This window comes from Rathayibacter sp. AY1C4, from assembly GCF_002932195.1.
In the GTDB taxonomy this organism is placed as follows: domain Bacteria; phylum Actinomycetota; class Actinomycetes; order Actinomycetales; family Microbacteriaceae; genus Rathayibacter.
This window is the reverse complement of record NZ_PSWE01000010.1, coordinates 55,513-113,183: the sequence shown is the minus strand read 5'-3', so window position 1 is coordinate 113,183 and position 57,671 is coordinate 55,513. Positions and strand designations below refer to the sequence as shown.

Sequence of the window (57,671 nt, the reverse complement as noted above, 5' to 3'; positions counted from 1 at the left end):
GAGACGACCAGTTCCTCGGCCTGGATGGTGGCGCCCTTCTTGGAGGACTCCTCGTTGAGGCCGAGGTCCTTGCCGTAGTTCTCGACGGCGAGCATCGCGCCCGCCTCCGGGTCGTTGACCGCGTCGGTCCAGCCCTTGATCTCGGCGACGAGGAACGCCTTCAGAGCGTCGCGCTTCTCGGCGATCGCCTGCTCCGACACCGAGAAGGTCTCGGCGACGAAGGGGAGGCCGTTGTCGGCGAAGGGCAGGTTGACGACCTCGTAGCCCTCGGCCGCGACCGTGATGGCCTCGTTCGTCAGGTAGGCGATGAAGCCGTCGACGGTGCCGTTGACGAGGACGGAGGGGTCGTACTCGACGGGGACGACTGTGAGGTCGGACTCGGACAGGCCGTTCGCGGCGAGCAGCGCCTGGAACAGGGAGGTGTTCGAGGCCTGGACGCCGATCTTCTTCCCGGCGAGGTCGGCCGGAGTGGCGATGTTCCCGGCGGTCTTGATCGAGAGGACCGTGAAGGGGTTCTTCTGGTAGGTCGCGCCGATGATCTTGAGCGGGGCCTCCTGCTGGGCGATCGCGGTGCCGATCGAGACGGCGTCGCTGAGCGCGACGTCCGCGCTGCCCGAGAGGAGCTCGGCCACGCCCGTCGAGGGGCCGGGGGTGAGCGTCACTCCCGCGAGGCCGGCCTCGGTGAAGTAGCCCTTCGAGTCGGCGAAGAACTCGCCCGCGAACTCCTCGTTCTTGATCCAGGAGAGCTGGACCTTGAGGGTGCCGAGGTCGCCGCCGTCCGCGGCGGACGCGCCGGAGGAGTCGGAGGCGCAGGAGGCGAGGACGGAGGCGCCGCCGATCGCGAGGCCGGCGACACCCGCCAGGCGGAGGAGGCTGCGGCGGTCGAAGGCCGGGAGGGAGCGAAGGGGCGACAGGGTCAAGGGGACTCCTCGGGTGGGGATCGTCAGGGCTGCTGCGGTGCGGTGCGCGGGGTCGCGACGGGGTGCCCGTGCAGGCGCGCCAAGCCGCGCCGATCGGGTGCCTCGACGCTATCCGGGGGAGATTTCTCGGGTGTGTCCGCAGATTTCGCGGGTATTAAGGCTCTCACGGATCCGACAAGGTTCCGACCAGATCGACACGATCCCCTGACGGATCGGCTGAGACCCAGTTCAGGCCCGACAGGACGGCCCCGGCCCCTCCCGCGGGCGCGGCTCAGCGCAGGCAGCCGGCGACGCTCACCCGGCGCCGCCGGCGCGGCTCAGCCGAGGTCCTTGAAGGAGAGGTCGGCGGCGGAGGCGGCGTCCCGCGGAACGAGCGCGAAGCGCGTGAAGCCCGCGGCGGCCGCGCGGTCCAGCAGCGGGGTGAGGTTCTTCGCCCGGCGCTCGAGGCGCACGCGCGAGCCCCGGGCGATCAGCTCCTGCTTGAGCGCGAGCAGCATCTCGGGCGCCGCGTCGCGCTCGTGGACGAGGACGACGGCGTCGGGACGCTCGACGACGGCACCGCCGATCAGCTCGACGATCCGCTCGAAGCCGATCGAGAAGCCGCAGGCCGGCACGTCCTGACCGAGGAAGCGGCCGATCATCCCGTCGTACCGCCCGCCTCCGCCGACCGAGGAGCCCGAGGACGGGTGCGCGATCTCGAAGATCGTGCCGGTGTAGTAGCCCATGCCCCGCACGAGCGTCGGGTCGAAGCGGAGCGAGACGCCGGCGGGCAGCGAGCGCAGCGACCGGGCCAGCGTCTCGAGCGCGAGCACCGCCTCCGGGTCGATGCCCTCGGGCAGCACGTCGAGGATCGCGGACTGCTCGAGCGCCACTCCCCCGGCGGCGACCGCCTGCTCGATCCGCGCGAGGTAGCCCCCGAGGACCGCGGCCGCGTCCGGCCCGTCGGCCTCGAGCTCGGCGACGACCCCGGCGGCGCCGATCTTGTCGAGCTTGTCGATCGAGATCAGCGCCGGGCCGAAGCGCTCGGGGGCGAAGCCGCAGTGCTCGAGGATGCCGGTGAGGATGCGGCGGTCGTTGATCCGGATGGTGCACTCCTCGAGGCCCAGCGCGTCGAGCGCCGCCGCGGTCGCCGTGATGAGCTCGACCTCGGCCAGCTGCCCGGGCTCGCCGATGATGTCGATGTCGCACTGCACGAACTGGCGGTACCGCCCCTTCTGCGGGCGCTCGGCGCGCCACACCGGCGCGATCTGCACCGACCGGAAGACGGCCGGCAGCTCGGCGCGGTGCGAGGCGTAGAAGCGGGCGAGCGGCACCGTGAGGTCGAAGCGCAGGCCGAGGTCGGCGAGGGCGGATGCGTCGTCGACCGCCGCCAGGTCGTCGCGGGTGAGCCCGCGGCGCAGGACGCTGAAGGCGAGCTTCTCGTTGTCGCCGCCGAGCCCGGAGTGGAGGCGGTCGAAGTCCTCGACCACGGGCGTCTCGATCTCGTCGAACCCGTGGGAGGCGTACACGCGGCGGATGACGCCGAGCGCGTGCTCGCGCTTCGCCTTGTCGGCGGGGAGGAAGTCGCGCATGCCGCGGGGCGGGGTGATCGGGGAGGCCATGACGGCGATTCTCCCAGATCGGCCGGGGCGGGCCGGCGGAGGCCTCAGTCCGCGCGCCGCTCCTGCTCCACCGCGCGGATCTCGTCCTGCAGGTCGCGCGTCGCCGTGCGGAGCGCGCGCTCGGCGTCGAGCCCCTGGGCGCGGGCGGAGGCGACGATGGCCAGCAGCAGCGGGCCGAGGTCCTCCTCCGACTCGATGGGCAGAGGGCCCTGGCCGGCGTCCACGACGCCCAGCGAGGTCGCCTTGCCGATCACCTTGTCGGCGAGCGCGAGGGCGGGCATGCCCTGCGGGATCCCGTCGAGCACGCTGGTGCGGTGCGGCTTCTCGGTGCGCTTGAGCTCGTCCCACACCGCGATGACGTCGTCGGCCGTCTCGGCCGTGGCGTCGCCGAAGACGTGCGGGTGGCGGCCGATCATCTTGGCGTTCATGTGCGCCGCGACGTCCTCGATGGTGAAGGGCTCGGCGCTCTCGGCCGCCAGGTCGGCGTGGAAGAGCACCTGGTAGAGGACGTCGCCGAGCTCCTCGATCAGGTCGGCCCGGTCCCCCGCCTCGATGGCGTCGACGAGCTCGTGCGACTCCTCGATCAGGTAGCGCACGAGCGACTCGTGGGTCTGCTCGGCGTCCCACGGGCAGCCGCCCGGGGCGCGGAGGACGTGGACGGTGCGGATGAGCTCGTCGAGCCGGGGATGCGCGGTCACCCCGCCATCCTCGCATCCGGTCCGGCCGCCTCCGCTGACATCGGGGCGGCGCGGGCGCCCGGGAGCCTCAGGCCCGCGCGAGACGCCGCCGCGCGACGAGGAGGCAGCCGCCGGCGACGAGCGGCACCGCGGCGAGGAGGCCGGATGACGCCGCGACGGACACCGCGATCGAGGCGCTGACCAGTGCACCCGCCAGGTTCCAGAGGACCACCGCGACTCCCGCGCCGTCCCCGATCGGGAGCGGCACCGGGCTGAGCAGCTGCGGCGGCAGCGGACCCCGGGTCGCGTCCATCGCCCGCGCGGCGACGGCGGCGACGGCGGTCGCGGCGGCCACCGGCACCGCCGCGCCCGGGAGCAGCAGCGAGGCGGCGAGGGCGCCGAGCACCGCGACTCCGACCGCGAGCACCAGAGGGAGCACGGCGTGCAGGAGGAGCAGCTCGAACGGACCGGGGGCGAGGAGCGCCGGCTGCCCCGCTGTCGCGGCGGCGTGGCGGAAGCCGTCGCTCCAGACGCCGGCGCCGAGGTAGGCGAGCACGCCCGCCGCGGCGGCCGGGAGTGCGAGGAGGGAGGACGGCACGACCGCGGCGAGCACGGCGGCGGCGCCGGCAACGGCCAGGGCGACGACCGCGACCGCTGAGCGGCCGGGAGTGCGCAGCGCGCCGATCGCGTCGCGCACCGGCACCGCGAGGGCGAACGGGGAGAGGCGGACCGCTCGGAGCCCCCGCCCGATCGCCGGGAGGGCGCGGTACCCGTCGAGCGACTCGGCGAGGTCGCCCGTCGCTCCGAGCCGGGTGGTCGCCGACCACTGCCGGGCCTGGGCGAGGAGGCGAGGCCCGCGCGCGGCGTCGAGCAGCCGGGGCGCCGCGGCCAGGAGGACCGCGGCCGACGCGAGCAGCACGGTCGCGGCGCGCACCTCCTCCTCTCCGCTCACGGCTGAGGCGAGGAGGCCGCCCGGCGTGGGCGCACCGGGCAGGAGGGCCCCGAGGACCGCGAGGGAGGCGAGGAGGCCCGCCGCGAGCGCGGGGAGGCGCGAGGGGAGGCACTGACCGGCGAGCCAGGCGACGGCGAGGAGGCCGGCGAACGCGGCGCCGCCGGCGACGGCCGCGAGGAGCGGCGCGGAGGCGGCGAGGGCGAGGAGCGACGCGACGGCGGAGCAGCACGCCACGAGACCGGCCGACGCCCGGACCACGGGTCGGCGGAGCACCGACCAGCGGCGCAGATCGGTCGCGAGCAGCACGGCCGTGGTGTGCGGCTCGCCCACCGCGGGTCCGCGCACCCGGCCCAGGAGCACGGCGGCGGGCAGGGCGAGACCCGCGGCGAGGGCGATCAGCGGCTCCGGCACGGCTCCCGCCTCGGCAGCGAGGAGCGCGAGGGCCCGGGCGACGGGGAGGACGACGACGAGGACGGTCATCGCGGCGAGGTAGCCCGCGTAGGTGCGCGGACTCGGCGGAGCCGCGGCGCGGTGCCGGTGCAGAGCCCGCACCTCGGCGACGCGAGCCCTCTCCGCGCGCGTCACGCCCGCTCCAGCTAGACGACCCGCGCGCCCAGACCCTGGATCAGCACAGGGCTGTGGGTCGCGACGACGAGTGCCCGGGACGCGGCTGCGCGCCGCAGGACTTCCGCCACCAGCGGCACCCGCTCGACGTCGAGCCGCTGCTCCGGCTCGTCGAGCAGCAGCACCGCGGAGGGACGGGCCAGCACGAGCGCGAGGGAGAACAGCTGCGTCTGCCCGGAGGAGAGCTCGTGCGGGAAGCGGCGGGCGAGCGGAGCGAGCGCGAGCGCGTCGAGACCAGCTGCGGCCTCGCGGCGGGCGTCGGCGACCGGCGCCCCCCACGAGACGGCCACCATCGCGAGGTGCTCCTCGAGGGTCAGATCCCGCTCGAAGGGCGGGGTGCCGATCAGGGCGGCGACGGCGCGGCGGTGGGCGGCGGAGCGCTCCTCCGGGGCGCGCCCGGCCACCGCCACGACTCCCTCGCTCGGAGCGGTGAGGCCGGCGATCACCCGCAGGAGCGTGGTCTTGCCGGTGCCGTTGCGGCCCGTCACCGCGACGCCCTCCCCCGCCCCCGCCTCGAGCGAGCACGGGGCGAGCAGCTCGACCCCCGAGGCGCGCACCGCGACCCCGCGGACGGCGACCAGCGGGCCGGCGAGCGGCTCCGGCTCACGGGGACGTCGGGCGGCGAGGAGCGGCATGCCCTCCATCCTGCCAGCGGGCCCTCCCGCAGCGGCGACGGCCGCCGGAGCGGAGCGGCGCTCCACCGGGGAGCGCCGCCCCGAGGACCTCAGACGGTGACCGGCTCCGGGAACAGCGAGTCCAGGAGCGACGCCACCCACTGGATGAGCGCCCGGTCGCCGAGCGGGACGCCGTCGAGCACGGGCATCGGCACGACGACCGCGTCGGCCTGCTGCAGGTACTTCGCGGTCGGGTACATCCGGCGCAGGCGCACCTGGATCGAGTCGGGCAGGTGAGCGGGAGCCACGCGGACGTTCGAGCCCATCGCGACCACGTCGCTGAGGCCCGCCTTCTGCGCGCGCATCCGCAGCCTCGACACCAGGATGAGGTTCTCGACCGCCTCGGGCAGCTCACCGTAGCGGTCGGTCAGCTCCTCGACCACGAGGTCGATGCTCCCCTCCTTCGCCGTCGGCGACGACGCGGCCGACAGCTTCTGGTACGCCTCCAGGCGCAGCCGCTCGCTGTCGACGTACTCCTCCGGGATGCGCGCGTCGACGGGCAGCTCGAGCCGCAGCTCCGTCTGCCCCTCGGCGACCTCGCCGCGGAAGGTGTCGACGGCCTCGCCGATCATCCGCAGGTAGAGGTCGAATCCCACGCCCTGGATGTGCCCGGACTGCTCGCCGCCGAGGAGGTTGCCCGCACCGCGGATCTCGAGGTCCTTCAGCGCGATCTGCATGCCGCCGCCGAGGTCCGAGTTGGCGGCCAGGGTCTGCAGCCGGTCGTGCGCGGTCTCGCTCAGCGGCTTCGTCTCGTCGTAGAGGAGGTAGGCGTAGGCGCGCTCGCGGCCGCGGCCGACCCGCCCGCGCAGCTGGTGCAGCTGCGAGAGACCGTACTTGTCGGCGCGGTCGACGATCAGCGTGTTGGCGTTCGGGATGTCGAGGCCGGTCTCGACGATCGTCGTCGACACCAGGACGTCGAACTTGCGCTCCCAGAAGTCGACGATGATCCGCTCGAGCTGCGACTCGCTGAGCTTGCCGTGCGCGACCGCGATCCGCGCCTCGGGCACCAGCTCGGCGAGCTGCGAGGCGACGCGGTTGATCGTCGAGACGCGGTTGTGCACGAAGAACACCTGGCCCTCGCGCAGGAGCTCCCGGCGGATCGCGGCCGACACCTGCTTCTCGGAGTAAGGGCCGACGAAGGTGAGGATCGGGTGGCGCTCCTCCGGCGGGGTCGCGAGGGTCGACATCTCGCGGATGCCGGTCACCGCCATCTCGAGCGTCCGCGGGATGGGCGTGGCGCTCATCGAGAGGATGTCGACGTTCTTCTTCAGCGCCTTGAGCTTGTCCTTGTGCTCGACGCCGAAGCGCTGCTCCTCGTCGATCACGAGCAGGCCGAGGTCCTTGAAGACGATGTTGTCGCTGAGGAGCCGGTGGGTCGCGATGACCATGTCGACGGTGCCGTCGGCCAGGCCCTCGATCGTCTCCTTCGACTCCTTCGCGCTCTGGAACCGGCTGAGCGCCCGCAGGTGGACGGGGAAGCCGGCGAAGCGCTCCTGGAACGTCTCGAGGTGCTGGCGGACGAGCAGCGTGGTCGGCACGAGCATCGCGACCTGCTTCCCGTCCTGGATCGCCTTGAACGCGGCGCGCACGGCGACCTCGGTCTTGCCGAAGCCGACGTCGCCCGAGAGCAGGCGGTCCATCGGGATCGGCCGCTCCATGTCGGCCTTGACCTCGTCGATGACGGTGAGCTGGTCGGGGGTCTCGGCGAACGGGAACGCCTCCTCCAGCTCGCGCTGCCAGGGGGTGTCCGGCGGGAACGCGTGCCCGCGGGAGGCCATCCGGGCGGAGTAGAGCTTCACGAGCTCGACCGCGATGTCGCGGACCGCGCGGCGGGCCTTGCTCTTGGCCTGCGCCCAGTCGCTCCCGCCCATCTTGCTCAGCGCCGGAGCCTCGCCGCCGACGTAGCGGGAGAGCAGGTCGAGCTGGTCCGTGGGGACGAGCAGCTTGTCGCCCGGGAAGCCGCGCTTGCTGGGGGCGTACTCGAGCACCAGGTACTCGCGGCGGGTCTTGATCGCGTTGCGGCCCCCGCTGGAGACCTCGCGCTGAGAGAGCTCCACGAACCGGCCGATGCCGTGGGTGGCGTGCACCACGAAGTCGCCGGGCGTGAGCTGCAGCGGGTCGACGACGTTCTTGCGGCGCGAGGCGAGCTTCTTCACCGCTCGGGAGTCGTAGCCGACGGTGCGGCCGTAGAACTCCGTGTCGGTGAGCAGGGCGAGCTTCGCCTCCTCCACCTCGAAGCCGTGATCGACGGAGGCCTGCACCACGTAGGCGAGGCCCGTCTCGAGCCCGGCGGGGAGGTCGGCGACGATGCGGGCGGCGACCTCGTGCTCGGCGAGGACCTGGTCGGTGCGCTCGACCGTGCCGGTGCCGGGCGCGGTCAGGACCACGGTCCAGCCGTCGGCCAGGCGCGCGCGGACGTGGGCGAGGGCGCCCTCGACGCTCGCTCCGAAGCCGGGGACCGGCTCGCCCTCGACCCGGACGGCGAGGATCTCGTCGATCCCGAGCTCCTCCGGCAGCACCTCGGCCTCGCCCGCGGCGGGGCCCTGGCGGAACGTGCTCATCGTCCACCACGGGTGGTCGGGAGCGTCGGCGCCCGGGGCGCTGAGCTTCACGGAGTCGCGGAGCGCGCCGAGCGAGATGAACTCGCCCGAGGCGAGGTCGATGGGGGCCTCGGCGCCGGCGGTCGCCGCGCTCCAGGCCGCCTGCAGGAACTCGCGGTTCGTCTCGGCGAGGCTGATCGCCCGCGTCGCCACGCGCTCGGGGGCGAGGACCGCGACGGCCGCACCCTCGGGGAGGTAGTGCGAGATCGGGACCAGCCGCTCCAGCAGCGCGGGGGCGAGCGACTCCATCCCCTCGACCGGGATGCCCTCGGCGATCTTGGCGAGCATCGCCGACAGGCTCGGGAACTCGTGCAGCATCTCGCGGGCCCGCTGCCGCACCGCGGGCACCAGCAGCAGCTCGCGGCTCGGCGGGAGGACCACCGAGTCGGCCTCGCCCGGGAGCGAGCGCTGATCGGCCACGGAGAAGCCGCGGATGGAGTCGACCTCGTCGCCGAAGAAGTCCACTCGGCTCGGATGCTCGGCCACCGCCGGGAAGACGTCGAGGATGCCGCCGCGCACGGCGAACTCGCCGCGGCGCGTGACCATGTCGACCCGGGCGTAGGCCAGGTCGACCAGCTCGGAGGAGATGCGGCCGAGGTCGTAACCGCGGGCGCCCTTCACGAGTCGGATCGGCTCGATGTCGGCGAGGTTGTCGGCGACCGGCTGCAGCGCCGCGCGCACGGAGGCGACCACTACGAGGGGCCGCTCGCCCGACCACTGCTTCATCCGCCGCAGCGCGTCCAGGCGCCGCCCCACGATCTCGGCGCTCGGGCTGAGGCGCTCGTGCGGCAGCGTCTCCCAGGCCGGGAACTCGACGACGTCCGCGTCCGGCAGCATACAGCCGAGGGAGGCGCGCACGTTCTCGGAGTCGCGGCCCGTGGCCGTGACCACCAGCGCCGCCTGCGGGCGTCCCGCCTCCGCGCGCCTCTCGATCAGCCCCGCGAGCAGGGGGACCCGGAGGCCGTCGGCCACCGAGAAGTCGGCGTCCCGCACCGCGTACGCGAGAGCATCGTCGAACGTGGAGGCGCGCGACAGCGCCGAGATGATCTCGTTGAGGGGCACGGGTCCAGTTTACGGCCGCCCCGCGGGCCGACCGCCGAGGGAACCCCGAACCGTCGAGGGAGCCCGGGGCTGCGGTCTCCCTCGCCGTCCGGGGTTCCCTCGGTGGAGGGCGGGTCAGGCGCTGGTGTGGAACTTCAGCTGGGCGGCGGAGAGGCCGGAGTCGGCGATGAGCTCGACGGCGTCGGCGGCGTCCGAGACCAGGATCGGGAGCGCCTCGCGCTCCGGGCCGGCGAAGTCCTTCAGCACGAAGTCGGCGGCCTGCTGGCGGCCCGGCGGGCGGCCGATGCCGACCCGCACGCGCAGGAACTCGGCTCCTCCGGTCGCCGCGAGGATGTCGCGGATGCCGTTGTGCCCTCCGTGACCGCCGCCCTGCTTGAGGCGCAGGGTGTCGAAGGGGATGTCGAGCTCGTCGTGCACGACGATCAGGTGCGCCGGGTCGACCGAGTAGAAGTCGAGCAGCTGCGCCGTCGGCCCGCCGGAGAGGTTCATGAAGCTGTTGGGCTTGCCCAGCACGAGCTTCGGTCCGCCCGGGCGGAGGAAGCCCTCGGCGACCACGGCGTTGGCGCGGTTGTGCCGGCGGAACGAGCCGCCGATCCGCGTCGCGAGCTCGTCGAGCACCATCTGGCCGACGTTGTGCCGGTTGCGCGCGTACTGCGCGCCCGGGTTGCCCAGTCCGACGACCAGCCAGGTGTCACCCATGTCGTTCCTCTTCCTCGGGGGCGGCGGGGGGGGGTCCCCGCCGGACGCGGAACGGGCCCGCCGCGGCTGCGAGCGGGCCCGTTCCCGGGGTGGTGCGGACTACTCCGCGGTCTCGGCGACGACGTCGCCCGAGGCCGGGGTCTCGTCGTCCTCGCCCAGGTCCTGCTCGACCTCGGCGGTGACGTTGACGATGAGCACCTCGGCGTCGGTGACCAGCGTGGCGCCCTCGGGGAGCGTGACGTCGGCGGCGGTGATCTGCGTGCCGGCCTCGAGGCCCTCGACGGAGACGACGATGTTCTGCGGGATGCGCGTGGCGTCGACCTCGAGCGAGAGGGTGTTCGACTCGATCGAGACGAGGGTGCCGGGAGCGGCGTCGCCCTCGACGTGCACGGGGATGTCCACCTCGACCTTCTCGCCCTTGTTGATGACGACGAGGTCGATGTGCTCGATGATCTGGCGCACCGGGTCGCGCTGGATGTCCTTCACCAGCGTGGTCTGCGCGGCGCCCTCGATGTCGAGCTCGAGGATCGCGTTCGCCTTGCGGGTGAGCAGGAGCACCTGGTGGCCCGGGAGGGTGAGGTGCTGGGGCTCGGTGCCGTGGCCGTAGAGGACCGCGGGGATCTTGTCCTGCGCGCGGATCTTGCGGGCGGCGCCCTTGCCGAACGAGGTGCGGACCTCGACGACGACCTTGTTGGTCAGTTCAGCCATGATGTTCTCCTTGGGCGGCGCGCACGCCACCGGATCGGGTCGTGGCCTGCGGCCACGGACGGTTTGTCGACTCGAACGCATGTCAGCGTGAGGAGAAGTCCGTGGCGCCCCGTGGGGGCCTCGCCTGCTTCCACCGCGTCGATCACGGATGCACGTGCATCCCTCGCCGAAGTTCAGCTGCCGATCCTACCCGGCATCGCGGCCGCCCGCCAGCAGGCGGTCGCGCCGCCGGACTCGGAGCCGGACGTCCAGGCGGACCGCCTACCGTGCGGGTATGACGAGCGACGACTTCGGCTCCTACGTCGAGAAGAACGGCTTCCACCGCGACACGAACTACATCCCGACGCGGATCACCGCCGACGGTCGCGACGGGTACCCGGTGGAGACGGGACGCTACCGCCTCGTGGTCTCCCGCGCCTGCCCGTGGGCGAACCGCGCCGTGATCGTGCGGCGCCTGCTCGGTCTCGAGGACGCCCTCTCGATGGGCATCTGCGGGCCCACGCACGACAAGCGCAGCTGGACCTTCGACCTCGATCCGGGCGGCGTCGACCCGGTGCTGGGCATCCCCCGCCTCCAGGACGCGTTCTTCGCCCGCTTCCCCGACTACCCGCGCGGGATCACCGTCCCGGCCCTCGTGGACATCCCGAGCGGCCAGGTCGTCACCAACGACTACCCGGTGATGACGCTCGACTTCTCCACCGAGTGGACCGCGTTCCACCGCGACGGCGCCCCCGACCTCTACCCCGAGGAGCACCGCGAGGAGATCGACGAGATCGCCGAGCTGGTCTTCCACGACGTGAACAACGGCGTCTACAAGTGCGGCTTCGCCGGGTCGCAGCGCTCCTACGACCGGGCCTACGACCGCCTCTGGGCGCGGCTGGACTGGCTGGAGGAGCGGCTGAGCACCCGCCGCTACCTGGTCGGCGACACCATCACCGAGGCGGACGTGCGGCTCTTCACGACGCTCGCCCGCTTCGACGCCGTCTACTACAGCCACTTCAAGGCCAACCGGAACCTGCTGTCGGCGATGCCCGCGCTCTGGGGCTACGCGCGCGACCTGTTCGCCACTCCGGGGTTCGGCGACACGATCGACTTCGCCCACATCAAGTCGCACTACTACGAGGTGCAGCGGGACATCAATCCGACCGGCGTCGTCCCCAAGGGCCCGGACCTCTCCGGCTGGCTCGTCCCCTCGCGCCGCGAGGAGCTCGGCGGCCGCCCGTTCGGCGACGGCACTCCCCCGCCGCCGCCGATCCCGTCGGAGCGCGTCCCCCTCGGCCACGGCGCCTGACCGGTCGCGGTCGTCGCGGCGCGCAAGACCGTGCGCGCGCCGCACGACCGATGTGCAGCCGGGAGACGGCTCGGACCCGGGCTCCCCGGAGCGACCCGGGGCTAGCCTGGGCTCGCCCCTGAACGCGAACGTCGAGGAGAACCGTGTCTGACAAGCCCACCGCCACAGCCAACATCGGAGTCGTCGGTCTGGCGGTGATGGGCTCGAACCTCGCCCGCAACCTCGCCAGCCGCGAGGGCAACACGGTCGCGGTGTTCAACCGCTCCTACGGCCGCACCGAGACCCTCATCACGGAGCACCCGGAGGCGGGCTTCGTCGCGTCCGAGACCATCGAGGACTTCGCCGCCTCGCTCGCCACCCCGCGCACCGCGATCATCATGGTCCAGGCCGGCCGCGGCACCGATGCCGTGATCGAGCAGCTGACGAAGGTCTTCGAGCCCGGCGACATCATCGTCGACGGCGGCAACGCGCTCTTCACCGACACCATCCGCCGCGAGAAGGCGGTCCGCGAGACCGGCATCCACTTCGTCGGCACCGGCATCTCCGGCGGCGAGGAGGGCGCGCTCAAGGGCCCGTCGATCATGCCCGGCGGCTCGGTCGAGTCCTACAGGACCCTCGGCCCGATCCTCTCGTCGATCGCCGCGGTCGCCGAGGGCGAGCCCTGCGTCACCCACATCGGCACCGACGGCGCCGGCCACTTCGTCAAGATGATCCACAACGGCATCGAGTACGCCGACATGCAGCTCATCGCCGAGGCGTACGACCTGCTCCGCACCGTCGGCGGACACGAGCCCGCCGCCATCGCCGAGGTCTTCGACGCCTGGAACAAGGGCGACCTCGAGTCGTACCTCATCGAGATCACCGCCGAGGTGCTCCGCCAGGTCGACGCCGACACCGGCAATCCCTTCATCGACGTCGTCCTCGACCAGGCCGGCTCGAAGGGCACCGGCGTCTGGACCGTGCAGAACGCGCTCGACCTCGGCGTCCCCGTCGGCGGCATCGCCGAGGCCGTCTTCGCCCGTGCCGTGTCCTCCCACCCCGAGCAGCGCGAGGCCGTGCAGGCCCGCGTCACCTCGCGCCCGACCCCGGTCGAGAAGTACGAGGGCTTCGAGGACGACGTGCGCGCCGCGCTCTACGCCTCCAAGGTCGTCGCCTACTCGCAGGGCTTCGACGCGATCATCGCCGGAGCCGAGAAGTACGGCTGGGAGATCGACAAGGGAGCGGTCGCCAAGATCTGGCGCGCGGGCTGCATCATCCGCGCCCAGTTCCTCAACCGCATCGTCGACGCCTACGACGAGAACGCCGGCATCACGACCCTCCTCGAGGACCCGTACTTCGCCGAGGCCGTCGCCAACGGCGAGGCCGCCTGGCGCCGCATCGTCTCGACCGCCGCGCTCTCGGGCGTGCCGATCCCCGGTTTCGGCGCCGCGCTGTCGTACTACGACTCGCTCGCCTCCAAGCGCCTCCCGGCCGCTCTCGTGCAGGGCCAGCGCGACTTCTTCGGAGCGCACACCTACAAGCGCGTCGACAAGGAGGGCACCTTCCACACGCTGTGGTCGGGCGACCGCACCGAGGTCGAGCAGGACCCCTCCACGCACTGACCCGCGTCGCACGGGAAGGCGCCCCCGCCTGCAGGATCCTCGGATCCTCGGGCGGGGGCGCCTTCCGCGTCGGGGAGGGAGCTCCCCCGTCGTCAGCGGAGCCGGGCGGTGGCGTCCGGCTCCCCGAGCGGGCGCTCGACGCCCGGGCCGGCTGACCCCTCAGGTCCGGAAAGCCCGCGCGATCAGGAGCGCCGCCAGGAGCACCGCTGCGGCGGCCGCCGTGGCCGCCGGGAGGGCGAGCAGGAGCAGCAGCGAGACCGCGGCCGACGCGAGGGCGGGCCCGCTCGCCCCGGCAGCTCCGTGGTCGAGGCGCCGCACGATGGTCGCCACCAGCAGAGCGGCCACGGCGAAGGCGAGCAGCGCGTCGGCGTCGAGGATCACGACCGCGAGCACGGCGACCAGGCAGAGGACGAGCTGGGCCGCCGCCGGCACGCCGGTCCTGCGGTTCCTGGTGGCGAGCACTGCCGGGATCTCCCCAGCGCCGGCGAGACGGACGAGGGCGCGCGCGTCCCTCCGCCCGAGGTCGAGGAGCGCGAGCAGGACCGCGATCACGGCGGCGGCCCCGACGAGCCCGGACGCGGGCGAGCCCCGGGTGACAGCGCTCAGGGGGGTCTCCGAGGACGCGAGGACCTCGGGACCGGCCGCCAGGAGCAGACCGGTGCCGAGCGCGGCGGCGGCCGCCGTGGCGGTGCCGATGCGCAGCAGGGCGGGGCGGAGAGCCGTCACCGCGCCGGAGCGGGAGGTCGGCAGGAGGATCAGGAGCAGGGCCGCGGCGGTGCCGGCTCCCAGCGGCCCTCCGTCGCGCAGCGGGTCGAGCGGCGCGGGGTCCGGACGGGACGCCAGCACGATCACGGCGGCGGCGGCCAGCAGGACGACGACCGCGCCGACGAGGAGCAGGACCGGGCGAGCGGGGAGGCGCCCGCCGCGCAGACCGAAGAGCGCGACGGCCACGAGCAGCAGGACGGCCAGGGGCCGGGCCGCTCCCCCGAGGACCGACTGGGCCGCGGTCAGGGCCAGCGCGGCCGAGGCGAAGGCGCGCCCGACGATCCCGAGCCACTCGGAGGAGGGGCCGTCGTGGACGGTGCGCCCGGCGTCGGCGACGGCGCTCAGGGCCGCGGCGGCCGCCGCGACGGCGAGCCCGAGGAGCAGCCACCAGCCCGCCGCCGCGGCGGCCGGCGACCAGACCAGGAAGACCGCCGCCAGGGCGAGGGTCGCATCCGAACGCTGGGGCACGGCCTCACCCTAGGCGGTGGAGCCGGGGCGGGACCCGGGTGCGCCGTGCAGGGCGCACCCGGGGCGCGGGGTCCTACGCGTCGCCGTCGAACATCGACGTCACGGAGCCGTCGTCGAAGACCTCGTGGATGGCGCGGGCCAGCAGCGGAGCGATGGGCAGGATCGTCAGGCGGTCCCAGGTCTTCTCCGGCGGCAGCGGCAGAGTGTCGGTGACGACGACCGAGTCGATGAACTCGGAGCTCAGGAGCTCGACCGCCGGGTCCGAGAAGACGGCGTGGGTGGCCGCGACGACCACGCCGATCGCGCCCGCCTTCTTCAGCGCCTCGGCCGCCTTCGCGATGGTGCGCCCGGTGTCGATGAGGTCGTCGACGAGGAGGCAGACGCGGCCCTTCACCTCGCCGACGATCTCGTGGACGGAGACCTGGTTGGCGACCTTCGGGTCGCGGCGCTTGTGGATGATCGCCAGCGGGACGCCGAGCTTGTCGCTCCAGATGTCGGCGACGCGGACGCGGCCCATGTCGGGCGAGACGATGGTGAGGGTCGAGGGGTCGAGCTTCTCGCGGAAGTGCTCGAGCAGCACCGGCATCGCGAAGAGGTGGTCGACGGGGCCGTCGAAGAAGCCCTGGATCTGCGCCGCGTGCAGGTCGACCGACATGATCCGGTCGGCTCCCGCCGCCTTGAAGAGGTCCGCGACGAGGCGGGCCGAGATCGGCTCACGGCCGCGGCCCTTCTTGTCCTGGCGCGCGTAGGGGTAGAAGGGGGCGACCACGGTGATCCGCTTGGCGGAGGCGCGCTTGAGCGCGTCGACCATGATCAGCTGCTCCATCAGCCACTCGTTGATCGGGGACGTGTGCGACTGGAGGACGAACACGTCGCCTCCGCGGACCGACTCGCCGTAGCGGACGTAGAGCTCGCCGTTGGCGAAGGTGCGCCCCTCGGTCGTGACGAGCTCGGTCCCGAGCTCGGCGGCGACCGCCTCCGCCAGTGCCGGATGCGCCCTCCCCGAGACGAGGACCAGGCTCTTCTTGTTGCTGGCGGTGATGCCGGTCACTGTGCTCCGCTTCCTCCGGTGGGCGCCTGGTCGGATCCGGTGGGATCCGACGCCAGGGCCGCCTCGGCGGCGTCGGCCGCTGCGGTGCCCGGACGGTGGGTCTGCACCCACCCGGCCATGTTGCGCTGCGGAGCGACGGTGATCCCGAGGGCTCCGGCGGGGATGTCCTTGCGGATGACCGTGCCGGCGCCCGTGTACGCTCCGTCACCGATTCTAACGGGGGCGACGAAGACGTTGTGCGACCCCGCACGCACGTGCGAGCCCACCACGGAGGACGCCTTGCTCACCCCGTCGTAGTTGGCGAAGATCGAGCCGGCGCCGATGTTCGACTCCTCGCCGATGACCGCGTCGCCGACGTAGGAGAGGTGCGGGACCTTCGATCCCTCGCCGATCACGGCGTTCTTGGTCTCGACGTAGGTGCCGATCTTGCCGCGGGCGCCGAGCACGGTGCCGGGGCGGAGGAACGAGAACGGGCCGACCTGGGCCTTCGCGCCGATCACGGCGAGCGTCGCGTCGGAGCGCTTCACGACCGCGTCCTCGCCGACCTCGCAGGAGTCGAGCGTGGTGTCCGGGCCGATGACCGCGCCGGTGGCGATGACGGTCGGGCCCTTGATCTGCGTGCCCGGGAGGATCTCGACGTCCGGGGCGAGGACCGCGTCCACGTCGATCCAGGTGGTCGCCGGGTCCTGGATCGTGACGCCCTCGAGCTGCCAGCGGCGCACGATGCGCGCGTTGAGCTCGAGCGCCGCGTCGGCGAGCTGGGCGCGGTCGTTGATCCCGGCCACGAGCCAGCGGTCCTGCACAGGGACGGCCTCGATCGCGCGGCCGGCGGCCTTGAGCGCGGCGGCGGCGTCGGTGAGGTACTTCTCCCGCTGAGCGTTCTCGGTGCCGATCGCGCCGATGACCGAGCGGAGCGCGGCGGCGTCGAAGGCGTAGACGCCGGCGTTGATCTCGGTGAGGTCGAGCTCGTCGGGGCTGGCGTCCTTCTGCTCCACGATGGAGGCGAAGGCTCCGTCGGCGCCGCGGACGATCCGGCCGAAGCCGGTCGGGTCCTCGAGCACGCAGGAGAGCATGGTGAGCGCGTTCGCCGCGGCGAGGTGCTCGTCGAGCAGGCGGCGGAGGGTCGGCGCGTCCAGCAGCGGGACGTCGGCGCTCAGCACGACGACCGTGCCGGCGAAGGACTCCGGGAGCGCCGCGAGGCCCTGCTCGACCGCGCGGCCGGTGCCGGGCGTCTCGTCCTGGTCCACCACCAGCGCGGAGGGCGTGTGCTCGAGGACGGCCTGGGCGACCCGGTCGCGCTCGTGGCGCACCACGGTGACGACGTGCGCCGCGTCGAGCGAGGCGGCCGTGTCGAGCACGTGCCCGAGCAGCGGCCTCCCGGCGAGGCGGTGCAGGACCTTCGGGGTGCGGGACTTCATGCGGGTGCCCTGGCCTGCCGCCAGGATCACGACGGCGAGCGTGCTGTCTGCCATGTTCTTCGCGTTCTCCTCCGTGAGCGCACCGTCCTGGTGCCGCTCCGCCACCAGGATTCGAACCTGGACCGGACAGCTCCAAAGGCTGCCGTGCTGCCGTTACACCATGGCGGACCGCGCGATCGCGCGCCGTCCATCCTGCCACCCCCGCGCCCCCGGCCCCGCCTCGGGCGCGGGCGGCCGTCGCTCGGGCGGACGACGGCGGCCCGGGAGGTCCCCGCCTCCCGGCCCGTCCGCCTCCCGGCGTCCCCCGAGCCGCCCAGCCGCCACAATGGACGGGTGAGTGCGAATGACGAGGTCGACGGGATCGTCGACGCCTGGGTCCGGGAGCGGCCCGATCTCGATTTCACGCCGCTCCAGGTCTTCTCGCGGATGCGCCGGCTGGCCAAGCAGCTCGAGCGCGCGCGCGGCAGCGCCTTCGGCCGGTCGGAGCTCGAGACGTGGGAGTTCGACGTGCTCTCGGCCCTGCGGCGCGCGGGCGCGCCCTACCGGATGAGCCCCAAGCAGCTCCTCCAGGCGACCATGGTCACCAGCGGGACCATGACCAACCGCATCGACCGGCTGGTCGAGCGCGACCTGGTCGAGCGCCTCGACGACCCGAACGACGGGCGCGGCGTGCTGGTGCAGATGACGCCGTCGGGGCTCGCCCGGGTCGACGCGGCGATCACCCGCCTGGTCGACGCGGAGCAGGAGCTGCTCGGCGCGCTCACCCACGCCCAGCAGGAGCGGCTGGCGCAGCTCCTCCGGAAGCTCTCCCTCGACTTCGGCTGAGCCGGTCGCCCCGGGCCCGCGACGGCGGCCCGCCCACGCGGTACGGGACAGCTGCCGGTGCCGCGGAGGAGAGCGGCGTCAGCCCTCGAGCTGCTCCGAGAGCTCCAGCCAGCGCAGCTCGAGCTCGGCCGCCTCGTCCTCGTAGGCTCGGAGCGAGGCGTTGAGCGCCAGGATGCCGTCGTAGTCGTCCTGGTCGTGCGTCGCCATCTTCTCGTGCACGGTCTTCGTCAGCTGCGTGAGCTTGTGCAGGCGCCGGTCGATCGCCGACACCTCCTTCTCGGCGGTGCGGCGCTCGGCCCCCGCGAGTCCGCTCGACGCCGGCGCGGCGGAGGAGGAGCCCGACGACGCCGCCGCGGGCGCACCCTTCTCGAGCGCGCGGCGCAGGTCGAGGTACTGCTCGACGCCGCCGGGCAGGTGGCGGAACGCGCCGTCCATCACGGCGTACTGCTGGTCGGTGACGCGCTCGAGCAGGTACCGGTCGTGCGAGACGACGAGGAGGGTGCCCGGCCAGGAGTCGAGCAGGTCCTCGATCGCGGCGAGCATGTCGGTGTCGAGGTCGTTGGTCGGCTCGTCGAGGATCAGCACGTTGGGCTCGCTGAGCAGGATGAGCAGGAGCTGGAGCCTCCGGCGCTGACCGCCCGAGAGGTCCTTCACGGGCGTCGAGAGCTGCGCGCTCGAGAAGCCGAGCCGCTCGAGCAGCTGGCCCGGGGTCATCTCCTTGCCGCCGATGGAGTAGCTGGTGCGCTGCTCCGCGATGATCTCGCGGACGGGCCGGTGCTGGACCCCGGTCAGCTCGCGCAGCTGCTGGTCGAGGATCGCGACGCGCACAGTGGTGCCGCGCTTCACCCGTCCGCTCGTCGGCTCCACGCTGCCCGCGACCAGGCCGAGGAGGGTCGACTTGCCGGCGCCGTTCACGCCGAGAATGCCGGTGCGCTCGCCGGGCGCGATCCGCCACTCGATGCGGTTGAGGACGGTCCGCTCGCCGTAGCGGACGGTGACGTCGAGCAGGTCGACGACGTCCTTGCCCAGGCGCGAGACGGCGAGCTGCGAGAGCGAGACCGAGTCGCGCACCGGGGGCTCGTCCTCGATCAGCTGGTTCGCGGCGTCGATCCGGAACTTGGGCTTGGCCGTGCGGGCGGGGGCGCCGCGCCGGAGCCAGGCGAGCTCCTTCTTCATCAGGTTCTGGCGCTTGGCCTCCATGGTCGAGGCCATCCGGTCGCGCTCCACTCGCTGCAGGATGTACGCCGCGTACCCGCCCTCGAACGGCTCGACGAGACGGTCGTGCACCTCCCAGGTGGCGGTGCAGATCTCGTCGAGGAACCACCGGTCGTGGGTGACGACCGCGAGCCCGCCCGACGACGCCGCCCAGCGGCGCTTGAGGTGCTCGGCGAGCCAGGCGATGCCCTCGACGTCGAGGTGGTTGGTGGGCTCGTCGAGGAAGACGACGTCCCAGTCGCCGACGAGCAGCTTCGCGAGGGCGACCCGGCGCCGCTGCCCGCCCGAGAGGGAGCCGACCACTCCGTCCCAGGGGACGTCGCGCAGCAGGCCCGCGATCACGTCTCGGGTGCGCGCGTCGCCCGCCCACTCGTGCTCCTGGAGCCCGCCGACGACGGCCTGGGCGACGGTGAGGTCCTCATCGACCGTGTCGGCCTGGTCGAGCATCCCGAGCGTGACGCCGCGGCGGTGCGTGACGCGGCCGCTGTCCGGCTCGATGCGCTGCGCGAGCAGGCGCAGGAGGGTCGACTTGCCGTCGCCGTTGCGTCCGACGATCCCGATGCGGTCGCCCTCCTCGATCCCCAGGGAGACGTCGTCGAAGATCACGCGTGTGGGGTACTCGAGTCGCAGCGCCTCGGCGCCCAGCAGATGTGCCATAGGGATCCAGCCTAGGCGGTGCCGCCTGAGCGGTCCGCCGCGGGTCGATCACAGTGCGGCCGGGTCGCGGCCCCCGGACCTCAGCCCGCGGCTGCCGGCTCCGAGACGGACACCGAGCGGCGGTGCAGTCCCGTGGCACCGTCGGGAGCGGGCGGGCGCTCGACCGTGGTCTGCACCGTGCCGTCCGCGTCGGTGGCGCGCACGGTCACGACGTGGTCGCCGACCGTCGCGTCCCACTCGAGGACCCACTGGATCCACGTGTCCGAGGTGACCTGCTCGGCGAGGCGCGCCTCCTGCCAGGCGCCGCCGTCGATCTGCACCTCCACCTTCGCGATGCCGGTGTGCGGCGCCCAGGCGACTCCCGCCACGGCGACCGTCCCCGCCTCGACGGGCTGGCCCTGGCGCGGCACATCGATCCGCGACTCGATCTTGATCGGACCGCGCTCGGTCCAGCCGCGCGTCGACCAGTACGCCAGGTCCTCCGCGAAGGTCGTGACCTTCAGCTCGACGACCCACTTCGTCGCCGAGACGTAGCCGTACAGGCCGGGGACGACCATCCGGACGGGGAAGCCGTGCTCGACCGGGAGCGGCTCGCCGTTCATCCCGACGGCGAGCAGGCTCGCGCGGTCCTCGTCCTGCAGCACGTCGAGCGGGCTGGAGGCGGTGAAGCCGTCGATGCTCCGCGAGAGCACCATGTCGGCGCCGGCGGTCGGCCGGGCCCGGGCCAGCAGCTCTCGGATCGGGTAGCCCAGCCAGAGGGCGGTGCCGATCAGGTCGCCGCCGACCTCGTTGGACACGCAGGACAGGGTGACCAGGTGCTCCTCGAGCGGCAGCGCGAGCAGCTCGTCCCAGGTGATCTCGATCTCCTCCTCCACCATGCCGGTGATCTTCAGCGACCAGTCGGCGGGCTCGACCGACGGCACCGAGAGCGCGGTGTCGATCCGGTAGAACGAGGAGTTGGGAGTGACGTAGGAGCTGATGCCGTCGATGTCGTCGAGCACGGCGCCGGCCGGGACGGGCGCGGCGGCCGAGGCGGGAGCCGGCAGGGACACGGCCTCGCGCACGGCGGTGACGGCGGCGGAGGCGGACGTGAGGAAGCGGGCGCCGATGCCGGCGGCGACCGCGGCGACTCCGGCGATCCCGACCAGGCGGAGGAACGACCGGCGGTCCGGGGAGTCGCTCTCGCGCTCCTCCTGCCAGCCGCGGAGGCGGACGGAGGCCGAGCGGAGCACCGCGGCACCGGCCACCATGCCCACGACGCTCGGCGCCGCGTCGATCCCGGAGGCGCCCTCGCGGCTGACGGCGGCGAGCGCACCGGCGCCCGCGACGACGGCCAGCAGCAGCACGCCGAACGGCGGGCGGCGGTACTCGAGGACTCCCGCGCCCACGGCCAGCAGTGCGATCGCGAGGCCGATCGAGACCAGCAGCACGAGCTTGTCGCCGGTGCCGAAGAGCGCGATGACCGTGTCCTTCACGCCCGGGGGCACGATGTCGATGACGAAGCCGCCGACCGCGACCAGCGGACTGCCGCCCGCTCCGGTGAAGACCGCGACGACCTCGGCGGCCGCGAGGGCGACGACGGCGGCCACGATCCCGGAGAGGATCGCGAAGAGGGTGGCGCGGCGGGACATGAGCGGCACTCTAAGCCACGAGGTCGGAACTTCTCTGCGGACCGTCTGTGGAGGGCGCCGGGCGCGGGGCTCGCGCGCCCCGCTCCGGAGGCACCGCCTCCGCGACTAGGTCGACAGCAGGCGCGCCCCGTGGACCGGGCCGGAGACCCGCACGGCGCTCAGCCGCGCGGAGCTCAGCTCGCGCTGCAGGTCGGCCGCCGCATCGGCGTCCGGAGCGAGGAACGCCACGGTCGGTCCGGACCCCGAGACGAGGCCGCCGAGCGCCCCGCGGCCCTCGCCGAGCTCGAGGATGCGGGCGAGCCCGGGCTGCAGGTGCAGCGCCGGCGCCTGGAGGTCGTTGTGCATCGCGTCGGCGAGCATGGCGGCGTCGCCGGCGCGGAGGGCCTGCAGCACGTTGGGATCGATGGCGGGGGTCGCCGAGATCGGGCGGAAGTCGTGCAGGTGGCGCTCGCGGTGCCGGTCGAGCTCGCTGTAGACCTCGGGGGTCGACAGGCCCTCCTCCGAGAGGACCAGCACCCACTCGAAGCGGCCCTTGGCGAGCGCCGGGCTCAGCTCATCGCCGCGGCCGACCCCGATCGCGGTGCCGCCGGTGAAGGAGAAGGGGACGTCGGCGCCGAGGCTCGCGGCGATGCCGAGCAGCTGCTCCCTCGTGCAGGCCGTGCCCCAGAGCGCGTCGCAGGCGAGGAGGGTCGCGGCGGCGTCGGCCGAGCCGCCGCCCATGCCGCCGGCGATGGGGACGTTCTTCTCGATCTCGAGGTGCACGCCGCCGCGGTAGCCGGTCGCCCGGGCGAGCGCCCGAGCCGCCTTGATCGCGAGGTTGGAGCCGTCGACGGCCAGGCGGGAGGTGTCGATCGAGCCCGAGAAGGAGACCGAGAAGTCGGCCGCCTCCTCCGCGAACACGTCCTCGTAGAGGGAGAGCGACTGGAACGCGGTGGCCAGCTCGTGGTACCCGTCGTCGCGCACGGCGCCGACCTTGAGGAACACGTTGATCTTGCCGGGCGCCCGCGCGTGGACCCGGTTCGACGTCGCGCGGTGGGCCATGCATCCACGCTACAGGGTGGCGGAGGCGCCCTCGTCCGCACCCGGGGCGGGCTCCCCGTCGCCGTCCGCGTCGTCCCCGTCGGTCTCCGCCAGCGACCCGTCGGGCACCGCCGCGCCGCGCACGGGGACCCGCGCCGGATCGAGCTCGCGGCCCAGGCGGACGAAGGCGGCGACGTCCAGCTCCTCGCCGCGCGCGGTCTGCGGGACGCCGGCCCGCTCGAGCGCGACGATCGCCGCGGCGCTGTCGCCGAAGAGGGTCGCGAGCGACTGGCGGAGCATCTTCCTCCGCTGCGCGAACGCCGCGTCGACGACCGCGAAGACGGCGCGGCGCAGAATCTCGTCGCCCGGCTCCTCGCCGCGGTCGAACGCGACGAGCACGCTGTCGACGTTCGGCACCGGCCAGAAGATCTGACGCGAGACCGCGCCGCCCGTCGTCCAGGAGCCGAACCACGCCGCCTTGACGCTCGGGCCGCCGTAGACCTTGGAGCCGGGACCGGCGGCGAGCCGGTGCCCGACCTCGGACTGCACCATCACCACTCCGGACCGGATGCTGGCGAAGTGCTCGAGGAAGTGCAGGAGCACCGGCACCGAGATGTTGTACGGGAGGTTGGCGACGAGCCGGACCGGCTCCCCCGGCAGGTCGAGCACCTTCATCGCGTCGGCGTGCACGACCGCGAGATCGGCGCCCGGCGCCATCAGCTCGACGGTGCGCGGCAGCTGCTCGGCGAGGCGCCCGTCGATCTCGACGGCCACGACCTGCGCGCCCGCCTCGAGCAGGCCGAGGGTCAGCGATCCGAGGCCGGGGCCGATCTCGACGACGGTCTCCCCCGGGCGCACCCGAGCGAGCTTGACGATGCGGCGGACCGTGTTGGCGTCGTGCACGAAGTTCTGGCCGAGCTTCTTGGTCGGCGTGACGTCGAGGAGGCCGGCGAGGTCGCGGATCTCGGCCGGGCCCAACAGGCGCGGGATCGCGGCGGCCGTCGGCTCGGCGGCGTGGCGGCCGCTCATGCGAGGGGTCCGACCGGCTCCGTCGGCTCGGAGCCGACCTCGCCGCCCCACTCGCCGTACACGGCCTCCGTGTTCGAGGCGATCGTCGCGGCCAGGTGGCCGACGTCGGTCTCGAGGGTCGCGGCCATCGAGCGCAGGGTGTGCGGGAGGAGGTAGGGCGCGTTCGGACGGCCGCGGAAGGGCGACGGAGTGAGGTACGGCGCGTCGGTCTCGACCAGGATGAGGTGCCGCGGGGTCGCGACGAGCGCCTCCCGCAGCGGCTCGGCGTTCTTGAACGTCACGGTGCCGGCGAAGGAGAGGTACCAGCCCTCGTCCGTGCACATCCGCGCCATCTCGGCATCGCCGGAGAAGCAGTGGAAGACGGTGCGCTCGGGGGCGCCGACGCGGCGCAGGGTCTCGATGACCTCGCGGTGCGCGTCGCGGTCGTGGATCTGCAGCGCGAGGTCGTGCTCCTTCGCGATGCGGATGTGCTCCTCGAAGGAGCGGAACTGCGCGGCGCGGCCGCTCTCGCCGGTGCGGAAGAAGTCGAGCCCGGTCTCGCCGATGGCGCGCACCCGCGGCTGCTCCGCCAGCTCGGCGATCACGGCGAGGGCGGCGTCGAGCTCGCCGCGCTGCTCCAGCTCGGGCGCCTCGTTGGGGTGGATCGCGACGGCGGCCAGCATGCGCGGCTCGCTCGCCGCCTGCTCGGCCGACCAGCGGCTCGTCTCGACGTCCGTGCCGACCTGGACGACGCCGCGGACGCCGACGGTGGAGGCCCGGTCGAGCTGCTCGCGGTGGTCGAGCGGCTCGAGGCCGTCGGCGATCTCGAGGTGCGTGTGGTTGTCGTAGACGGGGACGACGAGCGCCTCGGGCAGCGGCGGGTACGTCAGGTCGCGGCCGGACGAGGCCTCGCGGGAGCGGACGTGCTGGCTGTCGGTCATGCGCTCCAGGCTACCGGGAGGGCTCGCGCGGGCCGGAGTCCCGGGTGGACGAGGGCCGAGAGGCGGCCGCTGAGGCGCCCTGAGCGGATCGGGTCAGCACCCGATCGGATCGGGACAGCCCGCCTCCCGCGCCGCCGGGAGGCTGGAGCCATGACAGACACCGAGCTCCTCGCCCCTTCCGCACCCGGCTCCCTCGCCGGGCGCCACGCCCTCGTCACCGGATCCTCGAGCGGGATCGGCGCAGCCATCGCCCGCCGGCTAGCCGGGGCCGGCGCTCACGTCCTCGTGCACGGACGCGACCGCGAGCGGGTCGGGTCCGTCGTCGGCGGCATCCGCGCCGACGGGGGCACCGCCTCCGCGCTCGTCGCCGACCTCGCGGGCACGCCGGAGGAGACCCGCGCCGTCGCCGCCCGGGCGCTGACCCTCCTCGACGGGCGGATCGACGTCCTCGTCAACAACGCCGGAGTGTTCCCGGTGGGGCCGACCGCTGACCTCAGCGACGCCGACGTCGAGTCCCTCCTCACCACGAACATCCGCGTGCCGCACCAGCTCGTCGCGGCGATCGCCCCGGCCATGGCCGAGCGCGGGAGCGGAGTGGTCGTCAACATCACCTCGTGGATGGGACGGGTGGGAACGCCCGGGACCGCGCTCTACCCCGCGACCAAGGCGGCGCTGGAGCACCTCACGCGGGCGTGGGCGGCCGAGTACGGCCCGAGCGGCGTGCGCGTGGTCGCCGTCGCGCCCGGCGCGACTCTCACGCCCGGCAACGAGCACGCCGCGGCGATCCTGGAGCAGATGACCGCGTCCGCCCCCGCCGGCCGGCCCGGACGTCCGGACGAGATCGCCCTGGCCGTGCGCTGGCTCGTCTCGGACGAGGCCTCGTACGTCCACGGCACGACGCTCGACGTCGACGGAGGCATCGTCGGCGCCCGCGTCTGACGCCGCGGCACGCGCCTCTCGGAGTCCCCGCGACAGCGCCCGCCGCTCAGTGGATCTGGACGAGCGGCCCGGGGTGGAGCGCGGCGTCGGCCGCGGGGGTCGTCTCGTAGGCGCGGCGGTAGTCGCGCCCGAAGTGCGACGCGCTCGCGTAGCCGACCGCGGCCGCGGCCTGCGCGGCGGTGTCGCCCCGGACCAGGAGCAGCCTCCTGGCCTCCCCGAGGCGGAGCCGCCGCAGGTAGCCCAGCGGCGACATCCCGGTCAGCTCGCGGAAGCGGCGGGTGAGTGTGGGCACGCTGGTGCCCGCCTCCGCGGCGAGCGCGCCGAGGGTCCATCCGCGCGACAGCGACGCGCTCATCGCCTCGACCGCGCGGGAGACGGCCTCCGAGCGGACGGTGCTGGACGCGGCCAGCAGCCGGGGCGCCTGGTCCGTCTGCAGCAGCCGCAGCACGAGCTCGCGCGTGATCGCGGGGGCGAGCACCGGGATGTCGGCGGGGGCGTCGAGCAGACGGAAGAGTCGGCGCAGCGAGTCGGCCATCTCCTCCGTGACCGTGCCGATCCGTGGGGCGGGAGCCCGCGGGGCCGTCCGGGGGGCGAGCGCCGCGATCTCGGCCACCACAAGCGGGTCGAGACGCCAGTTGGCCGACAGGAAGTCGCCGCGGTCGCCGGTCTCCACGACGGCCGCGACCACCGGCAGATCGACGGGGGTGATCAGGAAGCGGCCGGCGCCCCACCGCTCGTCGGAGTCGCCGACCACCGAGCGCTTCCGGCCGGCCAGCACCAGGCTGAGGGTCGGCGGGAACCGGGTGTAGACGAGCTCGGTCGGAGCGGTCACCCGGTGCAGGCGCAGGGCGAGCGCGGCGGCGCGCTCGGGGTGCCCGACGTGGCGCCGGGTGAGCTCGGCCGCCTGCTCGAGAGCGTCGAGGACCTCGCGCGTCATCAGCGCACCAACGGAGCGGAGGGCCGCTCGCACTCGGCCCCCCGCGTTCGGATCACGGCCGTCGGGCACTCCCCTGCGGATCCTCCGCCGGCGAGTCCGCACCGCTCGGCTGCTCGGTCCACGGGTCGAGGCGCGGCCGTCAGGACGCGGGAGCCTCGATGCGCGGGAAGAGCGCGGCGAGCGTGCCGACGGTGGTGCCGACGGGGAGGACTCCCCACCGGCCCGCCTCGCGGATCGGCTGCGCGGTGAGGGCGCCCAGCGACTCCGTCACGCCGAGCGCCTCCCAGAGGGACGCCGTCGCGCGCGGCACGACCGGCGAGAGCAGCACGGCCAGGGCGCGGAGCCCCTCCGTCGCGGTGTAGAGCACCGTGCCGAGGCGCTCGCGCTCCTCGCGCTTGGCGAGTGCCCACGGCTCCTGCTCGGTGATGTAGCCGTTGAGCTCCTCGACGATGCTCCACACGGCGGTGATCGCGTCGTGGATCGCGAGCGCGTCGATCGACCGGTCGGCCGACGCGGCGGCCTCGGCGACGATGCGCTGCACGCGCTCCTCCGCCTCGGTCGGCTCCCCCGGCGCGGGCACGACGCCGTCGTAGTAGCGGTGCAGCATCGCGACGACCCGCGAGGCGAGGTTGCCGAAGCCGTTCGCGAGCTCGGACTGGTAGCGCGCCGACAGGTCCTCCCACGAGAACGAGCCGTCCTGGCCGAAGGTGATGGCCCGGAGGAAGTAGTAGCGGAAGGCGTCGGAGCCGAAGGTGTCGGTGATCTGCTCGGGCGCGATGCCGGTGAGCTTCGACTTCGACATCTTCTCGCCGCCGACCAGCAGCCAGCCGTGGCCGAACACCTGCCGGGGCACCTCGAGGCCCGCGGCCATGAGCATGGCGGGCCAGATCACGGCGTGGAAGCGCAGGATGTCCTTGCCGACGATGTGGGTCGCGGGCCAGCGGCGCTCGAACTCCGCCTCGTCCTGGCCGTAGCCGACCGCGGTGATGTAGTTGAGCAGCGCGTCGAACCAGACGTAGACCACGTGCGAGTCGTCCCACGGGACCTTCACGCCCCAGTCGAAGCTGGAGCGGGAGATCGACAGGTCGGCCAGGCCCTGGCGGACGAAGCTGACGACCTCGTTGCGCGCCGACTCGGGCTGGACGAAGTCGGGACGCTCCTCGTAGAGCGCGAGCAGCCGCTCGGTGTACTCGCTCATCTTGAAGAAGTAGTTCTTCTCCTTCAGCAGCTCGACCGGCTTCGAGTGGATCTTGCAGACGTACTGGCCGGCGTAGTCGCCGGTGCCCTCCTCGAGGTCGGACAGCTGCTTGTACTCCTCGCAGCCCACGCAGTAGTAGCCCTCGTACTCGCCGGTGTAGATCGCGTCCTCGTCGTACAGCTTCTGCAGGAACTTCTGGACGTTGACCTCGTGCCGCGCGTCCGTGGTGCGGATGAAGTCGTCGTTGGCGATGTCGATGGTCTCGAGCAGCGGCTGCCAGGCGGTCCTCACGAGGCGGTCGGCCCACTCCTGGGGGGTCGTGCCGTTGGCGGTGGCGGTGCGGAGGATCTTCTGGCCGTGCTCGTCGGTGCCGGTCAGCAGCCAGGTGTCGTCGCCCGCCTGGCGGTGCCAGCGGGTGAGCACGTCGGCGGCGACCTCGGTGTACGCGTGCCCGATGTGCGGGACGTCGTTCACGTAGAAGATCGGGGTCGTGAGGTAGAAGGAGGCGCCGTCGGACATGGCGACCATCCTATTCACCGCGCGGCACCGCTCCCGGCGTGTGACGGACGCCGTGGGCGACCGGCCGCGATCGCCGCCGGGGAGGGAGCCCTCAGCCGCGGCGGGAGGCGAGCGCCGCCTCGTAGAGCGCGCGGCGCGAGAGCCCCGTGATCTCGGCGACCTCGGCCGACGCCTCCTTGAGCCGCGATCCGGCCTCGACGCGGGCCAGCACGTCGGCCAGCGCGTCCTCGAGCGACGCCTCCCTCGCGGGGGCTCCCTCGACGACCAGGCAGATCTCGCCGCGCAGGCCGTCGGCCGCCCACTCGGCCAGCTCGGCCGCCGTGCCGCGACGGACCTCCTCGAACATCTTGGTGAGCTCGCGGCAGACGACGACGCGCCGCTCCGGGCCCATCGCCTCGACCAGGTCGGCGAGCGCGTCGCCGATCCGGTGCGGGGACTCGAAGAAGACCATGGTGCGCCGCTCGTCGACGAGCGCCCGGAAGGTCGAGACCCGCTCGCCGTGCCGGCGGGGCAGGAACCCCTCGAAGCTGAAGCGGTCCGTCGGGAGCCCGGACACGGCGAGCGCCATGAGCACCGCCGAGGGACCGGGCAGCGCGGTGACCGCGACTCCCGCCGCCACCGCCGCCTCGACCAGGTGGTAGCCCGGGTCCGAGACCGTGGGCATGCCAGCATCGCTCAGCACGAGCAGGTCCTCCTCGCGGGCCAGCTCCACCAGCTCGGCGGCGCGCTCGCGCTCGTTGTGGTCGTGCAGCGCGTAGAGGGCGGGCCGGTTCTCGACGCCCAGGGCGCGCATCAGCTGGATGGTCACGCGCGTGTCCTCAGCGGCGACGTGGCGGGCGGAGCCCAGCGCCTCCACGAGCCGGCGGGAGGCGTCGCCGAGGTTTCCGATGGGAGTGCCGGCGAGGATGATCATGCCGCCAGTCTCCCAGGCCGGGTCCGGGGCCTCCCGCCGCGGATCGCCGCCGTCCCGGGAGGAGGCGCCCCGTTAGCATGGCCGGGTGACGGACCGACCGCAGCGCGACTTCGACGACCTGCTCCTGGACGCGGCGGGATCGGCGCGCTCGGTCCCGGTGGAGCCCGCCGAGGCGTCCGCACCGCGGGAGCGCACCCCGCTCCCGGACGTGCCGCGCGGCTCCTGGTTCGACGACCTGCACACCCGGCTCGTCGCCTCCCCCGCGCGCCGCCGGCTGTACGAGCTCGGACTGCCGCTGCTGGTGGTCGCCCTGGCCGCGGTGCTGCGGCTGTGGAACCTCGGCCACCCGCGCTCGCTCGTGTTCGACGAGACCTTCTACGTGAAGGACGCCTGGACCCTCTGGAACCTCGGGTTCGAGGGCGCCTGGCCCGAGAACCCGGACCCCGGCTTCGCGGCCGGCGACGTGGACACCTTCACGGGGGCGCCGTCCTTCGTGGTGCATCCGCCGCTGGGCAAGTGGATCATCGGGCTCGGGATGGGCGTGTTCGGCGCGGACGACAGCGTCGGCTGGCGCGTCGCGACCGCCGTCGTGGGGATCCTCGCCGTCGCGCTGGTGATCGTGATCGGCCGCCTCCTGTTCCGCTCCACCCTCCTCTCCTCCTTCGCGGGGCTGATGCTCGCGCTCGACGGCCACGCGATCGTGATGTCGCGGGTGTCGCTCCTGGACGGGATCCTGATGTTCGTCGCGCTCTGCGGGGTCGCGGCGGTGCTGCTGGACCGGCGCTGGGCCGACCTGCAGCTGGCGCGGAAGGTGGCGGCGGGAGCGCTGCCGAGCTGGGGGCCGGTCCTGTGGTGGCGTCCCTGGCTGCTCGCGGCGGGCGTGCTCTTCGGCCTGGCCGCGGGCGTGAAGTGGACGGGCGTCTACTTCCTCGCGGCGTACGGCGTGTACGCGGTGGTCGTCGACGCGCTGATGCGGCGCCGCGCGGGCGTGCCGTTCTGGGGCAGCGGCGCGATCCTCAAGCAGGGTCCGGTCACCTTCCTCCTGGTCGTGCCGATCGCCCTGATCGCCTACCTCGTCACCTGGACGGGCTGGCTGCGCACCTCCGGCGGATGGGCCCGGCAGTGGGCGTCGGAGGCCCCCGGCAACGCCTGGACCGGGGCTCTCGCGTGGGTGCCGGACTGGGCGCAGAGCCTCTGGCACTACCACGTGCAGATGTACGACTACTCGATCAACTTGCGGGCCTCGCACCCCTACGAGGCGAACCCGCTCACCTGGCTGCTCATGCTCCGGCCGACCAGCATGTACTTCGTCGACCAGGCGACGGGCGTCGACGGCTGCACCGCCGCACGCTGCGACGAGGCGATCACCTCGGTCGCCAATCCGCTCATCTGGTACGCCGGAGTCCTGGCGCTGGTGTACCTCCTCTACCGGCTCGCGCGGTACCGGGAGTGGCGCGCCGGCTTCGTGCTGATGGGGATCGTCGCGGGCTACCTGCCGTGGCTGCTCTACCTCGACCGCACGGTGTTCCAGTTCTACTGCGTCGTCTTCGAGCCCTACATGATGCTGGCGCTGGCGCTGACGGCCGGGATCGTGATCGGGAGTCCGGGCGACGAGCGGAGGCGGCGCACCCGGGGCGTCCTCGTGGTGCTCGTCTTCGCGGTGGCGGCGGCCGCGCTGACGGCCTACTTCCTGCCGCTCTGGATCGGCGCGCAGACGTCCTTCACCTTCTGGCAGGCCCACATGTGGCTGCCCTCGTGGGTCTGATCCGGCGGCTGGGCCCGGGAGTCGCGGCCTGCGCCGTCGCGGCGGTGATCGCGGCCCTGCTGCACGCGACGGTGCCGGCAGTGCCGATGCTGACCGCGGCGGTCGCGCTCGGGATCCTCGTGGCGCAGCTGCCCGCGGCGCGCCCCCTGCTGAGCGGGGCGCTGGCGCCGGGCCTGAAGTTCTCGTCCCGCTCGCTGATGCGCGCCGGCATCGTCCTGCTCGGGCTGAAGCTCTCTCTGATCGACATCGCTGCGCTGGGCTGGGGCGCGATCCTGGTCGTGGTCGGGATCGTCCTGGCCACCTTCGGCCTGACCTGGGCGCTGGGCCGGGTGCTCCGGCTGCCCGGGCAGGAGCCGCTGCTGCTCGCGGCGGGCTTTTCGATCTGCGGGGCCTCGGCGATCGGCGCGATGGCCGGAGCGACCCGGGCGAAGGAGCAGGAGCAGGCGACGCCGGTCGCGCTGGTGACGCTCTGCGGCACGCTCGCGATCGCGGTGCTCCCCGCCCTGCAGCAGCCGCTCGGGCTCTCCGACGTGCAGTTCGGGCACTGGGTCGGCGCCTCGGTCCACGACGTGGGCCAGGTCGTGGCGACGGCCCAGGTGGCCGGAGCGTCGGCGCTGGCCGTGGCGGTCGTGGTGAAGCTCACCCGAGTGGTCATGCTGGCGCCGATGGTCGCGGTGGCGGCGGCGGTCACGAGGCGCCGAGGCGGGACCGGCGGGACGCGCCCGGCGATCGTGCCGCTGTTCGTGGTCGGGTTCCTCGCCGCGGTGCTGCTGCGCACGCTCCTCCCCCTGCCGGAGGGACTGCTCGCCGCCGCCGACACCGCGCAGACCTGGCTCCTCGCCGCGGCCCTCTTCGCGCTCGGCAGCGCCGTCCGGGTGCGCGCGCTCGTGACGACGGGGTGGCGTGCTCTCCTCGTCGCCCTGGTGTCGTGGGCGGCGATCGCGGCGATGGGCCTGGCCGCGGTGCAGCTGGCGCTCTGATCGGCGCTCCGATCCGCTCGACCGCTCTGTCGCGCACGGTCGCTCTGCACTGCGGGGCCGCTCTGTTACGCGATGCGTCGCTCCGGCGCGGCGGTGTCGGCGGCTCCCGCTAGCGTCGATCGCATGGCAGATCGTGAGTACGGCTTCAAGACGCGTGCGATCCACGCGGGCAACATCCCCGACGCGGTGACGGGCGCCCGCGCTCTGCCGATCTACCAGACCAGCGCCTTCGTCTTCGACGACACCTCCGACGCCGCGGCCCGCTTCGCGCTGCAGAAGTACGGCAACGTCTACTCGCGCCTGTCGAACCCCACGGTCGCCTCCTTCGAGGAGCGCGTCGCGAGCCTCGAGGGCGGCCTCGGCGCCGTCGCCACGGCCTCCGGGCTCTCGGCGCAGTTCATCACCTTCGCGGCGCTCGTCGGCGCGGGCGACCACGTGGTGTCCTCCGCCAACCTCTACGGCGGATCGATCACCCAGCTCGACGTCACGCTCCGCCGCTTCGGAGTGGACACCACCTTCGTCCGCTCGAGCGACCCGGCCGACTACGCGGCGGCGATCACCGAGAAGACCAAGGTTCTCTACGCCGAGACGATCGCGAACCCCTCCGGCGAGATCGCCGACATCGAGGGCCTCGCCGCGGTCGCGCACGCCGCCGGCATCCCGCTGATCATCGACTCCACGGTCGCCACCCCCTACCTCGTCCGCCCGATCGAGTGGGGCGCCGACATCGTCATCCACTCGGCCACCAAGTTCCTCGGCGGACACGGCACCACGCTCGGCGGCGTCGTCGTCGAGTCGGGGCGCTTCCACTACTCCCCCGAGAAGTTCCCGCTGCTGCACGACCCGGTCGCCTCCTACGGAGACCTGTCGTGGGACGGCAACTTCGGGGAGTACGGCTTCCTCACGCGCCTGCGCGCGGAGCAGCTGCGCGACATCGGGCCGGTCCTCGCTCCGCACTCCGCGTTCCTGCTCGCCCAGGGCGTCGAGACGCTGCCGTACCGGATCCAGGCGCACGTCGACAACGCACGCCGCGTCGCCGAGTGGCTCGACGCCGACCCCCGCATCGAGGCGGTCTACTGGGCCGGGCTGCCCGCGCACCCGCACCACGACCGCGCGCAGAAGTACCTGCCGAAGGGACCGGGCTCGGTCTTCAGCTTCGTGGTCAAGGGCGGCCGCGCCGTCGGCCAGACCTTCATCGAATCGGTCGACCTCGCCAGCCACCTCGCCAACATCGGCGACGCCAAGACGCTGGTGATCCACCCCGCCTCGACCACCCACGCCCAGCTCACCGAGGACCAGCTCCTCCACGCGGGCGTCCTCCCCGGACTCGTCCGCCTCTCCGTCGGCATCGAGGACGCGGACGACATCATCTACGATCTCGACCAGGCGCTCGCCCGCGCGGTCGAGGAGCACGGCACCCCCGACGCTCCGACCGAGCTCCCCGAGGACACGACCACCACCCTGCACACCCCGGCCGTGGAGGTCTGAGCATGAGCACCACCGACACCGCCGACACGGTCGTCCAGCTGTCCAACGGGCTGAGCTGCTCGGTCCCGGCGAACTCGCCGCTGGCGAGGATGCTCCGCTCGCAGCGCACCTGGGTGGGCCCCGACGCCCGCAGGCGACTCGACATCCTCCGCCGCGCGAAGACCGTGGCGATCGTCGGCGCCTCGCCGAACCCGGCCCGCTCCTCCTACTTCGTCGCCACCTACCTGCAGCAGTCGAGCGACTACGAGCTCTACTTCGTGAACCCGAACGCCACCGAGATCCTGGGGCAGCCGGTCTACCGCAGCCTCGCCGAGCTCCCGGTCGTGCCCGACATCGTCGACGTGTTCCGCAAGGCGAGCGACATCCCCGCCGTGATCGACGACGTCCTCGCCGTCGGCGCGCCCACGGTCTGGGTGCAGCTGGGGATCTGGAACCAGGAGGCGGCCGAGTACGGCGAGTCGAAGGGCCTGACCGTCGTGATGGACCGCTGCATCAAGGTCGAGCACGCCCGCTTCCACGGCGGCCTGCACCTGCTCGGCTTCGACACCGGCCAGATCTCGGCGCGCAAGACGCTGCGCTGATCCACCGCAGATCCTCGTCGACTCCGGATCTCCGTGGCTCTTCGTCGCGGGCGCGGCTCGGGCGGCGCACTCCGCCGGCCCCGGCGTAGTCTCGGTGGATGAGCGCCTACGTCTCCGTCCTCGACCTGTTCAGCGTGGGGATCGGCCCGTCCAGCTCGCACACCGTCGGACCGATGCGCGCCGCCCTCGCCCTCGCCGAGCGGATCCGCGACGCCGGGCTCCTCGGCCGCGTGAGCCGGGTGGGATGCACCCTCTACAGCTCGCTCGGCTCCACCGGGATCGGCCACGGCACCCCCGACGCGGTGGTCGCCGGTCTCGCCGGCCTGGACCCCGAGACGTGCGACCCGGCGCTGGTGCGCGGGGCATGGCAGCGCCTCGACGCGGAGGGGACGATCCTGCTGGCCGGCGAGCAGCGCCTCGCAATGACGCGCGACGACGTCGTCTTCGAGCCGCGCACGAGGCTGCCGGAGCACCCGAACGCCCTCACCTTCAGCGTCTGGGTCGGCGACGACGCGCTGCCGGTGTGGGAGGAGACCTACTACTCGATCGGCGGCGGCTTCATCCGGCGCGCGGGCGAGCGTGCCGAGCGGGCTGCGCTGGCCCCGCACCCCTACCCCTTCGTCTCCGGGCTCGACCTGCTGGCGACCTGCGATCGGACCCGCTCCGGCATCGCCGAGATCGCCGCCGCGAACGAGCGCGCTCTGCACCCCGGGGTCGACATCGACGCCCGCCTCGACGCGATCTGGGACGCCATGGCCGCCTGCGTCGAGCACGGCCTGGCGACCGACGGCGTGCTGCCGGGCGGCCTGGGCGTCCGCCGCCGCGCCTCGGTGCTCCGCGAGCGGCTCGAGGCCTTCGAGGAGGATCCGCTCGACCGCGCCCGCGCGACCTCGGTGGAGTGGCTCCACGCCTTCGCCCTCGCGGTGAACGAGGAGAACGCCGCAGGCGGGCGCGTCGTGACGGCTCCGACGAACGGAGCGGCGGGCATCATCCCCGCCGTCGGGCACTACTACCTCCGCTTCGTCCCGGGCGCCGACCGCGCGGGGCTGCGCCGCTTCCTCCTCACCGCCACCGCGATCGGCTCGCTCTGCAAGACGAACGCCTCGATCTCCGGTGCGGAGGCGGGCTGCCAGGGCGAGGTCGGCTCGGCCTGCGCGATGGCCGCCGGAGCGCTCTGCGCGGTGCTCGGCGGCACTCCGCGCCAGGTCGAGAACGCGGCCGAGATCGCGATGGAGCACCACCTCGGACTGACCTGCGACCCGGTCGGCGGGCTCGTGCAGATCCCCTGCATCGAGCGGAACGCGATCGCCTCCTCCACCGCCGTGAGCGCGGCCCGCCTCGCGCTGCACGGCGACGGCGACCACCGCGTCTCGCTCGACGCGGTCATCGAGACGATGCGCCAGACCGGCATCGACATGTCGTCGAAGTACAAGGAGACGAGCGAGGGCGGCCTCGCGGTCAACGTCATCGAGTGCTGAGCGCCCGGCGGCGTCCGTGACCGTGCGTGACGCACGGGGGCGCGCCTGTCGGCGGTCGCGCCTACCGTGGGGCGGGTGAGCACCTCCTCCGCCCCGTACCTCGCCCGGCCGATCGTCTCGACCCAGTGGCTCGCCGACCAGCTCGGCCGCGAGCACCTCGTCGTCGTCGACGCCAGCGTGCTGCTCGTGCCCGGCTTCGACGGGCGGCCCGGCTACCTCAGCGGCGACGAGCAGTACCTCCTCGAGGGGCATGTCCCCGGCGCCGTGTTCGGCGACCTGCTCGAGCAGCTGTCGGATCCGGCGGCTCCCCTGCCCTTCACCCGGCTCGACCCGGAGCGCTTCGCCGCCGCGACCGCCGCGCTCGGCATCGACGACGACTCGGTGGTCGTCGTGTACGACTCCGCGGTCGGCCAGTGGGCCTCGCGCGTGTGGTGGCTGCTGCGCTCGGCCGGGCACGACGCCGTCGCGGTGCTCGACGGCGGGCTCCCGGCCTGGCGGCGGGAGGAGCGCCCGATCGAGACGGGGCACGTCGAGCCCGCGGAGAGCGGAGGCATCAGCGTGCGCGAGGAGCGGCCGCTCTGGATCGACAAGGCCGGCGTCGAGAGGGTCGTGCGCGGCGAGGCTCCCGGGGCGCTGGTCTGCGCGGTCCCGCCGAAGGAGTTCACCGGGGAGGAGGGGCGCCGCCCCCGCCTCGGACACCTGCCGGGCTCGCGGAGCGTCCCCGCCGGGCGGCTCGTCGACCGCGCCGACAACACGCTCCTGCCGCCGGAGCGGCTGCGGTCGCTGTTCGGAGACGCTCTCCAGGCCGAGCGGATCGTCCTCTACTGCGGGGGCGGGATCGCCGCGACGGCCGATGCACTCGCACTGGCGGTGCTCGGAGTCCACACGGCGGTCGTCTACGACGGCTCGCTCAACGAGTGGGCCGCCGACCCCGCGGCGCCACTGGTGGTCACGGCCGCGTGAGCAGCTCCTCCGGGAGGCGGGTCGTCGGAAGGGCGCAGACGAAGGCCTCGCAGGAGTAGGCGGTCGGCAGCCCCTCCCGCGAGATCCGCCCCTCGAACAGCTCGAAGCCCGCGTCCGCCCAGTCCCGGGCGCCCTCGTCGGACACGCCGACCAGCACGCCGATCCCGGCGGACCGCGCGCCCTGCACCGCCTCCGCCGCGCCGGGGCCCACGACGACCAGCTGCCGCACCGGGCGAGCCAGCCGCGAAGCGAGCCCGAGCACGGCGCCGAAGCCCATCGGCTGCCGGACCGCGCCCGGAGCGATCGAGGCGACGACCGCCTCGGCCGCCTCCCGGTAGCGCTGCGATCCGGTGAGCAGGTACAGCTCGTGCGCCGCGTCCGCCGTCGCCGACAGGCCGGAGGGGTAGGCGCCCTCGGAGGGATCGGCCGCGAGCAGGAGTCCCCGCGCGGTCAGCGCCGGGTCTCCTCCCCCGGGCAGCGCGAACGGCAGCGGGCCGTCGGCCGCGTCGAGCGCGCCGTCGATCAGGGTGCGCGCGACGACCGCGTAGCGCGGACGGCCCTCCGCCACGGCGAGCTCGAGGAGCCCGCCGGCCAGCATCCCGAGGTCCTCCAGCGCCGGGCGGGCCGCGGAGACGGCACCGTCGAGGGAGGCGCGCACCGCGACGCGGCCGTCGACGAGGTGCCGCTGCAGCACCGCGTCCGCCGCGCGCCGGGCGGCGTCGAGCCACTCCTCCCGTCCGAGCACGCGTCCGGCGCGGGCGAGCGCGCGGATCGCCAGGCCGTTCCAGCCGGTGACGACCTTCTCGTCGAGAGCGGGAGGCGCGAGGCGGGACCGGTCCTCGGCGAGGTAGTAGCCGCCCTCCGAGCGCTGACCGTCGACGATGCTCTCCGAGTCCTGCGCCGACGCGAAGCCGCCGCCCGGCCGCTCGAGAGTGGTCAGGAGGAACGCGGCGACCCCCTCCGCGATTCCGGTCAGCTCCTCCACCCGGGCGCCGTCGTGCCCGAGCAGGACGGCCGCGACGTCCAGCAGCTGCGCGTTGTCGTACAGCATCCGCTCGTAGTGCGGATCGCTCCAGTCGGCCTGCGTCGCGTAGCGGAAGAAGCCCCCGTCGCGGTCGCGGAGAGGGGACGCGGCCAGCGCGAGCAGCGTGCGCTCGGCGAGCGCCGCTCCCGAGGGCCGCGAGGCCAGGAACCCGAGCACGGGGGCCACCGGGAACTTCGGGGCGCCGCCGAAGCCGCCGTGCACCTGGTCCTCCTCGTCCGCGAGTGCGCGGACGGCGCCGTCGAGCTCGGCGTCGCCGGGCAGTGCGGCATCGGCGGGCAGCGCCGCGGTCGCCTCGCGCAGGGCCGCGGCCAGGCCGCCCGCCGTCGCCTGCACCTCGTCGCGCCGCAGCCGCCACGCCTCCGAGACCGCGTCGAGGACGTCGGAGAAGGCGGGCACGCCGCCGACGGCGCGCGGCGGGAAGTAGGTGCCGGCGAAGAAGGTCTCGCCGGCGGGGGTGGCGAAGGCCGTCAGCGGCCAGCCGAGCTGCCGGGTGAACGCGCTCGCGGCCGTCAGGTAGGCCGTGTCGACGTCCGGATGCTCCTCGCGGTCGACCTTCACCGCGACGAAGTCCGCGTTCAGCCGAGCGGCGAGCACCGGATCCGAGAACGACTCCCGCGCCATCACGTGGCACCAGTGGCAGGTGGAGTAGCCGATCGACACCATCACCGGGACGTCGCGGCGCACCGCCTCGGCGAACGCCTCCTCGCCCCAGGGGAACCAGTCGACTGGATTGTCCGCGTGCGAGCGGAGGTAGGGGCTGACACTGGAGCGCAGACGATCGGCCATGCGCTCCACGCTAGACGCGGGCGGAGCCGCCGGTCAGGGGGTTGCCGCGGGTCGGAGGGTCAGGAGGTCCGCGGAGCGCCGACGTCCGCGGGTCTCCCCGCCGCCGGGCCGCCCGGCCGCTCAGCGCTCGAAGAACCAGCCCGACGGCCGCTCCGTGCCGCGCACGACCGTGCCGCTTCCGCCGCTCCCGCCGCGACGGCCCACCGCCAGGTAGGCGAGGCTGCCGATGAACGGCGCGATCACGATGAACGCCACCCAGGAGACCTTCGCGACCTTCGAGAGCCTCGGGTTCGACAGCACGCCCCGGATCGCGAAGAGCAGCAGCACGATGTTCAGCACGACCAGCAGGGACTGCGGATTCATCGGGGTGCTCCACGGGATCGTGCGCCGCGGTCGACCGGCGCCGGAGCGCCCGACCGGGCAGGGTGGCCCGCGATGTTTCACGAGACAGGGCATTGTCGCACGCGGCGTAGGATGGAGGGCTCATGTCAGACGTGCTCAGCATCCGGTACCCGCCCGAACTCCCCGTGTCGGCGCGGCGCGAGGACATCGCCGCCGCGATCCGCGACCACCAGGTGGTCATCGTCGCCGGTGCGACCGGATCGGGCAAGACGACCCAGCTTCCGAAGATCTGCCTGGAGCTCGGCCGCGAGAGCATCGCGCACACGCAGCCCCGGCGCATCGCCGCGCGCACCATCGCCGAGCGCATCGCGGAGGAGCTCGACGACGAGGTCGGCGGGCTGGTCGGCTACCAGGTCCGGTTCACCGACAAGGCGTCCGCCTCGACGCGGATCAAGCTGATGACCGACGGCATCCTGCTCAACGAGATGAACCACGACCGGATGCTCAGCCGGTACGACACGATCATCATCGACGAGGCGCACGAGCGCAGCCTCAACATCGACTTCCTCCTGGGCTACCTGCACCGCCTGCTGCCGCAGCGCCCCGACCTGAAGGTGATCATCACCTCGGCGACGATCGATCCGCAGAGCTTCGCGGCCCACTTCGCCGACGCCGCCGGCGAGCCCGCGCCGATCATCGAGGTCTCCGGCCGCACCTACCCGGTCGAGATCCGCTACCGCCCGCTGGTCGCCGAGGAGCCGGAGGAGGACGACGACACCGACGTCCCCGACGCGACGAGCGGCAGCCGCGACCTGATGACCGGCATCGCCGACGCCCTATCCGAGCTGGCGCGCGAGGATCCGGGCGACGTCCTGGTGTTCCTCTCGGGCGAGAACGAGATCCGCGACGCCGAGGACGCCATCCGGGGCCGGAACCTGCCGGGCACCGAGGTGCTCCCCCTCTACGGGCGCCTGTCGGCGGCCGATCAGCACCGCGTCTTCGAGAAGGGGCGCACCCCCGGCGTCCGCCGCCGCGTCGTGCTCGCGACCAACGTGGCGGAGACGAGTCTCACCGTCCCCGGGATCCGCTACGTGATCGACGGCGGCACGGCCCGCATCTCGCGCTACAGCGCGCGCTCGAAGGTGCAGCGGCTGCCGATCGAGGCGGTGTCGCAGGCCTCCGCGAACCAGCGCTCCGGCCGCTCGGGACGCACCAGCGCGGGCATCGCGATCCGCCTCTACTCCGAGGAGGACTACCTCCGCCGCCCCGAGTACACCGATCCCGAGATCCTGCGCACGGGCCTGGCCGCGGTCATCCTGCAGATGATCTCGCTCGGACTGGGCGACATCGCCTCGTTCCCGTTCCTCACTCCGCCCGACTCCCGCGGCATCAAGGACGGCCTCGACCTGCTCACGGAGCTCGGCGCCCTCCGCGTCCCCGGCTCCCCCTCCGCTGCTCCACGAGACGCCGCTCCGGTACGCGGCACGCCGCCGAGCGCGCACTCGAGCGGCGTCCCGCGCAAGGGGGCGGAGGCCGCGCCGCAGCTCACGCGCATCGGGCGCGACCTCGCGCGGCTCCCCATCGATCCGCGCTTCGGCCGGATGGTGATCGAGTCGCGCCGCCACGGCGTCAGCCGCGAGGTGATGGCGATCGTCGCGGGCCTCACGATCCAGGACGTCCGCGAGCGCCCTCTCGAGCGCCGCGCGCAGGCCGACCAGCAGCACGCGCGCTTCGTCGATCCCACCAGCGACTTCCTCACCCTGCTGAACCTCTGGAACTACGTGGAGGAGAAGCAGGAGGAGCTCTCCTCGAGCGCCTTCCGGCGCCTGTGCAAGGCCGAGTACCTCAACTACCTGCGCGTGCGCGAGTGGCAGGACGTGTTCCGCCAGCTGCGCCAGCTCGCGCGCCCCCTCAAGCTCGAGCTTGGCGAGCCGAAGGTCGACCCCGACGGGATCCACCGGAGCCTCCTGGCCGGCCTGCTCTCGCACCTGGGCATCAAGGACACCACCTCGCAGCAGGCGCAGCGCGCGGCGAAGAGCCGCGAGCGCCAGAACGTGCAGTACATCGGCGCCCGCAACGCGAAGTTCTCGATCTTCCCCGGCAGCGCCCTGGCCAAGAAGCTCCCCGACGCGGTGATGAGCGCCGAGCTGGTCGAGACCAGCCGCCTCTTCGCCCGCTCGAACGCCGCGATCGATCCGGCCTGGGCCGAGGCGATCGCGGGCGACCTCGTCAAGCGGCAGTTCAGCGAGCCGCACTGGGAGAAGGCGCAGGGCGCGGCCGTGGCCTACGAGAAGGTCACGCTCTACGGCGTGCCGATCATCGCCCGCCGCCGCGTCCAGTTCTCGCGGATCGACGCCTCGTACGCCCGCGAGCTGTTCATCCGGCACGCCCTCGTCGAGGGCGAGTGGGAGTCGCGCCACGCCTTCGACCGCAAGAACCGCGCCCTGCGGGCCGAGCTCGAGCGGCTGGAGGAGCGCACGCGCCGCCGCGACCTGCTCGTCGACGACGAGGCCGTGTTCGACTTCTACGACCGCCGACTCCCCCGCGACATCACCTCGGTGCGCTCGTTCGACTCCTGGTGGCGGACGACCCAGCACGACGAGCCCGACCTGCTGACGATGACGCAGGAGACGCTCCTCCCCGAGGACGCGGAGCAGATCGACGAGACCGCGTTCCCCACGCAGTGGCGCCAGGCCGACCAGCGCTTCCGCCTCTCGTACCGGTTCGAGCCGGGGACGGAGGAGGACGGAGTGACGGTGCACGTGCCGCTCGCGCTCCTGCCCCGCGTGACGCCCCTCGGCTTCGACTGGCTGGTGCCGGGACTCCGGGCCGAGCTGGTCACCGCGATGATCAAGGCGCTGCCCAAGCACCTGCGCCGGAACGTGGTGCCCGCGAACGACTGGGCGCGCAAGCTCACCGCGTCCCTGCCGCACGACGTGCCGAACCCGCCGACGGAGTCGTTCGCGGCGACCCTGGCCGGAGCGATCCGCCGCGAGGCCGGCGTGGTGGTGCAGCCCGAGGACTTCGACCTCGAGCGCATCCCCTCGCACCTGCGGGTCACCTTCGCCGTCGCCGACGAGCGGGGGCGCACGGTCGCCGCCGGCAAGGAGCTCGCCCCGCTGGCCGAGCGCCTGCGCGGTCGGGTCCGCGACGAGGTCGCCCGCGTGGTCGAGGCCCGGGTCCCCGACGCGCTCGAGCGCCGGGGCCTGAGGACCTGGGACATGCCGGAGCTGCCCCGCGTCACCGACACCCGGCAGGGCGGGAACACCATCCGCGCCTACCCCGCCCTGATCGACGACGGCGACTCGGTCTCGATCCGCCTGCTCGCCACGGCCGAGGACCAGGCGCGCGAGCACCCGCGAGGCGTCCGCCGCCTCCTCCTGCTCGCGACGCCGAGCCCCGTCGCCTACGTGCAGCAGCACCTCACCTCGAACGAGAAGCTCGTGCTCGCGCAGAGCCCGTACCAGAACACGACCGCGCTCTTCACCGACTGCCTGCTCGCCTGCGTCGACGCGGTCCTCTGGCGGATGAAGCCCGACGGGATGCTCTTCCTCCGCGCCGAGTTCGACGCCGTGCGCGACCGGGTCTCGGCGAGCGTCATGGACGCGATGTTCGAGACCGTGAAGACGGTCACGACGATCCTCACCACCGCCCGGGGCGTCGAGAAGGCGCTCAAGGCCTCGACGAGCATGGCGCTCCTGCCCGCCCTCACGGATGCGCGGGAGCAGCTCTCCGGCCTGGTCTACCCGGGCTTCGTCTCGGCGACCGGAGTGGAGCGGCTGCGGCACCTCCCGCGCTACCTCGGCGGGATCACCGAGCGCTTCGGCAAGATCGCCGAGAACGTCGGGCGCGACCGCGTCTGGCTGAACGAGGTGCAGGCGGCCCAGGAGCTCTACCGCTCGGCAGGCGGCGTCGTGCCGCTGCCCGCGCACGCCCCGGAGCGGATCGCGCGCGCCCGCTGGATGATCGAGGAGCTGCGGGTGAGCTTCTTCGCGCAGTCGCTCGGCACCGCCGAGAGCGTGTCGCTGCAGCGGATCCGCAAGGTGCTGGCCGGCTGACGTACCCCTCCGCCGAGGGAACCGCGACCCGTCGAGGGACCCTCGTGCAGCGGTCTCCCTCGACGAACCGCAGTCCCCTCCGGAGCGCTAGTGTCGTCCGGTGGGCAGCTACACCGATCTCCTGAAGACCCCCGGGGTGGGGCGCATCATCCTCGCGCAGCTGACCGCGCGCTTCCCGTTCGGGATGCTCTCGCTGGCGTTCCTCCTGCACGTGGAGCGGGTGCACCACTCCTACGCCGCCGCCGGCCTGGTGCTCGGCTCGATGTCGATCGGGCAGGCCATCGCCGGGCCGCTGACCAGCCGCCTGATGGGGCGGCTCGGGATGCGCCGCGTGCTGACGATCACCCTCGTGGTCTGCGCGGGCGCGATCATCGCGATGGCCGTGCTCCCGCTCGAGGTGTGGCAGTTCGTCGTGATCGGGTTCGTCGCCGGCCTGAGCATGCCGCCGGTGCAGCCGGCCGTGCGGACCATCTACCCCAAGATGGTCACCAGCTCGCAGCTGACCCCGCTCTTCTCGCTCGACGCCTCCGCGCAGGAGATCATCTGGGTGCTCGGCCCGGTGCTGGCGACGCTCGTGTCGATCCAGGTGTCGACGGTCGCGGGCATCCTGACCGCCGCCGCGTTCCTGATCGGCGGCGGGATCTGGTTCATCGCCTCGCCCGAGGTGGGCCGCGTCCGGATCCCGCGCTCGAAGCGCCGCCTCGGCGTGGTGCTCACGAAGCCCCCGGTGCTGCTGGCCACGGTCGTCGGCTTCCTCCTGATCGGCGCCTGCTCGGCGGTCGAGGCGGGCGTGGTCGCGGTGTTCGGCGAGGGCGGAGTCGAGTCGGGTGTCGTGCTCGCCGTGTTCGCGGCGGGCTCCCTGGTCGGCGGCCTCGCCCTCGGCCACATCCCGATCAGCCGGTGGGCGACCGCGCGGCGGATGCTGATCGTCACGGTCGGCATGGGCCTGGCGGCGGTCTCGACCGACTTCTGGTGGCTGTGCGTCACGCTGTTCCTCGCCGGCATCGGCATCGCCCCCGCTCTCGCGGCGCTGTTCGCGATCACCGCCTCGAGCGTGCGCTTCTCGGACACGGCGGAGGCCTACGGCTGGGTCGGCACCGGTCAGCTGATCGGCGCGGCGCTGGGCTCCGCGATCGCCGGCGTGCAGATCGACCAGGCCGGGCCGACCGCCGCCATCGTCGTCGCCGCCGCCTTCGCCCTGGTCGGCTTCCTGGTGCCCCTGCTCGGCCGCCGGTACCACCCGGATCTCCGCGGGCGCGACGCCAGCCCGCTCCCCGACACCGAGCCGGTCACCCTGCCCTCCTAGGCCGCCACCCCGGTTGTCCGGCGCCTGTCGGGCACCCTAGGGTGAAGGCCTACGACGGCGAGGGGGCGGCATGGGACTGCGGGAGGACGCGGAGGAGCTGGTGCGCGAGCACCGGCGCGCCGCCGCCCGGACCGACCTCCTCGACCCCTGGTCCGATCCGGAGACCCCGGAGTGGTGCACCGAGCTCGCCGCCGCGCTCTGGCAGGGGTCCTTCCGCCCGAGTCCCGTCTACTTCCGCCGCGAGGAGTCCTCGCACGCCTGGCGCGGCCCGCACTCGACCCGCCTGCACCACCTCGGCTACGGGTGGCAGCTCACCGCGCACCGCGAGCAGCACGGGGTCGTCGCCTCCGAGACGGCGGTGGTCCTCGAGACGGGCTCCCTCTGGCGCGGACTCGGCATCGGCCGGCGCCCCGTGCGCGCGCTCCGAGGCCGGCTCGGCGTCGAGGGCCTGCAGGCGGGCCACGACGTGCACTTCGCCGTGCGCGGCATCGACGAGCGCAGCGACGCGGAGCGCGCCGAGCGGCGCCTCCTCTTCGGGGTGGCCGGTCTCGCAGCGCTGATCGAGGACGACGTGCACGTGGGACCGCACGGCGAGCTCGACTGGAGCGTCTGAGGCGCATGCCAGCATGGGAGGCATGAGCGTCCCCCTGATCCCCCTCAACGACGGCCGCGCGATCCCCCAGCTCGGGCTCGGCGTCTACAAGATCGGCGACGAGGAGGCGGCCCGCACGGTCGCCGTCGCCCTGGAGGCCGGCTACCGGCACGTCGACACCGCCACCCTCTACGGCAACGAGCGCGGAGTCGGCGAGGGGATCCGCGCGAGCGGCCTCCCCCGCGAGCAGGTCTTCGTGACGACCAAGGTGTGGAACGACGACCACGGCTTCGACGAGACGCTCGCCGCCTTCGACCGGAGCCTCGAGCTGCTCGGCACCGACTACGTCGACCTCTACCTCGTGCACTGGCCGATCCCCTCGCGCGACCGCTACGTCGACACCTACCGTGCCCTCGAGCGCCTGCAGAGCGAGGGGCGGGCCCGCTCGATCGGCGTCTCGAACTTCGCCGAGGAGCACGTGCAGCGCCTGCTCGACGAGACGGGAGTGGTGCCCGCGATCAACCAGGTCGAGCTGCACCCGCGGCTGCCCCAGGAGGAGCTGCGCGCCTTCGACGCCGCCCACGGGATCGTCACCGAGGCGTGGTCGCCGCTGGCCCGCGGGCGCCTCCTCGACGAGCCGGCCCTGGCCCGCGTCGCCGCGAAGCACGGCGTCTCGCCGGCGCAGGCGGTGCTGCGCTGGCATGTGCAGCTCGGCGTCGTCGTGATCCCGAAGTCGGTGACGCCGGAGCGGATCCGCGAGAACCTGGACGTCTTCGGCTTCGCCCTGGACGACGAGGACCTCGCCGCGATCGCCGGGCTCGTGACAGGTGAGCGCACCGGCCGCGACCCGCGCTTCGACTGAGGCTCCGGCGATGACGGCGGGCAGGGTCCTGCTCCTGCACGGCCTGGGCGGCTCGGGCCGCACCTGGTGGCGGCTGAGCCGCGAGCTGACCGCGGCGGGCTGGAGCGTCTCCGCTCCCGACCTGCGCGGACACGGCGACGGGCCGCGCGGCGGCTCCGCCCGCCACGACGCCTACGCCGACGACGCCCTCGCGCGGGGACGGTTCGACCTCGTCGTCGGGCACTCGCTCGGCGGAGCGGTCGCGGTGCGCGCCGCCGCCCGCGAGTCCGGCTGGGCGGGGCGCCTGGCGCTGCTGGACCCGGTGCTCCGGCTCGCCCCGGAGCAGCGGGCCGCCGTCCGCGCGGGCGAGCTCGCCGGTCTCGCGGTCTCGGCCGAGGAGCTCGCTGTCGCGCAGCCGCTCTGGGACGAGCGGGACCGGGCCGAGAAGCTCGCCGCGGTGCGGGCCGCCGATCCGGCCGCGGTCGCCGCGACGATCGACGACAACGACCCGTGGGACCTGCTGGCGGACCTGCCGGGCCTCCGCCCGCCGGTCCTCGTGCTGGCCGGCGACCCGCAGATCGAGACGTTGCTCCCTCCCTCCCTCGCCGCCCTGGTGCTGCGCGCGAATCCGCGCATCCGGTACGCGGTCGTGGCGGGCGCAGGTCACAGCCCCCACCGCGACCGTCCGGAGGAGACGCTCGCGATGCTCCGCGAGTGGGCCGAGAGCCCGGCGACGGCCTGACCGACCCGCCGGCCCGGTCCGTGTTTCGTCCGGATGAAATCTGGCAGGGGGGACTGGGCCGCACCGTTTCCTGTGAATACCCTCGCAGAGGACGCGATCCCCTCCCAGTCTTCGGGAGGTGCGCGTCGGGGCCGCCGACGCGGCGGCACGTTCTCGAGGAGAGGGAGCCCCAGTGGCGCGAACCACCACGAACACCCCGAGCGGCCGCCGACGCCGCTCGCTGATCGGCTCGAGCGCGATGATCGGAGCGGGCGCCCTCGTCGCCGGCTTCGCCTTCGCGCCGACGGCGAGCGCCGTCGAGCCGGTCGACTTCGCCGACACCGTCACGGTCGACGGCATCATGACCCACCTGGAGGCGCTCCAGTCGATCGCAGACGCCAACGGCGGCACCCGCGCGATCGGCACCCCGGGCTACGAGCTGAGCGGCGAGTACGTGGAGAAGGTCCTTGCGGGCGCCGGCTACACGACGCAGCGCCAGGACTTCACCACCGCGACGCAGACGATCGACGCGTTCACGCTGACCACCGGGACCGGCGCCGTCGGTATCCCGATGGAGTTCACTCCGTCGACACCCGAGGGCGGCGTGACCGGCGAGCTCATCGCCCCCGTCGATCCGCTCGGCTGCACCACGGACGCCTGGACCGGCCTCGACGCCACCGGGAAGGTCGCGCTCGTCAGCCGCGGCTCCTGCAGCTTCCTCGAGAAGTCGGTCGCCGCCGGTGCCGCCGGCGCCGCCGCGATCATCATCTACGACAACGCGCCGAGCGACGCCCTCAACGGGACGTTCGGCGGACAGGACGAGGCCGCCGTCCCCGGCGTCGGCGTCACGCAGGCCGAGGGTCAGGCGCTGCTGGCGTCGCTCCCCGCGAGCGTCTCGGTCCTCATCGACCAGACGACGACCGAGGTGGAGACCTTCAACATCGTCACGGAGACCCCGGGCGGCGACCACGACAACGTGGTCATGCTCGGCGCGCACCTCGACAGCGTGCCCGCCGGCCCCGGCATCAACGACAACGGCTCCGGATCCGCGACGCTGCTCGAGACGGCCGTGCAGCTGGCCGCCGCGGGCGACACGACCAACGCGGTCCGCTTCGCCTGGTGGGGCGCCGAGGAGGTGGGCCTGGTCGGCTCCTACACCTACGTCGACTCCCTGACGGAGGAGGACGCCTCGAAGATCGCGACCTACATGAACTTCGACATGGTCGCCTCGCCGAACTACGTGATCTCCGTCTACGACGCGGACCAGTCCACCTACGAGGCCCCCGTGGACGTGCCCGCCGGCTCGATCGCGACCGAGAAGGCGTTCACCGACTACTTCGACTCGATCGACCAGCCCTGGATCGACACCGCGTTCGACGGACGCAGCGACTACGACGGCTTCATCTCGGTCGGCATCCCGTCCTCGGGCGTCTTCACCGGCGCCGACGACGTCAAGACGGAGGAGGAGGTCGCGCTGTTCGGCGGCACCGCCGGCATCACGCACGACCCGAACTACCACTCCGCCGCCGACGACATCGACAACATCAACCAGGAGGCGCTCGGCATCACGTCGAAGGCCATCGCCTTCGTGACCGCCTCGTTCGCCGCGGACACCTCCGCGATCGACGCCGAGAAGGACCCGACCACGCCGACCCCGACGCCGGAGCCCACCGTGGCCCCGACCGCCGAGCCGACCGTCGCTCCGACCGCGCAGCCGACCGTCGCCCCGACGACCGCGCCCACCACCGCGCCGACGGCCGCTCTCACCCCGAGCAGCACGCCGACCGCCGTGGCGCCGCACCCCGGCGGCCGCCCGCCCCTGGCCTCGACGGGAGCCGACGTCGGCCTGCCTCTGGGCCTCGGCGGACTGCTGATCGCGGGCGGCGTCGGCGGGCTCCTGCTCGCCGCGCTGCGCCGCCGGAGCGCCGAGCGCGGCTAGCCGCCACCGCCCCGGAGCCGTCCGGCCGTCGCTCCGCGACGACCGGGCGGCTCCGTCGTTCCGCCCTGAGGGGACCCCGGACCGTCGAGCTGCGGCGGGTCCCTTCGACGGTCGGGGGCTCCCTCACGTCCGACAGGGCTTCCGGCGGCCGGGGGACACGGTGTTCACTGGGCGCATGCGAGCCATCTGGAAGGGCGCGATCACCTTCGGCCTGGTCAACGTGCCGGTGAAGATCTACAGCGCGACCGAGGACCACGACATCCCGCTGCACCAGGTCCACGACAAGGACGGCGGACGGATCCGGTATCAGCGCAAGTGCGAGATCTGCGGCGAGGTCGTCACCTTCGACCACATCGACAAGGCCTACGACGACGGCGAGCGCACCGTGGTCCTGTCCAAGGACGAGCTCAAGGCGCTGCCGGAGGAGCGCGACCGCGAGATCGACGTCGTGCAGTTCGTGCCCAGCGAGCAGGTCGACCCGATCATGTTCGACCGCGCCTACATCCTGGAGCCCGACTCCTCCTCCCCCAAGGCCTACGTCCTGCTGCGCCGCACCCTCGAGGAGACCGACCGCACCGCCATCGTCGAGTTCGCGCTCCGGCAGAAGACCCGGCTCGCGGCGCTGCGGGTGCGCGGCAAGCTGCTGATGCTGCAGACGCTGCTCTGGGCCGACGAGGTGCGCGAGGTCGAGTTCCCGTCGCTGGAGGGCAGCACCCGGATCGCGGCGCGCGAGCTCGAGATGTCGGCGCACCTGGTCGACTCCTACTCCGAGGACTTCGACGCCGCGAAGTTCCACGACGCGTACCAGGAGGAGCTGCGCACGCTGATCGACGCCAAGATCGAGCAGGGCGACGCCCTCGACACCGCCGCGACCTTCGGCGAGGCGCCGGAGGAGGAGGGCGGCGGCGAGGTGCTCGACCTGATGGAGGCGCTCAAGCGCTCGGTCGAGCGCAGCCGCGGGGCGAAAGGTGCGCCGGCGGAGGAGGCTCCCGCCGAGAAGAAGGCGGCGACGACGCCTGCCCCGAAGAAGGCGGCGAAGGCTCCGGCGACGACCGCCGCGAAGAAGAAGCCCGCGGCGAAGAGAGCCGACCCGGAGAAGGGCGCCGACGCGCCTGCGAAGAAGCGGACCCCGAAGAAGACCGCGGCGGCGGAGAAGGCGGCGTCCTAGCCCCGCCGGATGCGGAGGGTCGGGGTCGGACGGAGCCTCAGGCCCGCTCGGCCGCCCGGTCGGGCTCGTCGGCCGCGTCCAGCTCGTCCACGTCGTCGAGGTCGACCGCGACCGAGCTGACCAGCGCGAGCAGCGCCTCCGCGTAGGCGTTCTCGGCCGCCGCGTCCTCGAAGGTCCGCGCCCGGCCGCCGAGCTCGACCTCGACGGCGAACCGCGTCTCCGGCTCGGCGAGGCGACGAAGGGAGCGGAAGGTCCCGCGGAGGAGCTCGCGCAGCTGGTCCTCCCGCGGCAGCCAGAGCGAGTCCTCCAGGGAGACGGAGTCGAGCGCCCATTCCGTGGTGCCGTTGAAGCCGAGGACGGTCCCGCTCGGGTACTCGTGCGCCTCGATGGTCATGTCGCTGACGGTGAAGACGTCGCCGTCGAAGCCCTCCCGCTCGATGCGGAAGCGGTCACCGGTGCGGGGCGTCCAGCGCACGCCCGCCGTGCGCAGGGCACGGGCCAGCTCGAAGGAGATCATCCGACGAGTGTGGCCCGCGAAGCCGCGAACGCGCCGCGAGCGGCACCCGCGCGCCCCGATGTCGGTGGATGAGTTTACGTTCATGAAACGTCCGGTTCACAGGCCGGGCACCCGCACTGCATAGCGTGACCATGCGTGCCCCTTCCGGGGGTGCGCCGGCCGCGCCGCGCGGCGACGACGCTGCGACCGCTCTTCCGAGCGGCGATCGAGAGGACCACCATGCCCGACTCTCCCACCCCGCCCGACCGCCGCCGGAGGCGCGGGCTCGGCCTGGCGGCCCTGACCGGACTGGCCCTGGCGGCCGCTCCGCTGGTCGCGACCTCCGCCGCGGCCGCGCCCTCGGGCGACGAGCTCGTCATCAGCGAGGTCTTCGCCCGCGGAGGCTCCGCCGGTGCCGCGTTCAGCAACCGCTACGTGGAGCTCTACAACCCCACCGCCGCCGAGATCGCCCTCGGCGGCCTCTCGATCCAGTACCGCTCGGCGACCGGCACCGCGAACCCCACCACGACCGTGCCGCTCACCGGCTCGGTGCCCGCCGGCGGCCACTTCCTGCTCGCCGGCGCCAGCAACGGCACCAACGGCGCGGCCCTGCCGACGCCCGACCAGAGCGCGAACGGCCTCAACATGGCCGCCGCGGGCGGCACCCTCTTCCTCGTCGACGGGACCTCGGCGCTCGTGGCGCCGCCCACCGGCGCCGCCGCCCAGCCGGACGCGGTGATCGACCTCGTCGGCTACGGCACCTCGAACACCTTCGAGTCGTCCGTCGCCACGGTGCCCTCCCTCACCCAGACGATCGCCCGCGCGGACACCGCCACCGGCGACACCGACGTCAACTCGGCCGACTTCGCGCTCGGCGCACCGACCCCGCAGGCCGCGGGCGGAGGATCCGAGCCCGAGCCCACGACGCCGCCGACGACGACCCCGCCGACCACTCCCCCGACGACCCCTCCGGCCGAGATCCCGGCCGTCTCCATCGCGGAGATCCAGGGCACCGGCTACGCGTCGCCGCTCGTCGGCAGCACCGTCACCACCTCCGGCGTCGTCACCGCGCGCTACCCGTCCGGCGGCTACAACGGCTACGTCATCCAGACCCCCGGCACCGGCGGCGAGAGCTCGCGCACGGCCTCCGACGCCGTCTTCGTCTTCTCCTCCGCCTCCGTCGGGTCGGTCACGATCGGCGACCACCTGCGCATCACCGGCGAGGTGAGCGAGTACAACGGCCTGACCGAGCTCACCCCGACCTCGGCCGCGACCGTCGTGAAGCTCGACGGCGCCGCCGCAGCGCCGGTCCCGGCCGCTGTCGCGCTCCCCGGCACCGCCGCCGAGCGCGAGGTGCTCGAGAGCATGCTGATCGCTCCGCAGGGCGCCTACACGGTCACCGACACCTTCGACCTGAACAGCTTCGGCTCGGTCGGCCTCGCCGCCGGCACGTCCCCGCTGCTCACGCCGACCGAGGTCGCCCGCCCCGGCTCGCCGGAGCTCGCGGCCGTCGTCGCCGACAACGCCGCCCGCGCGATCACCCTCGACGACGGCGCCTCGATCAACTTCCTCGGCGCCGCCGCGAACAAGGCGATCCCGCTGCCCTACCTCACCACCACCGCGCCGATCCGCGTGGGTGCTCCGGCGACCTTCACCCGCCCCGTCGTCCTCGACTACCGCAACGGCGGCTGGGCCTTCCAGCCCACCACGCAGCTGACCGTCGAGAACGCCGGCGACGTGCAGCCCGCGACCTTCGCGAACACCCGGACCGCGAAGCCCGAGGCCGTCGGCGGCGACCTCTCGATCGCGTCCTTCAACGTGCTCAACTACTTCTCCACCACCGGCGACTCGATCACCGGCTGCACCTTCTACACCGACCGCGACGGCGACCCCGTCACGGTCAACAGCGGCTGCGACGCCCGCGGAGCGGCGAACGCCGACGACCTCGAGCGCCAGCAGGCCAAGATCGTGACCGCGATCAACACCCTCGGCGCGGGCGTCGTCTCGCTCGAGGAGATCGAGAACTCGGCCAAGTTCGGCAAGCCGCGCGACGAGGCCCTCGCCACCCTGACCGCCGCGCTGAACACGGCGGCCGGCTCCGAGGTCTGGGCCTACGTCCCCTCCCCCGCAGCGCTCCCCGCGCTCGCGGACGAGGACGTCATCCGCACCGCCTTCATCTACAAGAAGGCCGTCATCGAGCCGGTCGGCGAGTCCGTCGTGCTCAACGACACGGTGAACTTCTCTAACGCCCGCAAGCCCCTCGCCCAGGAGTTCCGCCTCCTCGGCGACAGCGCCAGCGAGTTCGTCGCGATCGTGAACCACTTCAAGTCGAAGGGCTCCGGATCCGGCGCCGACGCCGACCAGGGCGACGGCCAGGGCGCCTCGAACGCCTCGCGCGTGAAGCAGGCGACCGCCCTCGTCGCCTTCGCCGACCGCCTCCGCACCGAGAAGGCCACCGAGCTCGTCTACCTGCTGGGCGACTTCAACGCCTACTCGAAGGAGGACCCGGTGAAGGTGATCACCGACGCCGGCTACATCGACCAGGGTGCGAAGGACGGCAAGTACTCGTACTCGTTCGACGGCGCGGTCGGCTCGCTGGACCACGTCTTCGCCTCGCCCGCGGCCGACAGGACTGTCACCGGGGTCGACACCTGGAACATCAACAGCGGCGAGTCCGTGGCACTGGAGTACAGCCGCTACGACTACAACGCGACGATCTTCTACGACACCTCGGCGTACCGCTCCAGCGACCACGACCCGGTCGTCGTCGGCCTCGACCTGCCCGAGACCCGGACGGACCCGGAGCCCGAGCCCGTCACGGTCATCGACGTCGCGACCACCGCCTCCACCAAGCGCCTCGCCGTCGTGCGGACGCTGACGGTGTCGGCGGTGAACAACGGCGACGAGACGGTCTCGATCGAGATCACGACGGCGTACGGCAGCAAGACGAAGAAGACGGTCAAGCCCGGCCAGTCGTTCACGGTCAAGACCGTGACCGTCTTCAAGCCCATCAAGGCCGGCACGGCGACCATCGAGGTCACCGCGCCCGACGGCACCGAGCGCGTCTACAAGCAGGCGTACCGCGGCGCCTGATCCCGCGCGACCCCTGACCTCGACGAGCTCCGGCTCCTAGAGTTCGGGGATGCCCGAGGGAGACAGTGTGCACCGTCTCGCCGCCCGCCTCAGGCGGGCGGCGGACGGTCGCACCGTCCTCGAGGGCGAGCTGCGCTCCGGGGACGCGGCCGGCACCTCCCTCGCCGGGCTGAGGATCCTCGAGCACGACACCCACGGCAAGCACCTCCTCACCCGCTTCTCCGGCGGAACGACCCTTCACACCCACCTGCGGATGCAGGGCTCCTGGACCGTGACCGCTCCCGGCCGAGCGGTCCCCCGCTCGGTGCAGAAGGACGTCCGCGTCCGCCTCCGCCTCGACGACGACTCGACCGTGTGGGGCATCGACCTCCCGGTCGTCGAGCTCCTCGCCACCCGCGACGAGCCGCGCGCCGTCGGGCACCTCGGGCCCGACCCGCTCCGCGCGGACTGGGACGCCGACGAGGCCGTCCGGCGCCTCTCCCGCCTCCCGGACCGGCCCGTCGTCGCCGCACTCCTCGACCAGCGCTGCCTCGCGGGTCTCGGCAACCTCTGGGCCAACGAGGTCTGCTTCCTCCGCGGGGTCTGGCCCTGGCGGCCGATCGGCTCCCTCGACGTCCGCGCCCTCGTGGCGACCGCGGCGAGAGGCCTCCGCGCCTCCGTCACGATCCCGGGGATGTTCCAGACCACCACCGGTGACACCCGCCGCGGCGAGCGGCACTGGGTCGCGGGGCGCGCCGGGCGCCCGTGCCTGCGCTGCGGCACGACGGTGCTCGTCCGCGACGAGGTCCGCGACGACCCCGAGCAGCGCCGCACCTGGTGGTGCCCGCACTGCCAGCCGGAGCAGGCGACCGCCGCCTGAAGCCCGCGTACCGCTGCCGACGGCCCGTGCGTAGGCTGGCCGCATGACGAACGAGTGGGGAACTCCGGATCCGTCCGCCCGGCGAGACCGGTCCGCGGAGGTCGTCCCGGCGGCCGCCTCCGGCGAGGAGGTGGAGACCGCCCGCGTCGAGGACGCCGAGCGCGCGCGCGCTGTGCGCGAGGTCAAGCGGCGCCGCGACTTCCTGGGATCGGTCGGCGGATGGGCGAGCGTCTCGGCGATCACGACCGCCGTCTGGGTCGGCACAGGGGCCGACGGCTACTTCTGGCCGATCTGGCCGATGATCGGGATCGGGATCGGCGTCGTCGGCCAGGCCGCGTCGATCTGGGGACCCGCCCGCAAGGAGATCACCGAGGCGGACATCGCCGCAGAGATGCAGCGCCGGGAGAAGCGCGGCCGCTGATCAGTCCAGGCGGCCGACCGAGGTGACGCGGACGACGGCCGCACCCTGCTCGTCCGACTCGGCGAGGTCGACGGTCGCCGAGATCCCCCAGTCGTGGTCGCCGGCCGGATCGTCGAGGATCTGCCGCACGAGCCACTGCGTCGGCTCCTCCGTGACGAGCAGCATCTTCGGCCCCCGGGCGTCGGGCCCGATGCCGATGCTGTCGTGCTCGTCGTAGTAGTCGTCCAGCGCGGCGCCCCACGCGTCGGCGTCGAAGCCGGCGGCGGCGTCGAGCTCGCCGAGCGCCTCGTGGTCGTCGAGGGCGGCGAGGGTCACCCGGCGGAACATCTCGTTGCGCACCAGCACGCGGAAGGCGCGGTGGTTCGCGGTGAGGCGGCGCGGAGCGGGCGGCACGATCGCCTGGTCCGCCGCGTGGAGCGCCGGATTGACCAGCTCCTCCCACTCGTCGACCAGCGAGGAGTCGACCTGGCGCACGAGCTCGCCCAGCCACTCGATCAGGTCGTGCAGCTCCTCGTTCTTCAGCTCGTCGGGGATGGTCTGCCGGGCCGCGCGGAACGCGTCGGACAGGTAGCGCAGCACCAGTCCCTCCGAGCGGGAGAGCTTGTAGAAGGCGGTGTACTCGCCGAAGGACATCGCCCGCTCGTACATGTCGCGCACGACCGACTTCGGCGAGAGCTCGAAGTCCTTCACCCACGGCTGCGCCGCGGTGTAGGTCTCGAAGGTCGCCTCGAGGAGCTCCTCGAGCGGCTTGGGGTGCGTGACGGACTCGAGCAGCTCCATCCGCTCCTCGTACTCGATCCCCTCGGCCTTCATCGCGGCGACGGCCTCGCCGCGGGCCTGGAACTGCTGGGCCCCCAGGATCGGGCGCGGGTCGTCGAGGGTCGCCTCGAGCACCGAGATCACGTCGAGCGCGAAGCTCGGAGACTCCGGGTCGAGAACGTCGAACACGGCCAGCGCGAACGGCGAGAGCGGCTGGTTGAGCGCGAAGTTCGGCTGCAGGTCGACGGTCAGGCGGATGCGGGTCACGCCGTCGGCTCCGACGCTCTGCTCGACCACGCCCGCCTCCCGCAGCGTCCGGTAGATGCCGAGCGCCCGGCGGGCGAGCTGCAGCTGCCGCTTCCACGGCTCGTGGTTGTCGAAGATCAGGGCGTGCACGTTCGCGTAGGCGTCGCCGCCGCGGGCGATCACGTTCAGCAGCATCGCCGACGTGATCGTCATGTGCGAGGTCAGCGTCTCGGGCTCGGCGTCGACGAGCTTGCGGAAGCTCGGCTCGCCCCAGCTGACGAAGCCCTGCGGCGCGCGCTTGGCGACCCACTTCCTCCGCTTCTTCGGGTCGTCGCCCATCTTGTCGAGAGCCTTCCGGTTCTCGGACTCGTGCTCGGGGGCCTGCACGACCACGGTCCCGGCGGTGTCGTACCCCGCGCGACCGGCGCGGCCGGCGATCTGGTGGAACTCGCGGGCCGAGAGCTGGCGGGTCCGGGTGCCGTCGTACTTGGTCAGCGCGGTGAGCAGCACGGTGCGGATCGGGACGTTGATGCCGACGCCGAGGGTGTCCGTGCCGCAGATCACGCGCAGCATGCCCTGCTGGGCGAGCTGCTCGACCAGGCGGCGGTACTTCGGCAGCATGCCCGCGTGGTGGACGCCGATCCCCAGCCGGAGCAGCCGGGAGAGGGTCTTGCCGAACGCGGTGGTGAAGCGGAAGCCGCCGATCACCTCGGCGATGCGGTCGCGGTGCTCGCGGGTGGCGATGTTGGCGCTGGTGAGCGCCTGCGCGCGCTCGAGAGCGGCCGCCTGCGAGAAGTGCACGACGTAGACCGGCGACTGGTTCGTCGAGAGCAGCTCCTCGATGGAGTCGTGGATCGGAGCGATCTCGTAGAAGTAGTGCAGCGGCACCGGGCGCTCCACGCCGGTGACCCGGGCGGTCTCCCGGCCCGTGCGGCGGCTGAGGTCGGCGGCGAGCGCCGTCACGTCGCCGAGGGTGGCCGACATCAGCACGAACTGCACGTGAGGGAGGGTGAGCAGCGGCACCTGCCAGGCCCAGCCGCGCGCCGGGTCCGCGTAGAAGTGGAACTCGTCCATCACGACCTGGTCGACCGGGGTATCCTCGCCGTGCCGGAGCGCGAGGTTCGCGAGGATCTCGGCCGTGCAGCAGATGATCGGCGCGTCGGCGTTCACCGAGGAGTCGCCGGTGACCATCCCGACGTTGGAGGCGCCGAAGACGTCGACCAGCGCGAAGAACTTCTCGGAGACGAGCGCCTTGATCGGCGCCGTGTAGAAGCTGCGGCGTCCGGAGGCGAGCGCCGCGGCGTGCGCGCCGATCGCGACGAGCGACTTCCCGGTGCCGGTGGGCGTCGAGAGGATCAGGTTGGAGCCGGAGGCGATCTCGAGCATGGACTCGTCCTGCGCCGGGTAGAGCGGGAGGCCGCGCGACTCCGCCCACTCGGTGAAGGCCAGGTAGACCGCGTCGTCGTCGACGCGCCCGTCCGCGTCGGGCGTCGGCATCCGGTCGAGCAGCGTCGAGGTCATCCCCCCATCCTCCCAGCCCGTGGGCCGTCGCTCGGGTGCGATCCGTCACGGACGGCCCGTGCGCCCTCGCCTCACGGGCCGCGGGTGACGGATCGTTCGTCGAGTGCTCGTCGCAGGCGCTCGACGGAGCGCTCGGGGTGCGGGACGAACTCGGCGCCGACGATGCGGACGACGCGGACCCCGATCGAGGCGAGGTCGTCGTAGCGGCCGAGGTCGCGCGCGAAGCGCCGGTTGCTGGTGCGGTGATCGTCACCCTCGTACTCCCACGCGACCCGCTCCGCGGGGTACCAGCCGTCCGGCCGCCCGACGAAGACCCCGTCGGAGTCGAACAGCGGCTCCTGCAGCACCGGCTCCGGAAGGCCCGCCCGCACCGAGGCGAGCCGGAACCGCGACTCCTGCCGCGAGTCCGCCCCGTCGCGGACGAGGGCCGCGGCCGCGCGCACGCGCGGCACCCCCCAACCGCCGAAGCCTGCTGCCCGCTCCCGCAACCGCGCGAGCCGCACCCACGGTCGAGGGTCCGCAGGATCCGGACCGATCGGCGAGCGGATCAGCGCGTCGCCCACCGCGACCAGGTCGTCCAGCTCGAGGTGCGCCCCGAGGTGGCAGAACAGCGAGGCGCCGTCCGTGAGCGGCAGACCGAAGCGGAGGATCCGGTGCACGTCGGGATCGCTGAGCGAGTGGCCGTGCACTCCCGGACGGCGCGGGGCGCGAGCAGGAGCTCGGACGGCGACGTGCACCGGCTCGTCCGAATCGGCGGCCGGGAGCTCGAGCGGCCAGAGGCGCGCAGCGGTGAGATGGCTGAGCACGGCGGACGGGCCGAGGGCCGCGAGAAGCGCCTCGGCCCGTGGGAGCAGGCCGGTGTCGGCGGCCGGGACGCGGACGCCACGGAACGGCGCGGCGAGGTCGCTGCGGCGGAGGCGGCTCCGGGCCACGCCCAGCCGGCGGGCCTCGGCCACGGTGAAGGCGCGCGCCTGGAGACGGTCGGGGAGCGGGAGTCGCTGAGCCATCCGACCAGAGTGCGTCACTGCAGCCGCCTGGAGCCGTTGTCCACAGGTCCGGCTGCCCGCCGCTCATTGATCCGTCACGGACGGCCCGTGCGCCCCCGCCTCACGGGCCGCGGGTGACGGATCGGTCCGCTGGAGCGAGGGCCCCGTCGACGAGTCCGACGACGCGGTCGGCATCGGCCAGCACGGAGGGGTCGTGCGAGACGCAGACCACGGTCGCGCCGCGGTCCGCCTCCGCGCGCAGGACCGACCGGATCCGCTCCGCACTCGCTGAATCGAGACCGGTGGTGGGCTCGTCCAGGAGC

At 73.3% G+C, this 57,671-nt stretch carries 45 protein-coding genes and 1 tRNA gene (2 of these 46 only partly in view); 20 read left to right on the top strand and 26 right to left on the bottom strand.

The genetic code is table 11. The features are described 5' to 3' along the window. From C5C99_RS07250 to C5C99_RS07215, 8 genes are all read right to left on the bottom strand, one after another. A protein-coding gene (locus tag C5C99_RS07250) for an ABC transporter substrate-binding protein (protein WP_258059873.1) crosses the window boundary here: on the bottom strand, window positions 1-920 show its 5' portion. Its footprint begins 172 nt before the window's first position; the window shows 920 of its 1,092 coding nt (coding positions 1-920); its start codon is at window positions 918-920; its stop codon lies off the left edge, out of view. Window positions 921-1,237: 317 nt separating this feature from the next. Further along, entirely contained in the window at window positions 1,238-2,521 is a 1,284-nt protein-coding gene (hisS, locus tag C5C99_RS07245) for a histidine--tRNA ligase (protein WP_104339851.1), read from the bottom strand. 44 nt (window positions 2,522-2,565) lie between these two features. Continuing rightward, window positions 2,566-3,219, bottom strand: a complete 654-nt coding sequence (locus tag C5C99_RS07240; RefSeq protein ID WP_104222356.1) for a MazG family protein — start codon at window positions 3,217-3,219, stop codon at window positions 2,566-2,568. A gap of 67 nt (window positions 3,220-3,286) precedes the next feature. Continuing rightward, window positions 3,287-4,735 carry a hypothetical protein gene (locus C5C99_RS07235; protein ID WP_104339850.1) on the bottom strand — a complete coding sequence of 483 codons (1,449 nt, stop codon included), beginning with the start codon at window positions 4,733-4,735 and terminating at the stop codon, window positions 3,287-3,289. 11 nt (window positions 4,736-4,746) lie between these two features. After that, window positions 4,747-5,409: an ATP-binding cassette domain-containing protein gene (locus tag C5C99_RS07230; protein ID WP_104339849.1), complete on the bottom strand. Its 663-nt coding sequence runs from the start codon at window positions 5,407-5,409 to the stop codon at window positions 4,747-4,749. Window positions 5,410-5,498: 89 nt separating this feature from the next. Beyond that, the gene (gene mfd, locus C5C99_RS07225) at window positions 5,499-9,110 is read right to left on the bottom strand and encodes a transcription-repair coupling factor (protein ID WP_104248107.1); all 3,612 of its coding nucleotides are present in this window, start codon (window positions 9,108-9,110) and stop codon (window positions 5,499-5,501) included. A gap of 114 nt (window positions 9,111-9,224) precedes the next feature. Further along, window positions 9,225-9,809 (bottom strand): aminoacyl-tRNA hydrolase, encoded by a 585-nt coding sequence (pth, locus tag C5C99_RS07220; RefSeq protein ID WP_104233681.1) that lies wholly within the window; start codon window positions 9,807-9,809, stop codon window positions 9,225-9,227. Between the two features lie 99 nt (window positions 9,810-9,908). Continuing rightward, complete coding sequence (locus C5C99_RS07215) at window positions 9,909-10,517, bottom strand: 50S ribosomal protein L25/general stress protein Ctc (protein ID WP_104238997.1); 609 nt, start codon at window positions 10,515-10,517, stop codon at window positions 9,909-9,911. Window positions 10,518-10,791: 274 nt separating this feature from the next. Between C5C99_RS07215 and C5C99_RS07210 the strand changes: the two genes are divergently transcribed. Further along, a complete protein-coding gene (locus C5C99_RS07210; RefSeq protein WP_104339848.1) occupies window positions 10,792-11,808 on the top strand; it encodes a glutathione S-transferase family protein in 1,017 nt (338 codons plus the stop codon). A 143-nt stretch (window positions 11,809-11,951) separates the two neighbouring features. After that, a complete protein-coding gene (gndA, locus tag C5C99_RS07205) occupies window positions 11,952-13,409 on the top strand; it encodes an NADP-dependent phosphogluconate dehydrogenase (protein WP_104233684.1) in 1,458 nt (485 codons plus the stop codon). Window positions 13,410-13,568: 159 nt separating this feature from the next. Here the strand turns inward: gndA and C5C99_RS07200 are convergent, their stop codons facing one another. The 4 genes from C5C99_RS07200 to C5C99_RS07185 all read right to left on the bottom strand — a co-directional run bounded on the left by C5C99_RS07200 (window position 13,569) and on the right by C5C99_RS07185 (window position 17,279). After that, complete coding sequence (locus C5C99_RS07200; protein ID WP_104339847.1) at window positions 13,569-14,642, bottom strand: hypothetical protein; 1,074 nt, start codon at window positions 14,640-14,642, stop codon at window positions 13,569-13,571. A gap of 73 nt (window positions 14,643-14,715) precedes the next feature. Next, a complete protein-coding gene (locus C5C99_RS07195; RefSeq protein WP_104222342.1) occupies window positions 14,716-15,693 on the bottom strand; it encodes a ribose-phosphate diphosphokinase in 978 nt (325 codons plus the stop codon). Continuing rightward, window positions 15,690-17,165 (bottom strand): bifunctional UDP-N-acetylglucosamine diphosphorylase/glucosamine-1-phosphate N-acetyltransferase GlmU, encoded by a 1,476-nt coding sequence (glmU, locus tag C5C99_RS07190; RefSeq protein WP_104335812.1) that lies wholly within the window; start codon window positions 17,163-17,165, stop codon window positions 15,690-15,692. The genes C5C99_RS07195 and glmU overlap by 4 nt, the downstream gene beginning before the upstream one ends. Window positions 17,166-17,207: 42 nt before the next feature. Beyond that, window positions 17,208-17,279: transfer RNA gene (locus C5C99_RS07185), tRNA-Gln, on the bottom strand. Window positions 17,280-17,444: 165 nt separating this feature from the next. Here C5C99_RS07185 and C5C99_RS07180 point away from each other — a divergent pair. After that, a complete protein-coding gene (locus C5C99_RS07180) occupies window positions 17,445-17,936 on the top strand; it encodes a MarR family winged helix-turn-helix transcriptional regulator (protein ID WP_104222340.1) in 492 nt (163 codons plus the stop codon). Window positions 17,937-18,014: 78 nt separating this feature from the next. Here the strand turns inward: C5C99_RS07180 and C5C99_RS07175 are convergent, their stop codons facing one another. From C5C99_RS07175 to C5C99_RS07155, 5 genes are all read right to left on the bottom strand, one after another. After that, entirely contained in the window at window positions 18,015-19,808 is a 1,794-nt protein-coding gene (locus tag C5C99_RS07175) for an ABC-F family ATP-binding cassette domain-containing protein (RefSeq protein WP_104222338.1), read from the bottom strand. An 80-nt stretch (window positions 19,809-19,888) separates the two neighbouring features. After that, window positions 19,889-21,439 (bottom strand): molybdopterin-dependent oxidoreductase, encoded by a 1,551-nt coding sequence (locus tag C5C99_RS07170; RefSeq protein ID WP_104339846.1) that lies wholly within the window; start codon window positions 21,437-21,439, stop codon window positions 19,889-19,891. Window positions 21,440-21,544: 105 nt separating this feature from the next. Further along, window positions 21,545-22,480 carry a 4-(cytidine 5'-diphospho)-2-C-methyl-D-erythritol kinase gene (locus C5C99_RS07165; protein WP_104222334.1) on the bottom strand — a complete coding sequence of 312 codons (936 nt, stop codon included), beginning with the start codon at window positions 22,478-22,480 and terminating at the stop codon, window positions 21,545-21,547. A gap of 9 nt (window positions 22,481-22,489) precedes the next feature. After that, window positions 22,490-23,488, bottom strand: coding sequence for a 16S rRNA (adenine(1518)-N(6)/adenine(1519)-N(6))-dimethyltransferase RsmA (rsmA, locus tag C5C99_RS07160; protein ID WP_181074564.1), 999 nt, complete (start codon window positions 23,486-23,488; stop codon window positions 22,490-22,492). Further along, window positions 23,485-24,408 carry a TatD family hydrolase gene (locus tag C5C99_RS07155; protein ID WP_104222332.1) on the bottom strand — a complete coding sequence of 308 codons (924 nt, stop codon included), beginning with the start codon at window positions 24,406-24,408 and terminating at the stop codon, window positions 23,485-23,487. Before C5C99_RS07155 ends, rsmA begins: the two co-directional genes overlap by 4 nt. Before the next feature lie 150 nt (window positions 24,409-24,558). On the opposite strand from C5C99_RS07155, the gene C5C99_RS07150 reads away from it, so the two are divergent. Further along, a complete protein-coding gene (locus tag C5C99_RS07150) occupies window positions 24,559-25,347 on the top strand; it encodes an SDR family NAD(P)-dependent oxidoreductase (RefSeq protein WP_104339845.1) in 789 nt (262 codons plus the stop codon). 46 nt (window positions 25,348-25,393) lie between these two features. Here C5C99_RS07150 and C5C99_RS07145 read toward each other — a convergent pair whose 3' ends face one another. The 3 genes from C5C99_RS07145 to rsmI form a co-directional block, all read right to left on the bottom strand. Beyond that, window positions 25,394-26,284: an AraC family transcriptional regulator gene (locus tag C5C99_RS07145; RefSeq protein WP_104226935.1), complete on the bottom strand. Its 891-nt coding sequence runs from the start codon at window positions 26,282-26,284 to the stop codon at window positions 25,394-25,396. A gap of 139 nt (window positions 26,285-26,423) precedes the next feature. After that, window positions 26,424-28,001, bottom strand: a complete 1,578-nt coding sequence (gene metG / locus C5C99_RS07140) for a methionine--tRNA ligase (RefSeq protein ID WP_104226924.1) — start codon at window positions 27,999-28,001, stop codon at window positions 26,424-26,426. Between the two features lie 91 nt (window positions 28,002-28,092). Continuing rightward, window positions 28,093-28,914, bottom strand: coding sequence for a 16S rRNA (cytidine(1402)-2'-O)-methyltransferase (gene rsmI / locus C5C99_RS07135; RefSeq protein WP_104226923.1), 822 nt, complete (start codon window positions 28,912-28,914; stop codon window positions 28,093-28,095). Window positions 28,915-28,999: 85 nt separating this feature from the next. On the opposite strand from rsmI, the gene C5C99_RS07130 reads away from it, so the two are divergent. The 6 genes from C5C99_RS07130 (at window position 29,000) to C5C99_RS07105 (ending at window position 36,169) form a co-directional block, all read left to right on the top strand. Then, window positions 29,000-30,679, top strand: a complete 1,680-nt coding sequence (locus tag C5C99_RS07130; protein WP_258063656.1) for a dolichyl-phosphate-mannose--protein mannosyltransferase — start codon at window positions 29,000-29,002, stop codon at window positions 30,677-30,679. Further along, entirely contained in the window at window positions 30,670-31,659 is a 990-nt protein-coding gene (locus tag C5C99_RS07125; protein WP_258062883.1) for a YeiH family protein, read from the top strand. The genes C5C99_RS07130 and C5C99_RS07125 overlap by 10 nt, the downstream gene beginning before the upstream one ends. Window positions 31,660-31,782: 123 nt before the next feature. Further along, a complete protein-coding gene (locus C5C99_RS07120) occupies window positions 31,783-33,147 on the top strand; it encodes an O-acetylhomoserine aminocarboxypropyltransferase/cysteine synthase family protein (RefSeq protein ID WP_104226921.1) in 1,365 nt (454 codons plus the stop codon). Window positions 33,148-33,149: 2 nt separating this feature from the next. Further along, window positions 33,150-33,728 carry a CoA-binding protein gene (locus tag C5C99_RS07115; RefSeq protein WP_104226920.1) on the top strand — a complete coding sequence of 193 codons (579 nt, stop codon included), beginning with the start codon at window positions 33,150-33,152 and terminating at the stop codon, window positions 33,726-33,728. Between the two features lie 98 nt (window positions 33,729-33,826). Continuing rightward, window positions 33,827-35,206 carry an L-serine ammonia-lyase gene (locus C5C99_RS07110; RefSeq protein ID WP_104339844.1) on the top strand — a complete coding sequence of 460 codons (1,380 nt, stop codon included), beginning with the start codon at window positions 33,827-33,829 and terminating at the stop codon, window positions 35,204-35,206. A 75-nt stretch (window positions 35,207-35,281) separates the two neighbouring features. After that, entirely contained in the window at window positions 35,282-36,169 is an 888-nt protein-coding gene (locus C5C99_RS07105) for a sulfurtransferase (protein WP_146085479.1), read from the top strand. On the opposite strand, the gene C5C99_RS07100 is transcribed toward C5C99_RS07105, so the two are convergent. Continuing rightward, a complete protein-coding gene (locus C5C99_RS07100) occupies window positions 36,156-38,000 on the bottom strand; it encodes a thioredoxin domain-containing protein (RefSeq protein WP_104339842.1) in 1,845 nt (614 codons plus the stop codon). The genes C5C99_RS07105 and C5C99_RS07100 overlap by 14 nt on opposite strands. A gap of 120 nt (window positions 38,001-38,120) precedes the next feature. After that, on the bottom strand, window positions 38,121-38,363 hold the full coding sequence (locus tag C5C99_RS07095; RefSeq protein WP_159939582.1) for a PLDc N-terminal domain-containing protein: 243 nt from the start codon (window positions 38,361-38,363) through the stop codon (window positions 38,121-38,123). 122 nt (window positions 38,364-38,485) lie between these two features. Here C5C99_RS07095 and hrpA point away from each other — a divergent pair, with 122 nt between their 5' ends. The 7 genes from hrpA to C5C99_RS07060 all read left to right on the top strand — a co-directional run bounded on the left by hrpA (window position 38,486) and on the right by C5C99_RS07060 (window position 48,967). After that, window positions 38,486-42,400 (top strand): ATP-dependent RNA helicase HrpA, encoded by a 3,915-nt coding sequence (gene hrpA, locus C5C99_RS07090; RefSeq protein WP_104339841.1) that lies wholly within the window; start codon window positions 38,486-38,488, stop codon window positions 42,398-42,400. Window positions 42,401-42,500: 100 nt separating this feature from the next. Continuing rightward, on the top strand, window positions 42,501-43,706 hold the full coding sequence (locus C5C99_RS07085; RefSeq protein WP_104222308.1) for an MFS transporter: 1,206 nt from the start codon (window positions 42,501-42,503) through the stop codon (window positions 43,704-43,706). Between the two features lie 70 nt (window positions 43,707-43,776). Beyond that, a complete protein-coding gene (locus C5C99_RS07080) occupies window positions 43,777-44,319 on the top strand; it encodes a hypothetical protein (RefSeq protein ID WP_104226914.1) in 543 nt (180 codons plus the stop codon). Between the two features lie 22 nt (window positions 44,320-44,341). Further along, complete coding sequence (locus tag C5C99_RS07075; RefSeq protein ID WP_104339852.1) at window positions 44,342-45,160, top strand: aldo/keto reductase; 819 nt, start codon at window positions 44,342-44,344, stop codon at window positions 45,158-45,160. A gap of 10 nt (window positions 45,161-45,170) precedes the next feature. Continuing rightward, window positions 45,171-45,881, top strand: a complete 711-nt coding sequence (locus tag C5C99_RS07070) for an alpha/beta fold hydrolase (protein ID WP_146085478.1) — start codon at window positions 45,171-45,173, stop codon at window positions 45,879-45,881. Window positions 45,882-46,053: 172 nt separating this feature from the next. Next, entirely contained in the window at window positions 46,054-47,799 is a 1,746-nt protein-coding gene (locus tag C5C99_RS07065) for a M28 family peptidase (protein ID WP_104339839.1), read from the top strand. A gap of 175 nt (window positions 47,800-47,974) precedes the next feature. Further along, window positions 47,975-48,967 (top strand): Ku protein, encoded by a 993-nt coding sequence (locus C5C99_RS07060; protein WP_104339838.1) that lies wholly within the window; start codon window positions 47,975-47,977, stop codon window positions 48,965-48,967. Window positions 48,968-49,004: 37 nt separating this feature from the next. On the opposite strand, the gene C5C99_RS07055 is transcribed toward C5C99_RS07060, so the two are convergent. After that, complete coding sequence (locus C5C99_RS07055; RefSeq protein WP_244229602.1) at window positions 49,005-49,484, bottom strand: pilus assembly protein CpaE; 480 nt, start codon at window positions 49,482-49,484, stop codon at window positions 49,005-49,007. A 219-nt stretch (window positions 49,485-49,703) separates the two neighbouring features. Here C5C99_RS07055 and C5C99_RS07050 point away from each other — a divergent pair, with 219 nt between their 5' ends. From C5C99_RS07050 to C5C99_RS07040, 3 genes are read left to right on the top strand one after another with little or no spacing between them, the layout of a single operon-like run. Further along, complete coding sequence (locus C5C99_RS07050; RefSeq protein WP_104335792.1) at window positions 49,704-52,556, top strand: ExeM/NucH family extracellular endonuclease; 2,853 nt, start codon at window positions 49,704-49,706, stop codon at window positions 52,554-52,556. Between the two features lie 49 nt (window positions 52,557-52,605). Continuing rightward, complete coding sequence (locus tag C5C99_RS07045) at window positions 52,606-53,415, top strand: DNA-formamidopyrimidine glycosylase family protein (protein ID WP_104335793.1); 810 nt, start codon at window positions 52,606-52,608, stop codon at window positions 53,413-53,415. 43 nt (window positions 53,416-53,458) lie between these two features. Next, on the top strand, window positions 53,459-53,836 hold the full coding sequence (locus C5C99_RS07040) for a 2TM domain-containing protein (protein WP_104335794.1): 378 nt from the start codon (window positions 53,459-53,461) through the stop codon (window positions 53,834-53,836). Here C5C99_RS07040 and C5C99_RS07035 read toward each other — a convergent pair whose 3' ends face one another. From C5C99_RS07035 to aztA, 3 genes are all read right to left on the bottom strand, one after another. Continuing rightward, window positions 53,837-56,362, bottom strand: a complete 2,526-nt coding sequence (locus C5C99_RS07035; RefSeq protein WP_104247346.1) for an RNA helicase — start codon at window positions 56,360-56,362, stop codon at window positions 53,837-53,839. A 71-nt stretch (window positions 56,363-56,433) separates the two neighbouring features. Next, window positions 56,434-57,369 (bottom strand): hypothetical protein, encoded by a 936-nt coding sequence (locus C5C99_RS07030; protein ID WP_104339837.1) that lies wholly within the window; start codon window positions 57,367-57,369, stop codon window positions 56,434-56,436. Between the two features lie 100 nt (window positions 57,370-57,469). Next, a protein-coding gene (aztA, locus tag C5C99_RS07025) for a zinc ABC transporter ATP-binding protein AztA (RefSeq protein WP_104339836.1) crosses the window boundary here: on the bottom strand, window positions 57,470-57,671 show its 3' portion. The gene runs 470 nt beyond the window's last position; only the last 202 of its 672 coding nucleotides appear in the window; its start codon lies off the right edge, out of view — the gene reads right to left on this strand; the stop codon is at window positions 57,470-57,472.

What these genes read in the sequence shown, in the direction of transcription:
- hisS (WP_104339851.1), bottom strand. Translation starts at nt 2,521, where the DNA reads ATGGCCTCCCCGATCACCCCGCCCCGCGGCATGCGCGACTTCCTCCCC.
- C5C99_RS07230 (WP_104339849.1), bottom strand. Translation starts at nt 5,409, where the DNA reads ATGCCGCTCCTCGCCGCCCGACGTCCCCGTGAGCCGGAGCCGCTCGCC.
- pth (WP_104233681.1), bottom strand. Translation starts at nt 9,809, where the DNA reads ATGGGTGACACCTGGCTGGTCGTCGGACTGGGCAACCCGGGCGCGCAG.
- C5C99_RS07215 (WP_104238997.1), bottom strand. Translation starts at nt 10,517, where the DNA reads ATGGCTGAACTGACCAACAAGGTCGTCGTCGAGGTCCGCACCTCGTTC.
- C5C99_RS07210 (WP_104339848.1), top strand. Translation starts at nt 10,792, where the DNA reads ATGACGAGCGACGACTTCGGCTCCTACGTCGAGAAGAACGGCTTCCAC.
- glmU (WP_104335812.1), bottom strand. Translation starts at nt 17,165, where the DNA reads ATGGCAGACAGCACGCTCGCCGTCGTGATCCTGGCGGCAGGCCAGGGC.
- C5C99_RS07175 (WP_104222338.1), bottom strand. Translation starts at nt 19,808, where the DNA reads ATGGCACATCTGCTGGGCGCCGAGGCGCTGCGACTCGAGTACCCCACA.
- C5C99_RS07170 (WP_104339846.1), bottom strand. Translation starts at nt 21,439, where the DNA reads ATGTCCCGCCGCGCCACCCTCTTCGCGATCCTCTCCGGGATCGTGGCC.
- C5C99_RS07165 (WP_104222334.1), bottom strand. Translation starts at nt 22,480, where the DNA reads ATGGCCCACCGCGCGACGTCGAACCGGGTCCACGCGCGGGCGCCCGGC.
- rsmA (WP_181074564.1), bottom strand. Translation starts at nt 23,488, where the DNA reads ATGAGCGGCCGCCACGCCGCCGAGCCGACGGCCGCCGCGATCCCGCGC.
- C5C99_RS07155 (WP_104222332.1), bottom strand. Translation starts at nt 24,408, where the DNA reads ATGACCGACAGCCAGCACGTCCGCTCCCGCGAGGCCTCGTCCGGCCGC.
- C5C99_RS07150 (WP_104339845.1), top strand. Translation starts at nt 24,559, where the DNA reads ATGACAGACACCGAGCTCCTCGCCCCTTCCGCACCCGGCTCCCTCGCC.
- C5C99_RS07145 (WP_104226935.1), bottom strand. Translation starts at nt 26,284, where the DNA reads ATGACGCGCGAGGTCCTCGACGCTCTCGAGCAGGCGGCCGAGCTCACC.
- metG (WP_104226924.1), bottom strand. Translation starts at nt 28,001, where the DNA reads ATGTCCGACGGCGCCTCCTTCTACCTCACGACCCCGATCTTCTACGTG.
- rsmI (WP_104226923.1), bottom strand. Translation starts at nt 28,914, where the DNA reads ATGATCATCCTCGCCGGCACTCCCATCGGAAACCTCGGCGACGCCTCC.
- C5C99_RS07120 (WP_104226921.1), top strand. Translation starts at nt 31,783, where the DNA reads ATGGCAGATCGTGAGTACGGCTTCAAGACGCGTGCGATCCACGCGGGC.
- C5C99_RS07115 (WP_104226920.1), top strand. Translation starts at nt 33,150, where the DNA reads ATGAGCACCACCGACACCGCCGACACGGTCGTCCAGCTGTCCAACGGG.
- C5C99_RS07110 (WP_104339844.1), top strand. Translation starts at nt 33,827, where the DNA reads ATGAGCGCCTACGTCTCCGTCCTCGACCTGTTCAGCGTGGGGATCGGC.
- C5C99_RS07100 (WP_104339842.1), bottom strand. Translation starts at nt 38,000, where the DNA reads ATGGCCGATCGTCTGCGCTCCAGTGTCAGCCCCTACCTCCGCTCGCAC.
- C5C99_RS07095 (WP_159939582.1), bottom strand. Translation starts at nt 38,363, where the DNA reads ATGAATCCGCAGTCCCTGCTGGTCGTGCTGAACATCGTGCTGCTGCTC.
- hrpA (WP_104339841.1), top strand. Translation starts at nt 38,486, where the DNA reads ATGTCAGACGTGCTCAGCATCCGGTACCCGCCCGAACTCCCCGTGTCG.
- C5C99_RS07080 (WP_104226914.1), top strand. Translation starts at nt 43,777, where the DNA reads ATGGGACTGCGGGAGGACGCGGAGGAGCTGGTGCGCGAGCACCGGCGC.
- C5C99_RS07075 (WP_104339852.1), top strand. Translation starts at nt 44,342, where the DNA reads ATGAGCGTCCCCCTGATCCCCCTCAACGACGGCCGCGCGATCCCCCAG.
- C5C99_RS07070 (WP_146085478.1), top strand. Translation starts at nt 45,171, where the DNA reads ATGACGGCGGGCAGGGTCCTGCTCCTGCACGGCCTGGGCGGCTCGGGC.
- C5C99_RS07060 (WP_104339838.1), top strand. Translation starts at nt 47,975, where the DNA reads ATGCGAGCCATCTGGAAGGGCGCGATCACCTTCGGCCTGGTCAACGTG.
- C5C99_RS07055 (WP_244229602.1), bottom strand. Translation starts at nt 49,484, where the DNA reads ATGATCTCCTTCGAGCTGGCCCGTGCCCTGCGCACGGCGGGCGTGCGC.
- C5C99_RS07050 (WP_104335792.1), top strand. Translation starts at nt 49,704, where the DNA reads ATGCCCGACTCTCCCACCCCGCCCGACCGCCGCCGGAGGCGCGGGCTC.
- C5C99_RS07045 (WP_104335793.1), top strand. Translation starts at nt 52,606, where the DNA reads ATGCCCGAGGGAGACAGTGTGCACCGTCTCGCCGCCCGCCTCAGGCGG.
- C5C99_RS07040 (WP_104335794.1), top strand. Translation starts at nt 53,459, where the DNA reads ATGACGAACGAGTGGGGAACTCCGGATCCGTCCGCCCGGCGAGACCGG.
- C5C99_RS07035 (WP_104247346.1), bottom strand. Translation starts at nt 56,362, where the DNA reads ATGACCTCGACGCTGCTCGACCGGATGCCGACGCCCGACGCGGACGGG.
- C5C99_RS07030 (WP_104339837.1), bottom strand. Translation starts at nt 57,369, where the DNA reads ATGGCTCAGCGACTCCCGCTCCCCGACCGTCTCCAGGCGCGCGCCTTC.